The organism is Nocardia sp. NPDC004860 (assembly GCF_040609015.1).
Lineage (GTDB): Bacteria > Actinomycetota > Actinomycetes > Mycobacteriales > Mycobacteriaceae > Nocardia.
On record NZ_JBEXJI010000002.1, the window covers coordinates 679,518 to 734,592 of the forward strand.

Below are 55,075 nucleotides of genomic sequence, written 5' to 3' on the forward strand. Positions count from 1 at the left end.
TCGCGGCGCGTGTCGGGTGACGCGGCGCACCGCGACACCCACGTCACCGAGGCCGTCGCTTGCGGGCCGTGAGCGCCTCGGACCAGGTCAGGGCGGACCGTCGATGACCGAAATGTGCCGAGCGTGGCGGGTGATGGCCGCGGGCTCTCACGCGATCCGCGCCGGCCCGTCATGCGGCGGTACGCCCAGCGGATGGTGCCATCGGCACCGGGGATCAGTCGGCGCGACCGACGTCGCGCAGGAGCCGGGCCGACGACTCGGGAATCGGGCGGGCAGCCGGACCACCTCGGGAGGGTTGGGTGGTGCCCCGCGACCGCGGACGGGACCCGCGGCACTCGACAACCGACAATTTCGCCTTCCTTGACAAATATTTTTGTCGGTGGGATTCTGGGTTGGTGCTGGACGTCGCTGTGATCGAAGAACCCGCGGCGGCCGAGGCTTCCCTGGACCCGATCCGGTCCCGGATCCTCGCCGCTCTCGCCGAGCCGGGCTCGGCCGCCATGCTCGCCGGTCGGCTCGGGCTACCGCGGCAGAAGGTGAACTACCACCTCAAGGAACTGGAGCGGCACGGGCTGGTCGAGCTGGTCGAGGAACGGCGCAAGGGCAATGTCACCGAGCGTGTATTCCGGGCCACGGCAGCCTCTTACGTGATCTCCCCCAGCGCGCTGGGTGCGGTCAGTCCGGATCCGGCGCGCTCACCCGACCAGTTGTCGGCGCGGTGGCTGGTCGCGCTGGGCGCGCGGCTGGTACAGGAGGTCGGGGCGCTGCTGACCGGCGCGGCCCGGGCGCAGCGGCGGGTCGCGACCTTCGGAATCGACGCGCAGGTGCGGTTCGCCTCGGCGGCCGACCGGGCGGCATTCGCCGAGGAGCTGGCACAGACAGTGACCACACTGGTCAGCCGCTACCACGACGAGTCCGCACCGGGCGGGCGCGACCACCGGGTGGTTGTCGGCATGCACCAGATACCCACAGCGCGGAAAGACACCGAATCCGAAGCAGGACAGGAGAACTGACCATGGGGCATCCGTTCGAGATCGAGCTGGAGGCGACCCTGCCCGCGAGCCCGGACCAGGTCTGGGAGGCGATCGCGACCGGGCCGGGAATCGACTCCTGGTTCATGGGGCGCAACGAGGTCGAGGCACGGACCGGCGGGACCGCTGCCATGGATACCGGTGGCCGGCGGGAAGAGTCGGTGATCACCGCGTACGAGCCGGGCAAGCACTTTGCCACCCGCACCGGGACCGACGAGGACGGCCGGTTCATGGCCTTCGAGTATCTACTCGAGGGACGCGAGGGCGGCAGCACCGTGCTGCGTGTGGTCCACAGCGGCATGCTGGGCGACGACTGGCAAGACGAATACGACGCCCTGCGCCGCGGCTGGCCGTTCCACCTGAACACGCTGCGCGAATACCTGACGCACTTCCCGGGCCGGATCGCGGCTCCCGTATTCGCCGTCGCCATGGGCTCTTCCGGGCAGGCGGTGCGGTCGGCGCTCATCCGGGCGCTGGCGCTACCGGACCCGGTGGTGGTGGGCGCGCGGGTGCAGGCCGAACCGGCGGGCCTGCCGCCGCTGGACGGTGAGGTGGTCTGGGCCGACGACGAGCGGTTCGAGCTCCGCACCGCCGACGGGCTCTACACCTTCCACCACGCGCCCACCGGACTGGCACTGATGTTCCATCACCTGTTCGGTCCCGACACCGCCGGGGCCGAGGCCGCCTGGCAACAGTGGCTCACCAGCTTGCTGGGCTGAAGCCGCCCCGGCCGAACCATTCGAATCACCAACCGACACAACACATATCAAGGAGCAGAGCATGCGCACTCTCATCAGCACCGCCTTCATTTCCCTCGACGGCGTCGTGGAGGGCCCGGGTGGCGAACCCGGCTACCGGAACTCCGGCTGGACCTTCAAGGACGTCGAATTCGTGCCCGAGGCCTACGAACTCAAGGGACGCGAGCAGGAGGAAGCCACCGCGATGCTGATGGGCCGCGTCAGCTATGAGGCGTTCAGCCCGGTGTGGCCGGACATGGCGGACTTCGCCGGGTACAAGGGCATGCCGAAATACGTCGTCTCCACCACCCTCACCGATGCCGACCTGGTGACGAACTGGGGCGAGACCACCATCCTGCGCACCCTCGACGAGGTGGCCGCCCTGAAGAACACCGACGGCGGCCCGATCATCATCCACGGCAGCGCCTCGCTCAACCGCGCCCTCTCCGACGCGGGCCTCATCGACCGCTACCACCTGCTGGTCTTCCCGGTCCTGCTCGGCGCGGGCAAGCGCCTGTTCTCCGAGTCCGACAAGGACGCCCAGAAGCTGAAGCTGGTCGAGGCCGCCACCTACTCCAACGGAATCCAGAAGAACATCTTCGACGTCGTCCGCTGAGGCATCCGGCCCGGATCCGGCAGTTCCCTGGGTGATTCTGGGCGCGGCGGGGGCCTCGGGTGCCCACGCCAAAGAAGATGAGTTGGCTGTGCAGACTGCTGTCGAGCAGTGGCACGAAGACCGTTCTCACACCGGCTGACTGGGTGTCGAGCCCGCACCGAGGGGGATTCAACGCGGGCCCGACCGGCTATTTCCGGCGGATCTCGCGCAATCCGTTGTTCGGTGTCCACCATCGAATGACCAGTTCGTCGCCGTCGACCGTGGTGTGCACGGCTTCTCGGATATCGAGCCGGAACGAATTGCCGTCCCGCACCGGGATTTCGACCGCGACGCCCGAAACCTTGCCGTCGCCGCCATCCATGGAACCGTCGCCGGGGTTGGCGTGCAGGGCGCAGCGGCCGTCGCGTTGCAGGTCGCGGACCTTCACGGCATCGGCCATCGATCCGAATTTCAGATCCTTCTCGGTGAACTCGACCTCGGTACCGCTCACCCGCGGTGCGCCGTCGCGGCGGATGGTCGCCAGCACGTGGTGTGTGGTCGCCTCGAACCTGGCCCGCACGGCGGCGGCCAGTTCGGGCGCGGCATGCTCGAACTCTCTCCAGGTGGCCATCGGTCCACCATGTCATATCGATCGGCCGCACCGGTGGCGACCACGCCAGCGCGCCCACAGACAAAGAACAGCGGCGTGGATTACTGTGGCCGCGTGGGCTTTACCGACTATGGTCCGGGCGACGTCGTGTACTTCCCGGAGGGGCCGTTCATCGGAATCTGCGCCGTCGTGCGCACCGTCGACGAGCACCGGGAAGAACTACGCATCGACTTCAGCGAAGGCCTGGTCCACCGGGAGGGCGGCGTCCTGAGCGAACGCCGCCACAGCTTCACCGTCCGTTTCGACGAGGTCGAACTCGTCTGACCCGCACCGCGCAGCCCGCAGGGTCGGCCCGCCTCGTACGGCGTCAACTCTTCAGGAACCTGAGGTAGAAGGCTGCGAAGATCAGGACGATGCCGACGTTCACCATCAGGCGTTCCCAGAAATGGTTTCGGAAGAAGAGGATGTCCACGCCGACGACCACGACTATCAGTGCGAGGACGTAGAGAACGACTGTCGGCGCTCTTCCCATGGTGTAGTTGTACTACTGACTGCCGCTGTGGGGGTGGAGTCTGAGCCCCGGATCGGCGAATTCTCGAGTCCGAGTCACGGCCAGCAGTTGCCGGCGGATGGCCATTCGGAGCGCGGGATCGGGTCAGGCGGGCGGGGTGCCGAGGATCGTCGTGGGCTCCTTCTCGTCGCGCGGATCGCGGTCGGCGTCGTGGATCGCCTCGTTGCGGGCGACCAGGCCGGATACGTCCGCCAGGGGGATGTGCGGAATCAGCAGGGCCACAATGAAAGCGATGGCCAGGCCGGGGAGCAGGTAGGCGAATACCGGAACCAGCGCATGGGCGTAGGACCCGACGATGGCATCGCGCAGTGGCGCCGGAAGGTGGTCGACGACCGCCGGCGGCAGGGCCGCCGGGTTGGCCCCGGTGGACAGCACCTCGCCGGGGTGCGCCCGGAAGGCGGTGTCCAGGTTGCCGGTGAGACGGTGGGTGAAGATGGAACCGAAGATGGCGACGCCCAGCGCGCCGCCCATCTCACGGAAGTAGTTGTTCGCACTGGTCGCGGTCCCGACATCCGTTGCGGGAACGGCGTTCTGGACCAGCAGCACCAGCAGCTGCATGACCATGCCGAGCCCCAGTCCGATGACGAACAGCATCGCCGACACCACCCACGCCGGGGTGTGCGCGTCCAGGCGCGTCATCCAGATCATGCCGGCGGCGATGATGACCACGCCCAGTGGCGGGTAGACCCGGTAGCGGCCGGTGCGGGTCACCGCACCCAGGGTGACGGACACGGTCAGGAACATGCCGATGGTCATGGGGATCGACAGCAGCCCGGACGCCGATGCCGAGACGCCCGTGGCCATTTGGAGAAACGTCGGCACGAACGCCACCGACGCGAACATGATCAGCCCCATGATGAAACCGAGCAGCGAGGTGGTCGCGAAGGTGCGGTTGCGGAACAGTCGCAGCGGCAGCATCGGTTCGGCGGCTCGCGATTCCACGCCGATGAATACCGAGATCACCACCGCCACGGTCACCATCATGGCGAGTATCGTCGGCGAGCCCCACCCGTAGCGCTTGCCACCCCAGTCGCTGATCAGGATGAGCAGGGTGGTGCCCGCGCTCATCAGCGCCGCCCCGAGATAGTCCGGCCGCACGGCCGGCCGCTTGCTGGGCAAGGTCAGATATCGTGCGGCAATGATCAAGGCCGCCAACCCGATCGGCACATTGATCCAGAAGCACCACCGCCAGCCCAGGTGGTCGGCGAACTCGCCGCCGAGGATGGGTCCGCCGACCGCCGTGAGCCCGTAGATCGCGCCCATCGGCGCACCGTATTTGCCGAGTTCCCGGGCGGGCACCACATCGGCCATGGTGGCCTGGGCGAGAATCATCAGCCCGCCGCCGCCCACGCCCTGCAGCGCCCGGAAGGCGATGAACTCCCAGAACCCGGTCGACACCGCCGCACCGAAGGAGGCCGCCGTGAACACGGTGATGGCGAACAGGAAAAGCCGGCGCCGCCCGAACAGGTCGCCGAACTTGCCGTACAGCGGCATGACGAGGGTGGTGGCCAGCAGGTAGGCGGTGGTGGTCCAGGCCATGTGCGGGACGCCGCCGAGCTGACCCACGATGGTGGGCATGGCCGCGCCGGTGATCATCTGATCGAGGCTGGCGAGCAGCAGTCCGGCGGACAGGGCCGCGAAGATGAGCCAGATGCGCCGCCGTGTCATGACGAGGGGCGCGGAATCGGTGGTGACGAGAGCCATTTCGTGAGTCCTCGGTGCTGAAGGGTGGTCACCAGCGCACGGGCAGCGCGGTCAGTCCGCCGGTGAAGACCTCGTCTCGCTCGGCGAGGGTGGCCGGGTCGACGGCGAGGGTCAGGGTGGGGAATCGGCGCACGAGTTGCCCGAAGGCGACCTGCAATTCGAGCCGGGCCAGCGGCGCACCGAGGCAGTAGCGGGGGCCGTAGCCGAACAGGAAGTGTGCGGCCTCCTGCCGGGTGATGTCCACGCGTTCGGGATGGGTGAACAGCGCCCGGTCGTGATTGGCGGAGGCGATGCCCAGCAGCACCAGATCACCGGCCGCGATCTGCACATCGGCGACTTCGAGCGCACTGCGCGCGTACCGGGGCAGGCTGCTGGCGTCGCAGGCGCGCAGCAGTTCCTCGGCGGCCGAGGCCACCAGTTCGGGCCGTTCGTGCAGCAGCCACCACTGGCCGGGATTCTCCAGCAGCATGCGCACCCCGACCCCGATCTGCACCGCCGAGGTCTCGTGCCCGGCGAACAGCAGAACCATGGCGTGCGTGGCGATTTCGGTGTCGGCGACGCCGTCGATCGCGCACAGCCGGGACACGACGTCGCCGCCGGGATCGCGGCGCTTCTTCCCGACCAGCTCCAGACAGTAGGCGAACAGCTCGGCCACCCCCTGCTCGACCTTGGCGCGGTCCGCGACATTGCCGACCGCGTCGACCCAGTCCCGGAACAGGTTCCGGTCGGTGTACGGCACCCCGAGCAGCTCGCAGATCACCAGCAGCGGTAGCGGCAGGGCGAGCGCGGCCTGCAGATCGGCGGGCGAGCCCTGCTCGGCCATCGCGTCGAGCAGCTCCGAGGTGAGTTGCTCGACCCGCGGCCGCAACTCCCGCATCCGCCTGGGCGAGAAGTGCGGCTGCAGCAGGGTGCGCATGCGCGCGTGATCCTCGAGCTCGGTGTCGAAATTGCCGATCGGCCCGCCCGAGAAGGCCGACTCCCCCAGCCGCGCCGCGGTTTCCGGCGTGCGATGCGCGCGGCCCAGCCGCGGATCGGTGAACAGGTCGCGCACCAGCTCGTAACCGGTGGCCAGCCAGGCCGGGTCGCCCGTGGGCGTGGTGACCCGGGTGACCCCGGATCCGACGACCCCGGTCACCGGGCAGATGGACGGAGGGAGCGGCATTGTCATGGCGGTGCTGTCCTCAGGGGAGTTCGATCAGAACGGCGTGGTGTTGAACGGTTTCCGCGCGGGGGTGAAGGCACGGTCCAGCGCCTCGAGGGCACCGGTGGTCATCTCCTCCACGCGGCCGGCGCGCGCGAGCTCGCCGAGGGTGTGTGCGCCGAAGTAGGCGGTGGTGAGTTCCAGCGGGCCGATGCGGACATCGGCCACGGCCTCCTCGAGGGGCGACCAGCTGCCGCGACCACCCGCGATATCGAGCAGGTAGGCGCCGGAACTCAGGCCCCATGGATCGGCGACCTCGACCACGCCGTGGAAGTCGCCGCGGAACTCCCGCGAAGCGATGGCCTTGGGCAGGTTCAGGATCCACATCCACATGCCCGCGTCGATTCCGGTCACCGCGGCCGCGCGGGAGTCCTCGAGCAGCAGCGGGGTGGGGTCGTCGAGCGCGGTGTCCATCCGGATCTCCGTGTACTCGCCCTGCCCGAGCAGGCACCGCAGCAGTTCCCGGTGCGCGGCGACGGTGAGTGCGCAGAAGTCCTTGACCAGCACCGCATTCCCGGCCAGGTCGTAGATCACATATCCGTCCGGGTGCACGATGATGAAGGACTGCGGGCTGATGGCACTCGCCCACCAGGATTCGCCGCGATCCAGTGCGCCCGGGGTGGCCTGCTGCCACAGCGCGTAGATCTGCCGCAGCTCCCCCACCGATTCCGCCAGCCCGACCTCGCGCACCGAGGCCGAATCCCGCTCGGAGACTCGCAGTTTCGCGCGTCCCCGGTCGATGCGCAGGTGCCGGGTGTGCGTCGTGACCCCGACATAGGCGTAGCTGCCGCCCGGGCCGGGCATGGCAGCCAGCACATCCGCTTCGGTCTCCATGGCGATGGTCATGAGCTCGGCCTGGACCTTGGCGTAGATGCCGCGCTTCTGGTGGGTGGTGGCGACCATGCCCTGCGCGCACGCCGCGACCGACAACTGCGCGCCGCCGGGCACGGTCACCGTGGTGCGGATGATCGCGGCGGTCCCCACGATGCGCGGTTGCCGCGCCATCGAGACGTCCTCGACCACCGCGATGTCCTCGAGCCGGAACTGTCGCTTCCATGCCTCGAAATCGTGGGTCTTCACCCCGCCGAATGCGCGGGCATACCGCCCGCGCAGCTCGTCCCAGTCCGACTCGACGGCCCGGCGGGTGATGATGCCGTCGATGATGCGGCTCTCCCAGTCCGCCATGAGTTCCGATGTCATGCCATGCCTTTCGGGTCGGGAGCGGGGTGCGCGGGCAGGTCGGCGGCGTGGGTGCGCACCTTGTCGAGCGCGGTCAGGATGTCGTCGACGTCGCCGCGCCGGCCCAGCAGCACGCTGTGGTGCAGCAGCAGGGTGTGGTCGCGGTAGTGGTCGGCTCCGGGGAAGGGGCGACCGGCGGCGCGTTCGACGGCGCCGGCCCACCAGCGCGCGAAGCGGGGTTTGGTGTGCGGGCGCAGCAGGGCGCTGCGGTGCAGGGGCGCGCGCGGCGGGTAGACCCTGGTGCCCAGTTCGGCGGTGAGGGCCGCGGCCACCTGGTCGACGGTGGCGTCACCGAAAGTGCCGGGCTCGAAACGGATTCCGTATTCGTAGACGGCTCGCCGATCCACCGGGGCGGGCACCGGAATGGGTGCCAGGCGGGGGATTCCGGGCAGGCCGGCTTCGAGTTCCTTGGCGCGCGTCTCGCGGATCGTGTGCTGGTCGTCCAGGCGTGGCAGCTGGTCGAGCAGCAGCGCCGCGGTCAGTTCGGACATGCAATAGTTCGCGCCCATGACCGTGCCGTCCTCGACGAGCTCGTATTCCCCGGGCGCGGGACCGTCGTCGGTGTATCCGCGGGAGTCGGCGCGCAGCATGAGCATTCGCCGGTAGAGCTCCGGGCTGCCTGTGATCGCGGCCCCCGCCTCCCCGGCGGCGAGGGATTTGGCGGCCCCGAGGCTGAAGACGCCGATCTGGCCGAAGGTGCCGACCGCGCGTCCGGCCCATCGGGTGCCGTGGGCCTGCGAGCAGTCTTCGATCAGCGCGAGCCCGGCGGCGTCGGTGACCGCGGTGATGCGGTCGAGTTCGGCTGCGGTACAGGCCAGGTGCACCACGATGACCGCTCTGGTGCGTGGTGAGACCGCGGCGCCGAGGTGGTCGGCGGTGAGGCAGCCGGTGGCGGCATCGACGTCGACGAGCACCGGGACCGCGCCCACCCGCAGCACCGCGGTGGCCGGGGCAACCCAGGTCATGGCGGGCACGATCACCTCGTCGCCGGGGCCGATGCCGAGCGCTTCGAGCGCGATGACCAGGGCGCTCGAGCCGTGGTCGACGCTGACCCCGTAGTCCGCGCCGTTGTAGCGGGCGAACGCCTCCCCGAACATCCGCTCCCGGGACTTGCCGCCGTTCGGGCTGTACCAGGTGACCGACCAACGCGACGAGTGCAGTGCCGCAAGCAGTTCCGCGGCGGTGCGATTGTCGTACTGGGGCCAGCGTGGCCACGGGCGCGCCGCGCGCACCGGCGTGCCGCCGAGTATCGCGAGCACGGCGGGCCTACCCGACCACGACCGGCGCGGACGCCGACGGCTGAGCGATCACGTCGAGGGCGGCGCGGATCTCGCGCACCGCCACCGGCACCAGCGGCAGGCCGCCGGTGCACTCCGGGCGTCCGAGAGCGCGCAGCAGCACGAACGGCACCGCGTCGGGCCGAGGCGGCAGATAGCCCCTCTTGTTGTCGTCGGCGACCACCGCGAGCACATCGTCGATACGCACCGAATCCGGCAGCGCGGGTTCCACCCCCAGACCGGTGACGATCTCGTAGTGGACGCTCACCTCGTCGTCGGACAGCCACCGGCGCGCGTGCGAGATGTGCGCGGCCACCAGCATTCCCAGCGCAATCGCGGCGCCGTGCGGCAGACCCGCCGCGCCGCGCACGCGATGATCGCAGATCTCGATGGCGTGGCCGGCGGTGTGACCGTATTCGAGGACCAGCCCCGCGCCGCGCTCGTACGTGTCGTCCCGGGTGACCGCGGATTTCGCGGCGATGCTGGCGTCCAGCAGCCACAGCAGCGAATCCGGTGCGGTCATGTTGCCGATCACCGCTCGCAACCCGGCCAATGCGGACGGGTCGATGGCGAGGCAGTTCTTCGCCATTTCGCACAGGCCCGAGCGCAATTCACGTTCGGGCAGGGTGGTGAAGAATTCGACGTCGGTGAATACCGCCTCGGGCGCGTAATAGGTGCCCAGATGGTTCTTGCCCACTCCGCTGTTGATGGCCTGCTTGAGCGAGAGCACCGAATCCATCGCCGCGATGGTCGTGGTCGGTACGTGCACCAGCCGCACACCCCGGAACAGCAGATTCGCCATCAGCCCCGCCAGATTGCCGGGCACACCACCCCCGAAGGACACCACCACCGACCGTCGCGTGATGCCCGCGCGCAAGGCGGTTTCCAGATGGCCGGACAGGCAGGTCAGCGTTTTCATCGACTCGCCGGAGGGATGCGAAAGGATCAGGGACGGAATCGATCCGGCCAGCCGGTCGATATCACGGCGATAGCGGGACAGCACCTCGTCATCGGTGACGAATACCAGCCGGTCCGCGCCCAGCGCGGCGATGGCCGCACCGATCTCGGTGATGCAGTCGCGGCCGAAATAATAGGGAAACGATTGTTCCCCGATCACTATCGGGCGCGACCGCAGCCCCGACTCATCGCCCGACAATGAATTACTGGCCATTTCCGGTGCCGCTCCTCGCTATTCGCCGATACCCCCATCGACTCCCCGGCCGGCGCCGCTGCCGTCCCTCGCACGGCCAATATCGAATGCGAGCTCCCCGCTTGGCAACCGCTCGGATACCCCAGTCATGAGCAGGCGAATTCGCGAGCACCACTGCGCGAAACAGGTTTCCGCACCGCGACCACCGGCGGTGGTACCGCCGCATCCGGGCACCCCGGCTCGTCGTTCCACCGCACTCGGCGGCGGGCGGGCACCTAGGGTGGAGGCACGCTGATCTGTTCGAGGGGATGCCGTTGGCCGACAACGAATTCGGGCTGCCGACCGCCGAGGGGCTGCGCGCGCCCACGCTGGCCGAGTTCGTGCGCGAGCGGCGCGCACGGGCCACCGGCCGGCATCCGGCGGGGCTGACCCGGAGGCAGCTGGCCGAGGCCACCCACGCCAGCCTGGGCTATATCGCCAAGATCGAACAGGGTGAGGCGCTCAATCCCGGCCCGGCGATTCTGGATTCGCTGGCGGCGGTGCTGGAGCTGGATGTGGCCGAGCGCATCCACCTCTACCACCTGGCCCAGCAGCGCCCGGCCGCCTCGTCCGCGCGGGCGCTGCGCGTCGGGGATCCGGCGGTGGGCGCGGTGCGCGCCATTCTGGACGCGCTGCTGCCGCATCTGGCGGCGGCCCTCGACGACGGCTGGCATGTGGTGGCGTGCAACAGCGCCTTCGACGCGGCGCTGCCGGGATTGTCGCGGCACGGCCACGTGCTGCGGTGGATGTTCACCGACCCGCGAGCACGCCTCGTGGTCGAGGAGTGGGAGCGCGAGGCCCAGTTGATGGTCGGGCGCTTCCGCGCCTACGCCGCCGGTTCCCGCGACCGCGACGAGATCGAGCAACTGCTACGGGAACTGGGCGAGCAGCCCGATTTCCAGCGGCTGTGGACCGCGGGACACGTGCACATCGGCCGCCACGACCCCACCTTCACGCTGCGCGATCCGCGCACCGCCACCGTGTTCGACGTGCGGGTGCAGCGCTATCGCGGGACCGCGCCGGGTCCGGCGCACCAGCTGTTCCTCGGACTGATCGAGACCTGATCAGGACGGCAGGGCGGCCAGGAACTCCCGCAGCAGTGCGTTGAACTCGCCGGGGTGGGTGAGGTTCGGTGTCATGGCGGCCCCGGCGATGGTGTGCACCGGGGCCGGACTGCCCAGCGCCGCAGCCAGTTCCGCGACCTCCTCGGCACTGGTGGCCTGATCGGCCAGCCCGCGGATCACCAGCGCCGGACAGTCGATGTCACCGAGCAGCTCGTGCACCGAGTCACGGTTGACCAGGCATTCGCCCGCCAACCGCATCCGATTGCGCGGTGCGGTCGCCCATTTCGCCCGCCACGGCTGCTGATCGGCGGCGGTGCCCCCGATCATGAGCGAGCACACCATTCTGATGGTGGGCCCCGGGGTCGCGCTGCTCGCCCACATGTCGAGCACCTCGCGGTACCCGGCACGCCGCTGCGGCGTCATGGCCGCCGCGCTCGACCCGATCACGATCAGCCCCGCCACCCGCGGCCGCGCCAGCAGCGCCATGCGCACGGCCGTGAACCCGCCGTGCGCGACCCCGCCCACCACGACGCGCTCGAGGCCCAGCTCGTCCACCACCGCCCACGCGTCCCGGGCGAGATCCCAGTGGCTGAACGGGGTTTCGTCGTCCTCGCTGGCCCCGTGCCCGCGTGAGTCGATGGCGATGATCCGGTAGTCGGGCGCGAGCGCGTCCATCTGCGGGGCGAACATCTCCTGGTCCATGAACAGGCTGTGCCCGAACACCACGGCCGGCCCCGGCCCGCCGGTATCGGTGTAGTGGATCTTGACCGATCCGCGGCTCGCAAACGGCATTCCGAAACTCTTTCGCTTCACCCGGCAGGAAGCGCTCACCGTAGCGCAGATTCCAGCTCGGATGGATGGCGTTGCGAGATGCGTCACGCGAGCGGCCCGGCCGGGCCTTTCACCACGAATGATGTTCTGCCCGTGGGAAATACGGCTAGACGCGCGGCTCCAACAGGTACTCGACCAGGGTGATGAGCGATTGCAGGCACGGATTGCGGTCCCGGGCGTCGAGCCGCATCAGCGGCGTGCCCTGGTCGAGGTCGAGCGCATCGCGGACCTCGTCGAGCGGATGCTTGGGCGCGCCCTCGAAGTCGTTGACGGCCACCGCGAACGGCACACCGCGCTCCTCGAGGATGGACAGCGATTCGTCGGCCTTCTCCAGCCGGCGAGTATCGACCAGCACCAGCGCGCCCAGCGCACCGACGGCCAGGTCCTCCCAGATGGGCACGAACCGGCGCTGGCCGGGCGTGCCGAACAGGTACAGCGCCAGACGCGGATTCAGGGTGATGCGGCCGAAGTCCATGGCCACCGTGGTGGTGGTCTTGCCCGGCAGCCCGGCCATATCGTCGACGCCGACGCTGGCCTCGGTGATCGTCTCCTCGGTGCGCAGCGGCCGGATCTCCGACACGCTGCCCACGAACGTGGTCTTCCCGACGCCGAAGTTCCCCGCCACCAGCAACTTTACGGTGCGGGTGACGGTCTGCGGCACATAGTCGACGACGCGCTCATGCGGAGAGAGCGCGGAGTCCATCGAGTACCTCCTCCAAGAGGGCTTTGCCCGGCAGCGCTTCCACCGGGGTCGGGACGGCCAGATGACCGCTGTCCAGTAGATCCGCCACCAGGATCTTCACGACCGAAGGCGGCAGGTCCAGATAGGCCGCCAGCTCGGCCAGCGTCAGCACGCCGCGGCGGGCGAGCTGGATGATGCGGCGGGCGTCGGCCGACGCGCCGGGGGCCGGATCGGCCACCGCGACAACCAGACTGACCAGATCCAGCACCCGCGTGGGGCGCGATCGGCCGCCGGTGCGCACATACGCCCGGACCAGATCGGGGTCGCGCCGCGGCCGGCTCATGAGCGCGGCAGATCCGCCCTGGTCCGCGACATACTGCCGAGCTCACGCCCGACCCGCAGGGCCAGTTCGTTCATCCGGTGCGCGACCAGGCTGACATCCACGTCCTGGGTGGTCGAAACACCCAGCAGCGCACCGGCACCGGCGGCGGTGATGAAGATCATGCCGTCGGCGTACTCGGTCATGTTCTGGCGCACCGCATTGTCGGAGGTGCCGCCGCAGAACTCGGCGAGCGCCTTGCCCAGGGCCCGCAGGCCGGAGGCGGCCGCGGCGAAGCGCTCGGCGTCGTCGATGCTCACGCCACCGGTGTGCGCGATGCGCAGGCCGTCCTCCGATAGCAGAACGGCGAACCGGACCCCTGGCGCTTCGAGATCGTCGAGCAACCAGGCCAGCCGGTTGGTGTCACTGACAGCCGTCGCGGGCGTACCGGTCACGATGTCATCCCTTCGGAGTGGTCGAACGCGGCCGCTCGACCGCGCTGGGAGCCGCTGTGCCAGGCAGCGGCGATATCGGGTCGCGCGGACGTCTCATCCACGACGACCGGGCGCACGGGTGCCGCCACCGACACCGACGCCGAGCGGCGGCGCCGCTTGGGCAGGCCACCGGAAGTGAGTTCCTGAGGCGCCGAATCCATGGCCACCACCGTGGGTTCCGGGTCGGGTGCCGGAATCCGGGCGGGCGCCGGCACGGGGGTCGGGGCGGCAACGGCCACGGGTGTCGGGGCGGGCGCGGCCAGCAGGGTCTCCGGAATGAAGACCATGGCGCGCATGCCGCCGTACATATTGGGGCCGTCGATGTAGACGGAGAAGCCGTAGCGGCGCGCGAGCGCCGCCACGCCCGGGAACCCGACTCGCGGGGTCGGGCCCAGCGCGTGGATGTCGACGAGCTGATCGCCCGCGAGGACGCGGCGGGTCTCCTCGAGCTGCTCGGGGTTCATCCGCACACCGGCGTCGTCGATGATCACCGTGATGCCGTGGTGACCCTCCTGGAAACCGATGTCCACGTACGAGGTCGGCGGCGAGTAGCGCAGCGCGTTGTCGAGCAGCGTCGCGACGGTGTGCACCAGCGGTTCCACCGCGCGGCTCACGACCGGGCGGTCCAGCTCGGTGGCGCGCACCCGGGTGTAGTCGCGGACCCGGCCGGTGGCGCCGCCCACCACGTCGGTGAGAGTCTGCTGCGGCCAGCGCCGGCCGGGCAGACCACCACAGACGATCACATAGGACTGCGCCTGGCGGATCATCTGCTGCACGGAATGGTCGATGCGGGTGAGCGTTTCGAAGGTCTCGTCGTTGCGGTGCTGACGCAGCGCGGCGCTGAGCACCTGGCTGACGTCCGCGCCCAGGCTCACCACCGAGGCGCCGAAGGCGCGCACCGCGGCCGAGGTGGCCTCACGGGCGGAGCCCTCCACCTGGGCGCGGGCGGTGTCGGCGGCCTCGGCGACCGCGCTGCGCGAGGCCTCCCCGGCCTGCGCGACGGCGACGCGGGCGGCCTCCTCGGCCTGGGCGATGGCCAGCTGGGCCACCTCCTCGGCCTGGGCCACCGCGGTCTCCCGCTCGGATTCGGCCTGCGCCACCGCCAGCTGGGCTTCGGTCTCGGCTTCGCGCCGGACCCGGTCGCGGGTCTCGGCGGCCACCTTCTGCAGCTCCTCGCCGCAGCGGGCGGTCCACTGCCACACCAGCTCCGCGATACGCGACTGCTCGAGCACGATCGGCAGGTCCACGGTGGGGTTGTCGGGGTCCGAGCGTCGGACGGCGGCACCGATGGCGGGCACGACGTTCTCGGTCAGGTTCACGATCATGTCCTCGACCGCGACGTCGCGGTTGGCCTGCTCCGCACGCAGGGCGGCAACCCGCCCGCGTTCAGCGCGCATGGCACGCCACAGAAACAGCAGCCCGACCACGGCGAATAGCAGCGCGGCAGCGAGAACCCAGGAAAGCAGCACGGCGTTGTCTTGATTCATCAATTCTCTTGTCGTCCGGCCGATCCTGAAATCGGCGGAGCCACCATAGCAGAATCCTCTGTCTCCCCTAACCTTTCGGTATCTCCGAGCAAACCGCAACCCGGAGCCCGTGCAGCTCACAGCATTTCACCGCGATTTGCACCCCGAAGCCCCGGCGCGGAAGAACCCGGTCACCCGGGCGATCCGAACCCGAGGTCCACGGCCCGACAACTGGTCACTCGACCATCGCCCCGGATTCCATGCTGTCCCCGCCCCTCACCTGCGCTCCCGGCCCTGCGTGCACGCCAGCAACCTCCCGGTTCCCGCAGCAGAACACCGCGTGGCACCCGGTGGAGACCGCGACAGCAAATCGTCTCCACCGGATGCCACGCGGCAACCGGCACTGCTCGCGCGGACCTCAGCCGGCGGTGGGCACCGTCGCGGCAGTGACCGCATCGGCGATCCACGGAACGACCGCCACGCGCACATCGATCCGCCGGGGCAGCAAGCCGTTGGCGGTCAGCAGATCCGCCGCACGCTGTTGCTCATCGAGGAACTCCGCGGTCACCGGTCCGACACCGAAGGGCCGGCCACGCAGGGCGGCCTCCCAGGCATCGAGATCGGCGGTGCCGCCGCGGGCGACGATATCGTCGACGAAGTACTGTGCGGCCGCGCGCGGGTTCTCGGCGATCCACGCGTCGGATTCCTGCAGGGCGGCGATGATCGTCTCCAGTTCCGCACGGTGCTGCTCGGCGAACCCGCGGCGGGTGAACCACAGTGACGGGTGGCTGAACACCGATTCGGTGTCGACGAGAGTGTGCAGTTCGGTGGTGGCCTCGAGCGCCGCCAGCGCCGGGTAGGCGCCGACCCAGGCGTCGAGTTCACCGGTGCGCAGCAGGTTTCCGCCATCGTGGATATCGGTGTCGACCGGTTCGATATCGGCCCAGCCGAGGCCGGCGCGGTCCAGGGCGAACAGCAGCAGGGTGGTCTGCCAGGAGCCGTGGGCGATGCCCACCCGCTTGCCCTTCAGGTCGGCGACGGTCTCGATGCCGCTACCGGCCGGGGCGACCAGGCGGCCGTTCTCGATACGCGGGCCGGAGATGCCGACATAGACGATGTCGCGATCGTTGCCCAGGGCGGTGATCGGCGGGGTGAAGCCGGTGCCGATGAAGTCGTAGCCGCCCTCGGCGAACAGCCAGTCCGAATGCTGGGACGGCAGGGCGGCTTTCACGTCGACAGGTGAGGGCTTGGGCAGTGCCCGCAGATCGACCCATTCCACCTCGGGCAGAGCGCGTTCGAGGATGCCGCGGTGGCGCAGGACGAACAGGGAGTTGTTGTGCGGGAAGTACCCGACCCGGATGCTCATGAAATCTCCTGGTGAATGTGGATTTTCGGGGATGTGGTCACGGTGGTCAGCGGGTGGCGGCGAGAGTGGCGGCCGGGCCGGGTATGGTGAGGCGGGAGCGGCCGAGCAGCGGCAGCACCTCCTCACCGACCCGGTAGGCCTCTTCCAGGTGCGGGTTCCCGGCCAGGATGAACGCGTCCACGCCCAGGTCGATGAGTTCGTCGAGGCGCTGGGCGACCTGCTCGTAGCTGCCAACCAGGCCGAAGGCCGGGCCACCGCGAATCAGGCTGAACCCGCACCAGACATTGGGCTGGACCTCCAGATCCCGGTAGCCGGTAATGGTTTCGGGGACCCAGCCCTGGATGCGGGCCGCACCCACCGAGTCGCCCTGGGCGGCGCGGTTGGCGGCGTCCCGATCGACGAAGGCCCAGCCCTGCTCGATCTCGGCCCAGGCGGCCTCCGCGGTGTGGCGGGCCACGATGTCGATGCGGACGGCGAACTTCGGTGTGCGGCCGGTGCGTTCGGCGTGGGCGCGCACGCCGTCGAATTTGGCGCGCAGGTCGGCGAAGGGCTCGAGCCAGGACAGGTAGTAGTCGGCGTGGCGGCCCGCGGCCCGCACAGCGGCGGGCGAGGAGCCGGAGAAGTACACCTCCGGGAACGGTTGCCCGGCCAGGGCGGGCGGCAGTGCCGCGCCCTCGGTGCGGAAGAAGCGGCCCTCGTGGTCGAGGGGTTCGCCGTCCCATACCCCGCGCAGCACCTCGAGGAATTCGCTGGTGCGGGCGTAGCGGTCGTCGTGGGAAACCTTGTCGCCCCACCACAGTTGGGCCGGTCCCCCGCCGCCGCTGATGATGTTGTAGACCAGCCGCCCGCCGGTGGCGCGCTGCAGGCTGGCCGACATGCGCGCGGCCTGCACCGGGTGCAGGAATCCGGGCTGGAAGGCGACCATGAACCGGTAGGTGGTGGTCTCGCGGGCCAGGGCGGCGGCCACCGCCCACGGGTCCTCGGTGATGGGGAACGACGGCAGCAGGCCACCGAGGAACCCGGCCGATTCCGAGGCGCGGGCGACGGCCGCGGCGTGATCGAGGTAGCTGTAGCCGTCGAGTTCGCCCGCGCGCACGGCCGGGGCGATATTGCCGGGACCGTAGCCGCCCGCGTGGCCGCGGTTGTAGCGGCGCGGGGTGCGCAGCGACGCGTGATCGCCCTCCATGCCGATGCGCCAATAGATGTCGATGGTCATGCGGTGGCCTCCTTCAGGGTGCGGCCGGTCGGGTCGGCCAGGAACAGCAGGTGCTCCCCGGCGCGGTAGACCTCCTCGAGGTGCGGGTGCCCGGACAGCACCACGGTGTCGACGCCGGCCGTGGCGTACGCCCGCAATCGCCGCGCCACCTGCTCGTAGCTGCCGACCAAGCCGACGGCCTGCGGATATCCCAGCTGGGTGAAGCCCGCCCAGCGCCCGTCGCCGAGATCCAGCGCCTCCGCACCCGGTCCGTCCGGATACAGTTCGCGCCATTGCCTTTCGACCCGAGCCCACGCCTCGGTCTCGGTCGCGCGGGCGATGACGGGCACCTCGACGCCCGCCCGCACGGTGCGCCCGGCCGCGGCGGACAGCGCCCGCAGTTCGGTGAGGGACGCGTCGAGGCCCTGCGGCGTCTCGGTGAAGACGTGCACATCGCCGTGCCGTGCCGAAAGTTCCAGCGCCGCGGTCGAATCCCCGCTCAGGTACACCACCGGGAAGGGCAGGCCGGACAGGATTCCCCGGAATCCGCCGTCGACGACCTCGTAGTACTCCCCCGCGTAGTCGAACCCGGTGCCGCGGAATCCGGCCGCGGGCACCGGGTTCTCGTTCCAGACACCGCGCGCCACGGTGAGGAATTCCGCTGCGCGTGCGTACCGATCGTCCCCGGTGACGCGGTCACCACGTTGTCGCGCGTCGTCGGCATCGGTGTCCACGGACAGCCGCCAGCCCAGTCGCCCCGCCGAGAACCGTTGCAGGGACGCCGAAACCTTCGCCGCGTAGACCGGCGTCCCGAAGCCGGGATGGAAGTCGACGACGACGCGCGTGTGCCGTGTGGCCCGCAGCGCCGCGCCCGCGACGATCCACGACTCCTCGCCCGCCGGGTCGTAGGGTGCGAGTACCCCGTCCAGACCGGACAACTCGGCGGCGTGCACCACCTGGTGCAGGTCGTCGAACGGCCCGAACCGCCCGGCCCGGACATCGGTCACGGCACGATCCACCGTGCGGGCCTCGGCGCTCGCCGAGCCGCCCACCTCGGCCGGATCAGCCAGACCGAGAGCGGGTGCTCGGCCGTTGTCGGGCGTGCCGCCGATACCGTTGCGCCCGGCCCGATTCCGCTCGGCATCGACGGCGGGGATCGGGCTGTCGCTCCGGCCGCGGTGCCGCAGCCCGGCATCGGCGCGGCGGCCGTCGCCGCGGCTGGGCAGCCGCCACAGGTATTCGGTCATGCCCGCACCTCCGCGGCGGCGCTGGTCGATCTGCGCGCGCCGCGCTTGTGGCGCGCGGCGAGGTCGGCGGGAGCGGTTGAGCGCCATCGGGGTTCGGTCATGCTGCGGCCTGTCCGGCGGCGACGAGGGCGCGCGCCTGCTCGAGGGGTTCGGGGGCGATCCAGGAGCCGAGGTCGAAGTCGGCGGCGAGGAAGCCGTGGGTGTAGAGGAACTGCTGCTGGACGGCGAGCAACTCGAGGCGTTCATCGGACAGCGACGGGTGCAGGCCGATGTTGAAGTCCGTGCCGTAGGCGGCGGTGACACCCTCGGGGCCGGACAGGGTTTCGCGTTGCAGGACCTCGGCGGCGTCGTCGCGGTGGGTGGTGGCCCAGTCGGCGGCGCGCAGGGTCTGGGCGAGGAAGCCGATCACCACGTCGGGGCGGGTGTCTAGCAGGTGCTGGTGGACGGTCAGCGGGCGGGGCGTGCCGTTGTTGACGCGTAGCCGCTTGGACTCGGTGGCGTCGAGGTCGACCGTGATCCGCAGCCCGTGCTGCTGGGCGACCTCCTGTGCGCGTGCGCCTTTGACGTAGATCGCGTCCACGGCGCCGTCGAGCAGTTCCGCCACGCCCCAGGTGAGGCTCCGGTCGCGCTGCTGGATCTCGGTGCGCACCTGGGGATTCGATTCCACGCCGAGCTCGATGACGCGCACGTCGGCCAGCGTCAGGCCGCCCAGGCGCAGGGCACTGGCGAAACCGTGCAGCGCCATCGCACGCGGGAAGCTGCGCGCCCGGTCCCGCGCCCAGGCCGGAATGCCGACGCGCAGCCCGGCCAGCCCGGCGGCGGAGGTGACCGGCGAATCCGGGCCCACCACAATGGCTTGCGCCTCGTCGATCCAGGTCAGGCCGATGAGCCGGGTCGGCGAGCCCTGGGCGCGGGCGGCCAGGGCGGGCACATTGCCGCCCTCGCGGATGAGGCCGGGCAGATCGTGGTCGAAGTGGCGGAGGGCGAGTTCGGGTGCGGCGTCCTGGAGGACGCCGAAGGCCAGTCCGTTGCGTTCGGCGGTGTCGCCGAGCCAGCCGAGGCTGTGGGCGAGGCCGCTGGCGGTGGGGACCGGGCAGCGGGTGTACCAGAGGGTGTCGGTCATGAAGTGCTCCTGGGGTTTTCGGTGTCCGGACGGTCGACGCCGAGCTGGGCGAGGAAGGCGGACCGGTGGCGCAGGGCGGCCGGATCGGTGCGGTCGCGCGGTCGCGGCAGGTCGATGGCCTGATCCACGGCGAAGCGGCCGCGGTCGAGGATGAGCACCCGATCGGCCAGCCGTACCGCCTCGTCCACGTCATGGGTGACCATGAGCACCGCCGGGCGGTGGCGGGCCACCAGGTCGCCGACCAGGTCCTGCATGCGCAGGCGGGTGAGGGCGTCGAGTGCGGCGAACGGCTCGTCGAGCAGCAGCAGATCCGGCTCGCGGACGAGCGCCCGGGCCAGGGCGGCCCGCTGGGCCTCCCCGCCGGAGAGCGTGGCGGGCCATTGGCGGGCCTTGCCGGCGAGCTGCACCTCGGCCAGCGCGCGCAGCCCGGCTTCGCGTGTCGTACGCGAACGGCGCTGCCCGATGGTCACATTCGCCAGCACCCGCTTGGACGGGACCAGGCGCGGCTCCTGGTAGACGGTGGTGCGGGCGGGCGGGACCAGCACCTCGCCGGCGTCGGGCTGCTCGAGTCCGGTCAGCAGGCGCAGCAGGGTGGTCTTGCCGGTGCCGCTGGGGCCCAGCAGCACCACGAACTCGCCGCGGCGGATGGTCAGGTCGACACCGTCGAGAATCACCTTCTCCCCGAAGGCTTTCCGCAGTCCGGTGATCGAGACCGCCAGTGGCGACGCGGGGTCGTGCGGGGTGGTCGTCGCGCGCGGGGTCGTCATCGCATGGCCACCTGCCGCCGCCACGGCATGGCCAGCCGTTCGACCAGCCGCACCGCGCCGTCGAAGACCAGTCCGAGCAGCGCGTACAGGACCACGCACAGCACCATGTAGTCGGTGCGGTTGTATTCCTGGGCGAGGGTCACCAGATAGCCGACGCCCTCGGTGGTGCCCACCTGTTCGGCGGCGATGAGGCCGGTGATGCTGATGGACAGGCACACGCGCAGGGCCATGAGCACCCCCGGCAGCGCGGCGGGCAGGATCACCTCGGCGACCAGCCGGACTCCGGTGAGCCCGAAACCACGCGCGGCCTCCACCATCTTGCGGTCCACATTGCGGACGCCGAGGTAGGTGTAGGCGTACATCGGGGCCACCGTCGCGACGGCGATCAGCAGTACCTTGTACAGCTCGTCGATGCCGAACCAGGCGATGAACAACGGCACCAGCGCCAGGAACGGCACCGCGCGCACGATCTGCAGGGTCGAATCCACCAGTTCCTCACCGAGACTGGACAATCCGGCCAGCAGGCCCAGCGCCATCCCGACCGTCACGCCGAGCGCGACGCCGAGCGCGGCGCGCGTGAACGACGCGAGGGCGAAGTCCGTCAGCTGGCCGCTGCGGGCCAGCTCGAGCAGCGCCGACCACACCTTGGGCGGACCGGCGAGTACCTGCGGCGACAATGCCCCGGTGGCCGAGCCGATCCACCAGGCGGCGATGATCAGCGCGGGCAGCACGAATCGCAGCGGCAGCGAAACCCATGCGGGCCTGCGCCGTTCGACCCGCGCCCGGGGCGGGGCCAATCCGGATCGATCCGCGCCCGGGTCCGGGGCGGCCGCGGTCGCACGTCCGGCCGCGTTGTCACCGATCGCGTCCGAGGCGGGATCGGCTGCGGCCGAATGGTTCTCATGCTCGGTCGTGCCAGGCGGGTCGTCGTCGATTCCCGAGGCCCGCTGCGGGGCGGGCGCGGCGGAAGTGGCCATGTCAGCGTCCCGGCTGCAGCCCGGCCAGCTGCTCCGGGGTGAGTTTGGATTTCAGGTCGTAGAAGATGTCGCCGGCGGTGATGTCGCGGGAGATGACGCCGTTGTCGCGGAAGAGCTTCACGATGGTGGCGAGGTCGGCGGCGTCGCTGTCGGTCGGGAGGTGCGGCACGGTCGCCTCGCCGCCCAGGCGGATGGCGTCGGTCAGGCGCGGGCCGCTCAGCGCGCGGGGGCCGGTCTTGTCGAAGACGTTCTGGAAGTCGGCGGGATTGCCACGCTGCTGGGTGGTGAGCTGCTGCACCGTCTGCAGGAATTTCGCGGCGATGTCGGGGTGCTTGTCGGCGACCTCGGTGCGGAACACGAACACCGTGTTGTCCTTGGATCCGATGGACTGCTCGGTGGCGATCTCGACGCCGCCGTTGGCCTTGGCCTCCTGATAGGGCACCAGGAACGAGGCCCACGCGTCGACCTTGCCGGTGGCGAAGGCGGTGGCGGCGTCCTTCTGCTGCAAGGGGACTCGCGTCACCTGGTCGGCGGGCACCCCGGCCTGTGCGAGGGCCTGCAGCAGGATGTACTCGCCCTTGCCCGCCGGATTCACCGCGACCCGCTTGCCGGCCAGATCGGCGACGGAGTGGATCCCCGCGTTCGGGGCGGCCAGGATGCCGCTCTGATCCTTGCCCGCCGGATCGGACACCGACACGATGCGCACGGCGACATCCTTGGACAGCGCGCCCACCACCGGACTGAAGGCAGCATCGGAGACGTCGAGCTCCCTGGTGTTGAACAGCTTCAGCATGGAGCTGAAACCCGGTGTGGTGGTGACCCATTCGACGCGGGCGTGCAGTGGCGCGAGCGCCTTGTCGAAGGTGCCGTCGCGTTTGCCGACGGCCAGCGGCCCGGCATTGCCCGGGTCGACGACCTTGAGCACCACCTCACCGGAACCGGTGCCGGTCGAGCCGGAGCCACACGCGGCGAGCAGGGCGACAACGGGGGCCAGGACGAGGGCGTGACGCCAACGGTGTGGCCGGCGCGTGCGGAACATGGTGGGCACCTCTTCGATTCGGAAACGGTCCAGCGATGCCCTGGGACAGTAGGGATCCCACGCGACCGGAGCGAGGTAATCCATTCCGGGGATTGGAAGGGTTGACAGGCCTCCATCGAAGGACTTATGGCCATTTCCCTTTCGTCTTTCCGAATAGTGGAAAGCTCGGGTCTGCCGGACCGGCACGCCGTGCTACCGTCCCAACCGTGGAAGCCTCCGGAGTGCAGACCGTCGCCCGTGCCCTGTCGGTCCTCGACTGCTTCCGCGACGGTGCGGAGCGTGGCGTCTCGGAGGTCGCACGACAGCAGGGACTGGCGGTCAGCACCACCCACCGGCTGCTCACCGCGCTGGTGCAGGCCGGATTCCTGGACAAGAGCGAGGATTCCGGCCGCTACCGCATGGGCGGCGCACTGGCCGGGTACGGTCAGATCGCCTATCGCCAGCACCGCATCTATCTGGCCGAACCCGCGCTCGAACAGCTCGCCGCGACCACCGGCGCCAGCGTCTCGATCGCCTTGCGCCACAGCATCCACGCCGTGTTGCTGGCCACCAGCCGCTGGCGCGACACCGACGGCCACCGGCTCCAGGGCGTCCGGCTGCCACTGCATGCCAGCGCGCTCGGCAAGACCCTGCTGGCATGGAACGACGCCGGCGACGCCGAGCTGGCCGCGCTGCCCTACGACGAGGGCACCGCCCGATCCGTCTCCACCCCGGCCGAACTCCGGCGCGAGCTGGTCCGCACCCGCGAACGCGGCTACGCCTACAACGACGAGGAGCTCGATCCGGGCTTCCGCACGCTGGCCGTGCCCATCCTGACACCCGGCGCGCCCTGCCGGTTCGCGCTGGGGCTGCGCGGAACGACCACGCTCATGATTCCCGAACGGCTCCCGTTCCTGGTCGATCTGGCCAAGATCACCGCCGCCGACATCGCCGCCCGTTTCACCGCCGCCGACTGACCCCGATGCACCGATCCATCTGGCAATCAATGGATTTCATTCGAGTTCCGATTGGTGGACGGCGGGCGCGGCTGACACGATGGGCGGCATGCGTGAACAGCGGCTCGGGAATGGTTTGACGGTGTCGGCGATCGGCCTGGGGTGCATGGGGTTCTCCCAGGGGTACGGGGCAGCCGACGACGCGGAGTCCGCCGCGGCCATCCGGGACGCGGCGGCGGCGGGAATCACCGTGTTCGATACGGCGATGAGCTATGGGCGCGGGCACAACGAGCGGCTGGTCGGGCAGGCGCTGGCGGGGACGAACGCCCTGGTGGCCACCAAGTTCGGGATCGTGCGGACCGAGACCGGCGTGGGACTCGACGGCAGGCCCGAGCATGTGAGCGGGTACTGCGAGGAATCGCTGCAGCGGCTCGGGCGCGAGACGATCGACCTGTACTACCTGCACCGGATCGACCCGGAGGTGCCGGTGGCCGAGACCGTCGGAGCCATGGCGGAATTGGTGAAGGCCGGCAAGGTACGGCACCTGGGCATCTCCGAGGCCACCCCGCAGCAACTGCGGGAGGCGGTGGCCGAGCATCCGATCGCGGCGGTGCAGTTCGAGTGGTCGATGCTGTGGCGCGCGCCCGAGCGCGATATCGTCCCGGTGGCACGCGAACTCGGGGTCGGAATCGTCACCTACAGCCCACTCGGACGCGGATTGCTCACTGCCACACTGGATTCGGCCACGGTCGCGGACAGCGACTTCCGACGCAACGACCCGCGCTTCCAGGGCGAGCATCTCGACGAGAACCTCGCACAGGTGGCGGCGCTGCGGGACCTGGCCGCGCGCCTGGGCATCTCGGCCGGGCAACTGGCGCTGGCCTGGCTGCTGGCACAAGGACCGGACATCATGCCGATTCCCGGCAGCCGCCGTGCGGCGCGCATTCTGGAGAATGCGGCAGCCGCCGCGGTCGAGCTCGGTGCCGAGGATCTCGCCGAACTCGACAAGCTGGTCCCGCCCGAAGGCTGGTCGGGCGACCGCACTTCCTTCGCGGTCCCCTCGACGACGCGCAACCCCTAGTCGGCCCCGGCCGGCCGGTACAGCAGGGTCATCAGGCTCGAGCCGGCCAGGCCGCCGACGATCTGGGCCGCGGCGAACGCGGGCACCGAGACCGGGGCGATGCCGGTGAAGGAGTCGGAGAGCATGCGGCCCACGGTGAGTGCGGGGTTGGCGAAGGAACCCGAACTGGTGAACCAGATGGCCGAGCCGAGGTAGGCGGCCACGGCTGCGGCGCTCGCACCGCGGCCGTGGCGGGCGGCCGCGACGCCCACGGCGATCAAGCCGGCGGCGGCGAGGATTTCGCCGAGCAGGTGGCCGCCGGTGACGCGATGGTGGCTCGCGATCTGCAGTGGAGTGCGGTCGAACATGGCGTTGGCCAGCAGGGCGCCGACGATCGCGCCCGCGTACTGTGCGGCCGCATAGGCTCCCAGTTCCCGGGTGCCGAGCCCGGTGTGCCGCCGCCGTCCGCCCAGCCAATCCGCCAGTGACACCACGGGATTGAAGTGGGCGCCCGAGATCGGGCCGAACGCCAGAATCAGCACGGCCAGGCCGAAGGCGCTGGCGGTGGAGTTCTCCAGCAGCTGCAGTCCGAGATCGCCGGGCGAGAGCTGTTCGGCCGCGATCCCGGAACCGATCACGACCGCCGCCAGCGCCGCGGTTCCGGCGAACTCGGCCACCGAGCGCCGCCCCAGCGACACTCCGGCCTCGGCGGGCACGGTGTCGGGGGCGGGATCGATCAGCGGACGGTCGCGGTTCGGCACCCGGACACAGTGACAGACCGGCGCTTGCGCAGCACCGCGTCGCCGCAAGATATCTCGTATATCAGGCGCGGCCGGGTTCGGCGATCAATCGACCCCGCCGCCGCCCACCTCGGGCAGCCCCTCGGTGACGCGCAGGCGATCGGCCATGGCGGTCAGCAGGTTCTGGGACTCCTCGCTCAGATCGAAGGCCCGCGTGGACAGTTTGCGCAGGCCGTGGAACTGCAGCCGGGCGATCAAGTCCGAGTCCCGGTCGGCAGCGGTGGTGTAGGCGTCGTCGGCGAAATAGGCCGACCGGACCCGGAAGAAGCGGGCCAGCGCGGCGATCGTCTCGCGGGAGGGATCGGTGCGCACGCCCGAGCGCAGCTGGCTCAGATAGGGCTTGGAGATGGGGTGGCCCCACGCGGTCAGCTGGGCGGCCACCTCGGAGTTGGTGTGCGGGCGCTCGCCCGGGGCATGCACGACCTCGAAGAGCCTGTTGAGCCGGGCCGCGAATCCGGACGCGGGCGCGGGGGCGGTGGCCGGGGTGGCGTGCAGTTCGGCGGCGCGGTGCGGGATGCGGGCGTAGAGCCGTTGCAGCGCGGGCTCGTTCAGCGAGGACCGCTCGAGCAGCTCGGCGACGCGCGCCACCGGGTCCGGGGCGTGGTCGGGGCTCATTCGGCCGCCTCCTTGCTGTCGAGGCCGGTCATCCAGCCCTGGTCGCGTTTCAGCCGGGCCCAGCGCTGTTCGACCGCCTTCACGGACGGGAAGTCGAACAGGTGCTGGATTTCACGGCCGGTCAGGCCCATGGCCTTGCCCCACACCAGCCCGCGGTCGCGGTCGCCGAGCCCGGCCAGGCGGCTGCGGAAGGCCAGCCGGTCCACCACCGCACCGGCCACGTCCTCGGTGGAGGCCAGCACCTCCATCAGGTCCGGGCCGTCCTCGGTCACGATGGTCACCGAGGCCGCGGCCCGGAACTGATAGAGGTCACCGGTGCGGCGGCTGCGGCGGAAGTGCTCGACGAAGGCCAGCACACACGCGCCGATGAAGTAGCTGCCCAGGCTGAGGCCACCGTCGGCATTCCAGCCGTCGCCGTCGCGGGCATTGCGGCGGAAGCGCTCCAGCGCGCGGGTGATGGTCTCCTGCACGAAGTCCTCGGCGAAGCGGGTCTCCACCAGCAGTCGTTCCTGCGTGGTCGGGCGCAGCGGCATGCGCTTCTGCTCGGCCGCCGAGAAAATCCAGCCGGTGCGCACCCATGGCCCCAGCACCGCCAATGCGTGGCGAACCAGACTGTCCGCCAGCAGTTTCCAGGCCGGCCCCTCGAATCCGGCCTTGCGGACCAGCTCGAACAGCTCGTGCTCGGCCGCAGATCTCTCGGGATCGGTCATGTCGTCGGCGTCCTCACCCAGCACCTCCTGATCTCTGACGACCACGTTATAGGTGTGGCAAACCCGCCGCCCCTCTTTCAGCTAATGACCAGTATCCGCGAGCGTGTAAATCATTTCTTGACAGGAGATTTCATGTAAAGGCAGCATTGACATATGACTGATCCCCGGCACAGAGACCCCGCCGACGAACGCGCGGTCCTGGCAAAACTGTTGTCCACCAATGCCGATTTCGTCGCCGAGGTGCTGCGGCCCGGCGACGGCAAACCCGCGCCGTCGGTCATGGCGGCACTGCGCGCGGCTCGCAGCCTCGACGGCGTCGTCGACGATGTGCTGCGCTCCCTGGTCCGCCAGGCCCGCGAGGAAGGCCGCACCTGGGCCGAGATCGGCGAAATCTTCGGCACCTCACGCCAAGCCGCGTTCCAGCGCTTCGGCGGGCCCGCCGCGGGCATCCAGATCCCGCCGGCGCCGCCGATCCCGCCCAGGCCCGAGATGCCACAGCTGCCACCCATGCCGGAGCCGCCCGACTGGGCGAAAATGCCCGGCATGCCGCAGATTCCGGGCCGGCCCTTCGGCGGGCCCGGGCAACCGGGCGGTCCGGACCACCCGCAGCACTGCGGCCCCGGCCGCCCGGGCTGGGGCCCGAATCCGCACGGCGACCAGCCCGCCGAGTGAGCGTCCTCGCCGTGTCCGCCACCGAGACCCCGCGCGCCCGCTGTGACCGGGCGCGCCGGCGGCTGCTCGCGGCCGCCCGGCAGCGCTACGCCGAGGATCGGCTCGCCGACGCCGTCTCCGCCGGGACGCGCCAGGTGGTGGTGTTCGGCACGGCACTGGACACGTTCGCCGGCCACAATCCCTATCTCGGCCTCCACGTCTACCGAGCCACCGCCGAGGATTTCGAAAGCAACGCGGCGACAAACGATTTCGGCCGGTCCCGCTCCGTCTCGTCGCGCAACGACGCGGCGTCCGGGGCCGGCATCGCGGAAATCCCGCGACACACACCGGGATTCCGTCCCGAGCAGTCCGTGTTCGTCATCGTCCTCGCGGATCCGCGCTCCGAGGATCCGGGCACTCGTGCAGGATGCGGCGAGGCGGCGGCGCGCGAGGCGGCCGACTTTGCCCGGCGCGCATCGGGATTCGATGGTCTCCATGAAGTGCCGGGCATGCGGCGGCGTCGTATCGGCGGCGGAAGCCTCGGCTCCAGTGGCTTCACCCACTGCCAGGGCCGGGCGGTCGAGTCGGTATTGCGGATGCTGTCGCAGTGTCCTGGCGGTGCGGAGATCGTCTTCGATATGCCGCCGGAGGCTTCGACCGGTGTCGAACGGCTCTTGCGCGACACGGGGTGGGTGGTTTTGGCGGATCTGACCGCGGGCGCGTTAGCCTCCCGCTATCTCGGCGTCGCGCCCGGACCGGACTATTCGGTCGAACCTCGGGTTGTGTGGGCGCGCGTCGGCAATAATGCCGGACGCCTGCCCGATTCGCTGCCCGCCGAATGAGGAGCCCATGCGCACGCACTCCCGCCGCCATGCCGTCGCCATCCTGGCCGCCGCCACGGCCTTGTTCGCGACCGGCGCTCCCGCCGGCGCGGTGCCCGCGGCAGCGGACCTGCCCGCACTGGGCGCCGACTTCCACTGGGGTGTGGCCGCGGCGGGGTTCCAGAACGAAGGCCGTGTGCCCGACAGCAATTGGCGCCGGTACGTGGACACCCACCCGGATGACGACCGCTACGGCGACAGCGTCGACTTCTACGACCGGTATGCCTCCGATATCGCGCTGGCCGCGAATCTGGGCGTCGACACCTACCGGCTCAGCATCGAATGGGCGCGGGTGCAGCCGCGGCCGGGGGTGTGGGACGCGGACGGATTCGCCTTCTACGACAGGGTGATCGCGGCCATCCGGGCCGCCGGGATGCGGCCGATGATCACCCTCGACCACTGGGTGTACCCGGGATGGGAAGCCGATCGCGGCGGATGGGCGAATCCGGGCATGGTCGAGGACTGGCTGGCGAACATGCGCACGGTGGTCGACCGTTACGCCGGCGACGATCCGATGTGGGTCACCATCAACGAGCCCTTCGCCTACCTCATGAACGAGGTCCGCAACGGCGGGCTGCCCGCCGCCGACGTACCGGCCATGCAGGCGCGACTCGCGCAGGCGCACAACAGCATCTACGACTACATCCACGCCCGCCAGGCCGACGCGATGGTGACCAGCAATGTCGCCTACGTGCCCGCCGCGGACCCGATCGTCAACGGCGCCATGCTCGATGCGATCGCGGCCAAGCTGGATTTCGTCGGCATCGACTACTACTACGGTCTGTCGCCCGACACCGCCGCCGAGTACACCAATTTCGCCTCCTCGGCGCTGTGGAAGCTGCCGCTGCAGGCCGACGGCCTGTACTACACGCTGCGCCACTTCGCCCACCGCTTCCCCGGCAAGCCGCTCTACATAGTCGAGAACGGTATGGCCACCGAGAACGGCGCACCCCGCGCCGACGGCTACACCCGCGCCGACGACCTGCGCGACACCGTCTACTGGCTGCAGCGGGCCAGGGCCGACGGCATGAACGTCATCGGCTTCAACTACTGGAGTCTCACCGACAACTACGAGTGGGGTTCCTACACACCACGTTTCGGCCTCTACACGGTGGACGTGCGCACCGATCCGAGCCTGACGCGCCGCCCCACCGACGCCGTGGACGCCTACCGCGCCATCACCCACAACTCCGGCGTGCCCGCCGGCTACCTGCCGACCCGGCCGCCCGCGTCCTGCTCGCTGGTGGACGCCCTCGACAGCTGCGCCGACCCGGTCACCCTGCCCCGTTGACTCCGCAACACACTCGACAGCCGGCTGGTTGTGCCGGACTGCGACTCCCCCTCGTGGAACTGCTTGGGCCACAGGCCGGTACGACTCGAAACGGTAGGCGTCCACCGACCGGCACCGCCACCTCATACCGCGCGCAGACGGGTAAAGTGGCTGGTGACGGCCCCGATCGGGTTTTCCGGACCGGAAAACCGGACACCGATCCGGGCTCGGGGAGACCGGTCGCACAGCGCGACACGCCCGCCGCTGCCCCGAAATTCAGTTAACCGGCAGCTACGCTCCGATTCGGGACATTCCGACCACCCGTCCCGGAGGAGGAGCCCCGATGCGCAGACGACTGCACCGCCTCGTCCTGGCCGGGCTCGCGGCCGCGGCGATGCTGCTCCCGGTGGCGAGCGTCGCTTACGCCACCCCGGCCACACCCCCGCCCGCGGCCGCGGCCGGCTCGCGCGGCAGCCTGGGCCCGGACTTCCTGTGGGGCGTGGCCGCATCGGGATTCCAGTCCGAGGGGCATGCGCCCGACAGCAACTGGATGCGCTACATCGACGCCAATCCCGGCTGGGACCGCTACCGCGACGCCATCGACTTCCGCTCCCGCTACCCCGGTGACGTCGCCTTGGCCGCGAGCCTGGGGTCGAAGGTGTTCCGCATCGGCATCGAATGGGCGCGGCTGCAGCCCGAGCCCGGGGTCTGGGACGAGGACGGGTTCGCCTTCTACGACCGGCTCGTCGACGACATCGTGACCAACGGCATGGAACCCATGCTGACACTGGACCATTGGGTGTATCCGGGCTGGGAGGCCGAGCGCGGCGGCTGGCGCAATCCCGGCATGGTGGACGACTGGCTGGCCAACGCCCGCAAGGTGGTCGACCGCTACGCCTCGCGAAATCCGGTGTGGGTCACGGTGAACGAGCCGGTCGCCTACATCATGCACGAGGTGCGCCAGAACGACACCGACGCCGACCAGATGCTCGGCAAGGTCGCCCAGGTGCACAACCAGATCTACGACTACATCCACCAGGTGCAGCCCAAGGCGCTGGTCACCAGCAACGTCGGGTACGTGGCCGGTTCGGAGTCGCAGGTCAACGGCCCGCTCATGGACCGCATCGGCGACAAGCTCGACTTCATCGGCGTGGACTACTACTTCGGCCTCGAGCCGCCGAAGACCAATGCCGTCAACCTGCCCGACGGTTCGGCCGCCCCGCCGCCCGGGATGTGGGAGCTGCCCATCCGGCCCGAGGGCATCTACTACGCGCTGCAACACTATTCGCAGAAGTTCCCGGGCAAGCCGCTGTGGGTGGTGGAGAACGGGATGCCCACCGAGAACGGCAAACCCCGCGCCGACGGCTACACCCGCTCGGATCACCTGCGCGACACCGTCTACTGGCTGCAGCGCGCCAAGGCCGACGGCATGAACCTGGTCGGCTACAACTACTGGAGCCTCACCGACAACTACGAGTGGGGTTCCTACACACCGCGTTTCGGCCTCTACACCGTCGACGTGCTCACCGATCCCAGCCTGACCCGCAAGCCTACCGACGCCGTGGGCACCTACCGCCAGATCATCACCGCGGGCGGCGTGCCCGCCGGCTACGAGCCGGTGCGCCTCCCCTCGGACTGCCACCTGGTGGATCCGCCCGCCAGCTGCGACTCCCCCGTCACCGTCCCCAGCGCTGTCCCGGCCCCCGCGCCCTGACACAGCCGCCGCGGCGGGGTTCAGCGGTCGAGTTCACGCACCGCGCGTTCGATCTCCTCCACCAGGGTGACCCCGCCGACCTCCCGGGCCGCGGCCCGGAACCGGTCGCGGAAGCGATCGAGATCCAGGTCCACGCCCTCGCCGCTGTACTCCGCACCCGCGGCCTCGCGGACGACGCGGATCATCTCGTCGGCCAGGGTGGCGATATGGGCGCGGATCAGCTTGCGCAGCACGCCCGACAGGGCGATGTCGGTGCCCACGTCGTAGAGGACGAGCGCTCCGGTGAGCATGGCCGGTTCGGGCACCCGCCAGCGCTCGCCGGCGCGCTCGAGGTAGCCCGCGGCGAGCAGATCGTCGAGGATCTCGGGGCGGCGATCGCCGAGCAGTTCGGTCAGGGCCTCGTCGTCGAGGATCGTGCCGGTGTCGGCCTCGGCGCTGTAGCGCGGATCGAAGACCTCACGCCAGTCGCCGTCGCCGGGTACCTCGGCCTCGAACACCTCGCGGATCGCGTCCAGGCGCAGCCCGCGCGCCTGCATGGCGGTGATGGCGTGCAGCCGTTCGAGGTGTTCGGGACCATAGACAGCTTCCTTGCCGGCCCGGCCGGGCCTGGGCAGCACGCCGACCGAGTGGTAATACCGGATGGTGCGGGCGGCCACACCGCTGAGTTCGGCGAGTTGCAGGCGGCTGTATCGATCCACCCGAACAGCATAGATACCACTGTCGACGGACGTTGACAGCTACAACTGTCCGCATTAGCGTAACCGCCGCCACACTGTCGACGACGACAAGGGAGAATCCATGACCCAACGCGACACCGATTTCGACGTGCTCATCGTCGGGTCAGGATTCGGCGGCAGTGTGAGCGCACTGCGCCTCACCGAGAAGGGTTACACCGTCGGTGTGCTCGAGGCCGGTCAGCGTTTCGCCGACGACCAGCTTCCCGACACCAGCTGGGACCTGCGCAAGTTCCTGTGGGCGCCGAAGCTGGGCTGCTTCGGGATTCAGCGCATCCACCCGCTGCGCGATGTCCTCATCCTCGCGGGCGCGGGCGTGGGCGGCGGCTCACTGAACTACGCCAACACCCTCTACGTGCCTCCGGCCCCGTTCTTCCAGGACCCGCAGTGGCGCGAGATCACCGACTGGCACGACGAACTCATGCCCTACTACGACCAGGCCCGCAAGATGCTCGGCGTGGTCACCAACCCGCACATGACCCCCGCCGACGAGGTGTTCAAGCAGGTCGCCGAGGACATGGGGGTGGGCGATACCTTCGTGCAGACCCCGGTCGGCGTGTTCTTCGGCGAGGCGGGCAAGACCGTGCCCGACCCGTTCTTCGGCGGCGCGGGCCCGGACCGCACCGGCTGCATCGAATGCGGCGAGTGCATGACCGGCTGCCGCCACAACGCCAAGAACACCCTGGTCAAGAACTACCTGTACCTGGCGGAAAAGGGTGGCGCGCAGGTCTTCCCGATGACCACGGTCACCACCGTGCGACCGCTGCCCGACGGCACCTGGGACGTGGAGACCGAGCGCACCGGCGCCTGGCTGCGCAAACAGCCCAAGACCTACACCGCCAAGCACGTGGTGCTGGCCGCCGGCACCCGCGGCACCCAGCAGCTGCTGTTCGCCATGCGCGACAAGGGCGTGCTGCCGCAGCTCTCGCCGCGGCTGGGCGTGCTGACCCGCACCAACTCCGAGTCCATCGTGGGCGCGGCCACCCGCAAGGTGAACCCGGATGTGGACTTCACCCGCGGCGTGGCCATCACCTCCTCGATCCACCCCACCCCCGACACCCACATCGAGCCGGTCCGCTACGGCAAGGGCTCGAACTCGATGGGCCTGCTGCAGACGCTCATGGTCGACGGCGGCGGCAAGATCCCGCGCTGGCTGCGGTTCCTGTGGACGGTGCTGCTACACCCGCTGACGCTGCTGCAGTTCCTGTCGGTGCGCAACTGGAGCGAGCGCACCATCATCTCGCTGGTCATGCAGCATCTGGACAACTCCATCACCACCTTCACCAAGCGGGGCCTGTTCGGGCGCAAGCTGACCTCCAAACAGGGCCACGGCGAACCGAATCCGACCTGGATCCCGGTCGGCAACCAGGTCACCCGCGCCGTCGCGGACAAGATCGGCGGTGTCGCCGGCGGTTCCTGGGGTGAGGTGTTCAATATCCCGCTGACCGCCCACTTCCTGGGCGGCGCGGCGATCGGCGCGGACGCCGACCACGGTGTCATCGACCCCTACCACCGCGTCTACGGCTATCCGACCCTGAGCGTGGTCGACGGTGCGGCGGTCTCGGCGAACCTGGGCGTGAACCCGTCGCTGACCATCACCGCGCAGGCCGAGCGCGCGGCGGCGCTGTGGCCCAACAAGGGCGAAGCCGACACCCGCCCGTCGCAGGCCGCGGGCTACGCCCGTATTGCACCCGTTGCACCGGTGCAGCCGATGGTCCCGGCGACCGCCCCGGCGGCGCTGATACTGCCCATCGTCGAGATCCGCAGCGGCGGGACCGAATCCACCCCCGCCTGATCCACACCGGCTACAGCACAGGCCCGTCGATCGTTTCCGATCGGCGGGCCTGTGACGTCGCGCTGGTCGGTGCCGGCGACAGCGCGCTGGTCAGCGGGCGTGGATGTGGGCCATCGGGGAGGTGGGCGGCGGGACGTCGCCGACGGGAGCGCGGAATTCCTGCAGCGCGGCAAGCACATCCACGTGGCGGGCGGCGTAGCAGCGCACCTGCGGCAGGGCGTGGGCGACCTCGCTGCGCTCGAGCGGTTCGGCGTCGATGTAGCCGACCTGGTCCAGGCCCACGCCCAGGGTTTCGGCGATGCGGGTGATGGCCGCGGACTTGCGGCCCCAGCCGACCTCGACGGCGGCGAAGCGCTCGGCCACGCCGTGGCGGCGCAATTGCTCTACCGTCCAGGCCCATTCGCCGCGGGAGGCGACGGCGTGCATGACGCCGCGCTCGTTGAGGATGCGCAGCGAGCGCGCGGCCTCGGCGCGCAGCGCGCCTGCGGTGGAGTCGCAGACCACCCCGTCCCACAGGGTGTTGTCGCACTCCCACACAAGCAATTTCACAGTCGCGGCGTTCATTGTTCCCCTGCCAGTCAGCAACCATCCGGTACCAAGGGTGCCGGACGGTCCTGTCTTTCACGAACCGCCCTGCGCGTGACATCGTAGGTGCTGTCTGGGCCAATGCACCAGCGCGGGCGGACTCGGAACGCCGAAGTTCCTATCTACTCGCGAGTACGGTATGTGCGTAATCTCCGCTGGTAGCGTCGGATCCAGGCCCGACGGATCGGAAGAAAGGGGCGAATGCCCATGCGGCGGCGCTGGAAGCTCGCGGGTGGCCCACCTGTGCTCGCGCTGGCACTGGTACTGACCGGTTGCGGGGCGGCCGAGGATTCGCCGCCGGTGGTGGTGAGTTCGCTGACGCTGGCGCCGCACCCCTCGACCGTCGCCGGTTCCCCGCCCACCGCCTCCGCCCAGGCCACCGACACACCCCAGCCCACCGGTTCGTCCGCGCCGATCGCGAATCCGTCGCCGACCACGCCCGGGGTGCCGGCGGCGGATCCGTTCCCGGATCAGCCGCTCATCGACCACGCCCAGTGGTCCGACGATTCCGACGGCCGCCGGTTGCGGGTCTATCCGACCCAGGCCGGGCGCTCCGACACCTTCCCCGCCGCGCTGGGGCGGGCCTGGCAGGAGGTGCTCACCTCCACGCCCGACGCCGATTCCCCCGGCATGTACGACCAGTTCCGCTGCCACTGGGAGTGGGCACGAGTGGTCCAACCGGACAAGACCAGCTGGAATCTCGAACCGTGGCGGCCCGCGGTGGGGTACGACGCGACCGTGGCGGCCCTGTGCAATCCGGGCGGACCCGACCGCTGAGCGGTCGTTCGATGCGGTAACGAAGCCGTACCGACGAAAGCGGTTGCCCGCGAGAACCTTCGAGCGCACCGGCAAATGTGCGTATCGTTGGTGACGTCCAGCGCGAACTCCTGGGAGGGAGGGTTCCGGTGCGCGCTTCCGCAGCCGCGACCTCTACGCCCACGCCGCCCGCCGCCGCCCGGGGACCGGCGCGCACACCTCTGCGCGGGCTCTTCCCCGCGCTGACCGAAACCTCGAACATCTACCTCGATTCGGCCTCCACCACCCAGAAGCCACTGCCGGTGATCCGCGCGGTGCACCGCTATCACAGTGAACGCACCGCCAATGCCGGACGCGGCACCTACCCGTGGGCGAGCAGCCTGACCCATCGCATCGAGACGGTGCGCGAGCGGATGGCCGAATTCATCGGGGCCGCAGCGGATGAGGTGGTGTTCACCAGCGGGTCCACGGCCGGTCTCAATGCGGTGGCGCTGTCGTGGGGGCTGACCACGTTGCGCGACGGCGACGAAATCCTCTACAGCCCACGCGATCACGCCTCGAACGTGTACCCGTGGCATCATCTGCGGCGGTTGCTGGGCGGGTTCGGGCGCACGATCCGGCTGGTGCCCTACCGGGTCACCGAGCTGGGCGAGGCCGATGTCGAGGATGTGGCCGCGCGCATCACCCCGCGCACCCGGCTGATCACCGTGGGGCATCTGCATCATGTGTTCGGGGCGCTGACCACCCTCGAGGAGTTGCGCGGGCGCATCGATCCGGCGATCGCGCTGTGTTTCGACTGCAGCCAGTCCGGCGGGCATCTGCCGGTGCGGGTGGCCGAGCTGGACGCGGATTTCGCGGTGTTCTCCGCGCACAAGATGTTCGGGGCGCCCGGGACCGGGGTGCTGTACTGCCGCCGGCGGCGCCACGATGAACTGACACCGTTTCTGCCGGGCGGCAATTCGGCGGTGTCGCTGGGTGATTCGGGGCTGCTGGCCGGTTCGATGCCGCAATTGCTCGAGGGCGGCACCCACAACATCCCCGGCATCCTCGCGCTCGGCGCTGCCCTCGAGGTGCTCGACGACCTGGGCCTGGATGTCGTCGCGGGCCACAATCGAGCGCTGACGCAGCGGCTGATCGCGGGATTGCGCCCGATCCCGGGTGTGGAGTTCCTGCCGGGTCCGGCGCATGCGCCGTGCGAAACCGGCTACGGGATAGTGTCTTTCACCCTCGACGGGATCAGCGCCACCGATCTCGGGTTCGTGCTGAGCGAGCTCGGGTTCCTGGTGCGCACCGGTGCGCACTGTGTGCCCGCCGACGATGTGCCGATGGACGAGGACTCGGTGCGGGTCAGCACCCATGTCTACAACACCGTCGACGAGATCGACCGGTTCACCGAGTGTGTCGCCACGATTGCCGAGGAGGTCTCTTGACCATGTCCGGCCCCGAACCCCGCTACGACCGGCGTGCCGCCTCCCGGGTGCTGGCCGCGCTGGCCCGGCCCGGCCTGGGCGCGCCCCCGGTGCTGCCGCCGCCGCGGCACATCGAATACACGTGCGCGGCACTGCAATCGGAACCGGGCTCGCACCTGACGCTGTCGCAGCGGCTGTACCTGGAACGGTTCATGCGCCCGTGCCGCGCCGACCAGGTGACCAGCGCGACCCATCGCATCGCCTGGACCGACACCGACGGGATCCCCAATACCGGGCACTACCGGGTGGGCGGCCTGGGCGCGATCGTGCCCATCGCCATGCGCGAGACGGTGCTGACGCTGTGGCACGCGCTGCAGGCCGATACCGCACTGGCCCAGCGCATCTCGGAGCTGACACCGCGCGACGAGGCGGTACTCGAGGGCACCACCACCGACCACGAGCCGTCGGAGATCTTCCGGGTGGGCATCGAGGCGGCGGGGCGAGCGCTGGCCCAGCACGCGCTGCTGGCGCGGTGGACGCCGTATCGGACGCCGGCCGAATTCGCGGTCGGCATGCGGGATTCGGGGATCTACGGCGCGGTGGCGACGCGCTGGTTCTGGGAGCTGCAGGCCTCGAGCTATCGGCGCGGCATGATCGCGGTGAGGCTGTCCACCCAACCCGATGGGACCGTACGGTATTCGGCCGAGACGGTGGCGACGCTGCGCGCGATGAAGGACATGACCATCGAGGACGCGCACCGGGTCATGCGCCGCGCCACCCACACCGAGGGTTTGACCGTGGCCGAGGCGATCACGAAATACCACGACGAGCTGGATCTGATCTCGCGCCAGTACGCACTGCTGCCGCCCGGGACACGCCCGGCGTGCCTGGCGGCCATGCCGCATCAGCTCGACGGGGAGCACTACAGCATCCTGCCGGTGGTGATCGACACGTTCACCGATGTGTTCACCCACATCGTGGACCGGGTCACCGTCGCCGAGGTGGCGGCCGACACCGGTTCGGACACCGCGGAACTCGCCGCCGAGGACCAGGTGTTCTATGTGCCCGACATGACCTGCAAGCACTGCATCCGCACCATCACCGGGGTGCTGGAGTCGATGAGTGTGGGCGTGCAGGACATCGACCTGAACAGCAAGCGGGTGGTCGCAGAGTTCCGCAGCCCCCGCAACCGCCATCGCGTGTTCGAGGCCTTGCGCGACAGCGGCTACAACCCGACCGCGGTCACACCCGCGACCAGCGAATCCGCCGTATGACGGCTGCCGCACCGCCGGGACTGCCGGCGAAGATGCATGCGCTGGTGCGGGAGTTCGTGGCCGCGCCGCACGCGGTGGCCGACGCGGTGGCCGAGTTCGGGTCGCCCGCGCATCTGGTGTTTCCGCAGGTGTTCGCGGAGAACCTGGAGCGGTTGCGCACGGAGCTGGCCGCCCGGGTGCCGGGATTCCGGATCTGCTACGCGCACAAGGTGAATCAGTCGCGGACATTCGTGGAGGCGGCGCGGGCGGCGGGCGCCGGGATCGATGTGGCCTCGGCGGCGGAGCTCGACAGTGCGCTGAAGGCGGGGTTCGAGCCCGAGCGGATCGAGGTGACCGGACCCAAGGGTGAGGGGTTCGTGCGGGAGCTGGTGGGCAGCGGGGTGACGATCAACGTGGACAATGCGTGGGAGCTGGAACGCATTGCGGCGCTGGCGCCGACGCGAGTGCCGGTGCTGGTGCGGGTGTGCGGGTTCGCGGGGACTCCGGTCAGCCGGTTCGGGGTGCCGCTGCATCGCGTCGATGCCGTGCTGGCGCTGCTGACGGCGCAGCGGGAGCGGATCGAGTTCCGCGGGTTCGCCTTTCACCTGGATTCGGGGGAACCGGCCGAGCGGGTGCGGGCGGTGGAGAGTTGCCTGATGTTGACTGAGCGCGCGTACGGGTACGGGCTCGCGCCGTCGGTGCTGAATATCGGGGGCGGGTTCCGGCAGGTGTTCACCGCGGACGCGGATGCGTTCGATGCGTATGTGCACGCGTTGCGGGAATCGCTGGTGGGGCGTGGTGAGCCGATGACATGGGGCGGCAACACCTTCGGGTTCCATCTCGAGGACGGCGCGGTGCACGGGACACCGGTTTTTCACAAATACGCCAACATTGTGAGTGCCGACCGGATGCTGGCAGACCTGCTGGATACGGGGCTGGAATCGCAAGGGGGCCGCACTTTTGCACAGGTGGCTGGGGAGAACTCGATCGAGATCTGGCTGGAGCCGGGCAAGGCGCTGGTCGATCATGCCGGAATCACGGTGGCGCGGGTGGAATTCGTGAAGGAGACCGCGGACGGCAGTACGCTGGTGAATCTGGATCTGAGTCGCGACACCGTCACCCCGGCCGATCAGGAGGTGATGGTGGACCCGATCCTGGTCCCCGCCCGCGATGTCCCGGACCCGAGTTCCGGTGCGGCGGGGGTGTTCCTGGCCGGGCGTTTGTGCCTGGAGCGGGATCTGATCACCAATCACAAGGTGTGGCTGCCGCGGCTGCCTGCTCCCGGGGACTTCGTGGTCTTCCCCAATACCGCTGCCTACCACATGGATTTGTCGGCAGCGCGTGCGTCCATGCATCCGGTGCCGCCGAAACTGGCGGTGGTACAGCGGTCCGGGACGTTCTCGGTGGGCCGCGACGTCGACTGGCACGAGGTGCACTGATGCGCTACGACCACATCACCGAACTGATCGGCAATACCCCACTGCTGCGGCTGGATCCGGCCGTGCACGGGCTCGCGCACGTGGAGCTGTACGCGAAACTGGAGTTCTACAACCCGTTCGGGTCCGTGAAGGACCGGGTGGCGTGGGGCATGATCCGCGACGATCTGGACGACATCGTCGCGCAGAAGAAGACGTTGATCGAGGCCTCGAGCGGCAATACCGCCAAGGCGCTGCGCATTCTGGCGGCCATGCACGGGATCGGGTTGCGGGCGGTGACCAATCGGATCAGGGTCGCCGAGGTGCGGGAGCTGTTGCAGTTGCTGGGCACCGACATCGAGGAGCTGCCCGGTTTGTCGGAGTGCCCGGATCCGACCGCGCCCAACGACGTGTACTCGGTCATCGAATCGACCATGGCGCGCACGCCCGGGGGCTGGTATCACCCGTCGCAGTACACCAGCGAGAAGAACATCGAGGCGCACCATCACGGAACCGGGCGGGAGATCCACGAGGATCTGGCGCGTGACGGCATCACCCGGGTCGACTATCTGATCGGCGGGCTGGGCACCACCGGGTCGACGCGCGGCACGGCGACGTTTCTGCGCAAACACAATCCGGAATTGAAGACCATCGCGGTGGTGTCGGAGCGCTCCGATTTCATTCCCGGTATCCGCTCGGAGACCGAGATGTGGGATGTGGGGCTGTTCCAGCCCGATTTCTACGACCGCATCATGGCGGTCGAGGCCGGGCGCGCGGTCGACGCGACGCTCGAACTGGCCACGGGGCACGGTGTGCTCGCCGGACCCACCAGCGGCGCGGCCTATGCCGCGGCCCTGGAGTTCCTCGGGACCCTGGAACAGCATGCCGCCCAGGCCGATCCGCTCGTCGCGGTGGTCATCGTCTGCGACCGCCTGGAACCGTATCTGTCCTACATCCGCAAGCGCCGCCCGGAACTGTTCGGCAAACCCGGGCGCGCGCCGGCCCCGACCGCGGCCGAATTGTCGGCCACCCCGGTGCTGTCCCCCGATGAGCTCGAGCAGCTCGACCGCACGGCCCGCCCGACCATCGTCGATACCCGGGGCGCGATGGCCTACCGGATCGCGCACGTGCCGGGCGCGCTGAACATCCGCGACGACCACCTCGACGACATGCTCACCCAGGGCATCCCGTTCTCGCGTTCGCGCCCCGTGGTTTTCGTCTGCCCGGTCGGTGAGGTATCGCGGCGCTTCGCGGCCCTGGCTCGCCGCGCCGGGTACGACGCGCACAGCCTCGCGGGCGGCATCACCGCGTGGCGGGATGCGGGCAAACCCATGGAATCCGCGCCGCGACCCGAATGAGTCACGGGGCAGCCGCTCCTCGGCGGCCCCGACCGGTGGGGCACCGCGCCACGGGCACAGCGCCTACGGCGCTCACCTACTTGGTGACACGTTCCTTACTGGCGCGTTTCCCGTGGGTTCAGCCGGACTGAAGCTACTTCGTCGGGAACCCACCGCTTTCGGTCATGAAAGCCTCTTTGCGGCGGCGGGTTTTCAGCTTGCAGTCCGTTCAATGGTGATCAATCAGGTCGAGTGGGTGTTTCGCGAACGTGATCCGCAGCAGCTACTCCGTATGCTTCGCCCGAGGAGGTGGACATGTCCGATGACACACCGGCAATTCCGTCCTGGGTGCCCCGAGACTCATACCCCTTCGAGCACCGCTATCTCGACCTGGGTGGCGCTCGCGTCCATTACGTCGACGAAGGCATCGGTCCACCGCTGCTACTTCTGCACGGTAACCCCACCTGGTCGTTTCTCTACCGTGAGTTGATCACCCATCTCAGCGGCCAATTTCGCTGCATCGCTTTGGATTACCCCGGGTTCGGCCTCTCACGCCCGGGCCCTGAATACGGTTTCACGCCCGCCGAGCACGCGAGGGTCGTCGAGCGATTCGTCACCGAGCTCGACCTGTCGGGCGTGACGCTCATGGTGCAGGATTGGGGCGGCCCGATCGGGTTCGCGGTCGCGACGCGGCATCCGGATCGGTTCGCCGCGTTCGTGATCGGCAATACCTGGGCCTGGCCGAAATCGGATCTGGGAACGCAGGTGTTCTCCCGGACGCTGGGCGGTCCGATCGGCAGCTATCTGATTCTGCGTCGAAACTTCTTCGTCGAGAGGCTCATACCGCTCGGTGTCCGGCGCCGGAAGCTGTCGGAGTCGGTGATGGACGCCTACCGTGGGCCGTTCCCGACGTCCGAGTCGAGGCGTCCGATGCACGTGTTCCCTCGCGAAATCCTGGGCAGCCGACCGTTTCTCGCCGAGATCGAGCGAGGGCTGCCCGCCCTGGGTGACAAGCCCGCGTTGCTGGTGTGGCCGACCAAGGATGTGGCGTTCCGCGAACCGGAGCGTCGCCGCTGGGAGCGGGTCTTTCCCCAGCATCGCACCGTCATCCTGGAGGGCGCGGGCCACTACATCCAGGAAGACGCGCCCGAGCAGATCATCGCCGCGATCCGGGAATGGGCGCCGCAACGCGACGGCGAAGGTTGAACCAGCGACACAACCGTGTGGTTGGCGGCGTTACGGGGTGGTGCCGTCAACCAATTCGGCTGACGCCCGAGCCACCACGACTTCAACCACTGTAGAGAACCATCACGCGATAACTACCGCAACCCTTGTCCAGCGGTGGCGCCTCTTTGGACCCGGCATCCTGACCGATAGCACCCTCAGCTGGGCAGACTCCCCACTTGTGCATGTGGTCCATATCGATGACCACCACTCCGCCGAGGCCAAGGGCTGGACTGGAGAAGGGCCAGTAGTGATCGATGTCCTCGTGCATCGGTCCCCGCCGGTGAATCGTGTTGAGCAACAGGGTAACCGGGATCGGGGCGGGCGCCGGTGCGAAGTCGGTGAACTCGTGGAATCTGCACTTCGGCGTGCGGGGCGCTAAGGTGCCGGGGGTCGAATTCACCAGCGTTGCCAGGAGTTTCACCATCAGCATCGAGCCAGCCGCCGGTCCGGACACCGACCTGCGCATCACTCTGACCGTCTGTCATGCCGCCACCGTCGTGTGTTTCTCGGCGGGTGTCGTCTCCATCCTGATCGGTACCTATACCGATGCCGGGACGGTGTTCAACCTCGTCGGTGTGGTGCTGTGGCTGGTGGCGCTGGCCGCCCGGTTCGGGGTTTTCGCGATCACCCGGTCGCGGTCCGGGCACGCGGAGTAGCTCCGGTCGCCCGGCGGGGTGACTCCGGCGGGGTCCGTGCACGCCGATGGCGGGCGGGGTTGTTCGCTGGTGGCGAGCCGATGCCGGAATCGGTCATGGCGGCTGGCACGATGATCTCGTGGAGTGGGCGTTCGGACTCGTATTGCTGGTGTCGGTGGCGGTCGCATTGGCCGCTGGTGCGCGCCGGCTGGGGCTGGGTGAGCCGTTCGTGCTCACCGTCGCCGGGGTGATCGGCTCGTATCTGCCGCTGGTGCCGGAGTTCGATGTCGCGCCCGAGCTGGTGTTGCTGGGGTTGCTGCCGCCGCTGCTGTACACGACGGCGATCCGCACGTCGCTGGTGGACTTCCGGCCGAAGAAGACCACGATCACCCTGCTGTCGGTGGGATTGGTGCTGTTCACCGCGTTCGCGGTGGGCGGGGTGGTGTATTGGCTGCTGCCGGTGCCGTTCTCGGCGGCGGTGGCGATCGGGGCGATCGTGGCCCCGCCCGATGCGGTGGCGGCCACGGCGGTGGCGCGCCGGGTCGGGATGCCGCGCCGGATCGTGACGCTGCTCGAGGGTGAGTCGCTGTTCAACGACGCGACCGCGCTGGTGACCCTGCGCACCGCGGTGGCCGCCATGGCCGGCAGCGTGACGATGTGGGAGGCGGGGGCGAGTTTCGTCGGCGCGGCCGGTGGTGGCGCGCTCATCGGCGGGGTGGCGGCGATGGTGCTGGCGTTCCTGCGCCGGCGCATCAGCGATCCGGTGCTGGACACGAGTGTGTCGCTGCTGGCGCCGTGGATCGCGTATCTGCCCGCCGAGGGGGTGCACGCCTCGGGTGTGATCGCGGTGGTGACCTGTGGCCTGATCCTGGGTCACGGCGCCCCGCAGTGGCAGAGCGCGGCCTCGCGCATTGCCGAGCACACCAACTGGCGCACCATCCAATTCCTGCTCGAGAGCGCGGTTTTCCTGCTGATCGGCCTGCAGGTGCGGCATCTGGTCGAGGATGCCTGGCACAGCGGGCTGTCGCATTCGACGCTGCTGTGGACCTGTGCGGCGGTGCTGGTGACGGTGATCGTGGTGCGCCCGGTGTGGGTGTTCCCGGCGACCTACGCGGCCTGGCGGGTCGAAGGGCGGCGGCAGGGCAAACCCAAGCCGGAGTGGACCGGTCCGGCGGTGGTGGCGTGGGCGGGCATGCGCGGGGTGGTGACGCTGGCCGCGGCGCTGCTGCTGCCCGGTGACACCCCGGAGCTGGCGACGCTGCGGCTGCTGGCGGTCGTGGTGGTGGGCGGAACCCTGCTGCTGCAAGGCTTGTCGCTGCCGTGGCTGGTGCGGCTGCTGCGGTTGCGCGGGCCCAGTCAGGCCGAAGACCTCCTGCAGGAAGCGAATCTGCTGCAACAGGCCACTGTCGCGGGACTGAAGGCGCTCGAGGAGAACATCGCCCCCGAGACCCCGCCGGACGTGGTCGACGCCCTGCGCAACCGCGTGGTGGTGCGCGCCCAGGCGGCGTGGGAGTTGCTGGGCCGCTCCGAATCCCAGCGCGTCACCCCCAGCGGCGAGTACCGGCGCCTGCGCCTGGCCATGCTGGCCGCCGAACGCGAAGCCGTGCTGCGCATCCGTGATTCGGGCCAGGTCGATCAGGAGGTCCTGCAGGCGGTCATGGCCACCCTCGACATCGAGGAGTCCACCATCGACCGGGTCGCCGAGGCCGACGAGGACGGTGGCACCCCCCTGCGTTCCCCCGTCACCGCCGGCGCCTGCGAGCACCTGCGCGAGGCGCCGTGCGTCCGCACTCCCGACACCCCCGACGCCTGCGGCGAATGCCTCGACGAGGGCCTGGTCTGGGTCCACCTGCGCATGTGCCTGGACTGCGGCCATGTCGCCTGCTGCGACTCCTCCCCCGGCAATCACGCCACCAAGCACTTCGACAACACCGGTCACCCGGTCATGCGCAGCGTCGAGCCCGGTGAATCCTGGCGCTGGTGCTATCTGGACGAACTGCTGGGCTGACGGCGAGGTCGACGGCGCGATGGGCGGCCGAAGGCCAAGGGTACGAACAACATCAGGGCGATCGCCTGTGTGGCGAGGGTGAACACGACGACCGCGGTCACCGAATGACCGTAGAGCACGCCGATCAGGGTGGAGCCGGCCAGCCAGGCCAGACCGTAGACGGCGGTGAACACGCCGTATCCGGTGCCGCGGCGCGCGGCGGGGACCATGTCGGCGACCGCGGCGCGCAGGGTGGATTCGTGGATGCCCATCGCCGCGCCCCACACGATCGCTCCCGCCCACACCGGACCGGCATGGGTCGAGAACGACAGCAGCGGCACCACCGCCGACAGCGGCAGCGCAATCACCAGCCCCCGCAACCCGATCCGGTCGTAGAGGTGTCCCGAGGCCAGTGCGGCCAGTGCCGCCGCACCCATGGCGGCGGCGTAGGTGACCGGGATCAAGCTGTCGGGCAGCACGTGACGGGCCTGCAGGTGGAACGACAGCACCCCGAACGTGGCGAACCCGGCCATCGAGGTCGCGGTGAACGCCGCGTAGAGCCAGAATCGGCCCGGTAACCGGCCGTCGGCTCGCACGGTGGTCCCGGCGTCGTGATGGTCGGTTTCGTAGGCCACCGGCCGGGGCGCCGCACGCCGCAGCCAGGCCAGGGTGAGCAGCGCCAACGCGCCGGGAATGGCGAGTACTGCGAATGCGAGACGGAAGCCGGAGAGTGCGATCATGCCCGCGACCAGCAGCGGTCCCAGCAGCGCCCCGGATTGGTCGAGTGCCTCGTGCACCGCGAAGGCCCTTCCGCGCCCGATGCCCGATCCGGCGGCCTGGGCGAGCATGGTGTCGCGTGCGGGGGCGCGCACGGCCTTGCCGAACCGTTCGGCGACCACCAGGCCCGCGGCGGGCCACAGCCAGGTCGCCAGCGCCAGCAGCGGCACCGACACCACGGTCAGCGTGTACCCGGCGATCGACAATGCCCAGTGCCGGCCGGTGCGGTCGGACAACGTGCCGGTCACGAGACGGAACACCAGCGCGACCGCCTCCCCGGCCCCGGTGACGAAGCCGACCAGTGCCGCCGAGGCGCCCAGGGTGCCCAGATACGGGCCGGTGATCGACCGCGCCCCCTCGTAGACGACGTCGGCGAGCATGCTCACCACACCGAACGCCATCACGAACCGCAGCGGCGACAACCGATTCACCCCGGCCGCTCGATCCGCCGGCGCCCACTCGATCCCATCCGCCATGACCGACAGTCTCCCCCGTCGGCCGCCCTCGGCCCGGGTGGTCGCGAGCGGGTCGTCGCGACATGGGTGGCCGGCGCACGGGGTGGGACGTCGCAGCGTTCGGTCGCACCGGTCGATCGTCTTCGTGCGCAACGTTCTTCGCGGACCCGGACAGCCCGGTCGGTCACCGGCCACCCTTGACTTTCCTGCTGGGAAAGTGGACGCTTACTTTCCGGGTAGGAAAGTGAGGGGTCGGCATGGACGGCATCACTCCGGATCAGGCCCGTGCGGCGCTGGATGCGGCGGGGCGGGCACGGCGGCAGGTGGCCGAGGAGGTCGGGCTGCCGCGGGGGTACTGGTGGGGAATGGGTTGCGGCTGGGTGGTTTTGGGGGTGATCGGGGATTTCGGGCCGGGCTGGCTGACGGCGGTCGCGACGCTGATGTTCGGCGCGGGGCATTCGGCGCTGGCGTCGCGATTGCTGGACGGGCGCCATCGCACCGGCCGGGTTCAGGTCAGCGCGGAGGTCGCCGGGCGGCGCACACCGCTGGTCGTGATCACCATGCTGCTGGTCCTGGTCGCGCTGACCGTGGTGGCGGCCCTGCTGCTGGATGCCGATGGGGCCGGGCATCCGCGGACCTGGTCGGCGGTGCTGATCGCGGCCGTCATCGGGTTCGGCGGGCCGGAGCTGCTGCGGGCGGGACGTCGCTGGGTGCGCACGTGAGCGTGGCCCGCTTCGACGAATTGATCCATCCGAGTACGCGATTGAATCTGGTCGCGACCTTGGCCGCCGCGGATTGGGCGGAGTTCGCCTTCCTCAAGGAGCGGCTGACTCTGTCGGATTCGGCGTTGTCGAAGCAGCTGGCGACACTGGAGGACGCCGGGTATGTCGCGACCGAGCGCCGTCTCGAGGGCAGCCGCCGCCGGGTTCGGGCCCGCCTGACCCGCGCCGGGCGCGACGCCTTCGACGGGCACATCGCGGCGCTGCGGGAGATCGTCGCCGGGGCGACGCCACCGCGGACCCCCGCCGGCTAGCCGCTACCGGGCGGGCGAGGTGTGCGCGGTCAGTCGGTGATTCGCCATTCGTTGCGGTCGGCCATGGCGCGTGCCGACCAGCGGATGGCGTAGCCGATCATGAAGCAGGGCAGCGAGGTCAGCACGAATACCGCCGTCGCGACCACGAATCCGCTGACCAGCCCCATGATCAGCGACTGCAAGCCGGGATCGCAGCGGCTGGTGAACCCGGTGACCGCGGCGCAGTCACCGAAGGTAGCCTGCCCGTACAGGCGCGCCCACAACGTGATCACGGCCCAGATCGACAGTGCCAGTAGAACATTGGCGATGTACCAGCAGCGCACCAGTTTCCGGACGAAGATCAGTGCGCCGAGTTGCCCGGCGTCGAGCCCGTCGGCGACGTCCTCGTTGATTCCCAGATGCCGTCCCCAGCTGGAGGGCTCGGGGACCTCGGCGACGACGGGTTTGCTGGCGTACCGGCTTGCGGTCATACAGGTCGATCCTTCTGCACCTCGAACAGTCCACGGGCACAGGTTGATTCGCGGTGCCGACCCGAACTGAAGACAAATCCGGGTCGATCATTGCAGCAGCGGGCGGTTTCCGATGGTTTTGCGGCGGAATCGTGGTCGATCACAGTCGCGATGCCGGGCAGGTGTCGCGGCTTCGAATTGCGGTGCGACGGCGCCGAGGCCGGGATCGGGGGTGGCCTCGGCGCCGCCGTGTTCGCGGCGCCGCCAGACGCGGGGACGCGGGTGCGGGCCTCGGGGAAGAGACGCGCGGGCATCCGGTGCCGTGGGCGTCTGCGCGTGTCCGCCCGGGCACGATTCGGACGACAAGAACGGTAGCGACATGGTAGCTGCACCGCTCGGCGAGCGCGAGAATTAGGGGATCGTTAGGGGCATCGGACTTTTCGGGCCGATCGGGTGCAGCTGGACGATAACCGCTGATCATGAGGCCGCCGCGACCACCTGGATGGTCCGGAACGAGTAGTCCGATACGCGCGTGCCGGGGGTCCTCAACGCCGACACTGGTGGAATGCGCCATTGGCGCGAAAGATCCCATTCCTCCGTATATCTGGGGAGATGATCGACGATGATCCGGTCACGGAAGTCGGCCCTCACCGCATTCACTACCTTCGCCGCCGCAGCCGCGGCGCTCGTGCTCGCCGCGCCGCAAGCGTCGGCGTATGTCACCAGCGTCAGCGTGTCCAGCGGGTCGAGCATCGGTCTCGGCGGCGGCTACGGCACCAACTGCTCGTACACGGTCACCGTGAACGGCAGCCCGTACGAATACGTCTGGCTCTACGACAGCAACACCGCCACCTTCGGTCAGCAGCAGTTCAGCCTCGGCAGCGGCGGCACCGGGACCTCGAGCTGGACGCCGACCTCGACCGGGGTGCACTACATCCAGGCCTGGACCTACAACGGCTCGCAGTGGGCGCTGGTGACGGTCAACACCGGCATCAACCTCGGCAGCGCCTGCGTGGTCACCGGCTAGCGGCGCGGGCCCGGTCCACGCGAGTACCCGGTGGTCCGGTGCCGGGTGTGCGATCGCATCCGGCACCGGGCCGATGGTTTCGGCCCGGTGCGCCGATCAATCACGCGGGAGCGGGTAGTCGCGGTGATCGGACCAGATGCCGGCCACCGCGCGGACGGTCGGGCACGGCCACGCCGCCGGTTCCTGGCCGCCACGGGAGTCGGGCTGCCGGCACACCGAGCAATGCCCGCCCGTGTCGGGGGTGTGCTGGCCGAGGATCAGCCGCAGCGCCGCCTGGTGCCGCAACAGTTCCTTGGGTGTCGGTGCGCCGGGCAGGAACACCGACGACGGGGCGGTGCGGCTGCCGCGGCGGCGCACGTAACGCACCCATTCGTATTTGATCTCGCGGCCGGTGTCCTGGAAGTCGCGCTCGAGTTTCAGAGCGAATTCGGCGGCTTCCTGCTGCTTGTCGAGGCGGCCCGCGATGAACGCGCTGATGTCCATCCACCCACGGTAGTCGGCACTGCCGACATCGCCGCGAATCCGCCCGCCGGTGCCGGGTGCGCGATACCGCCCGGCACCGGGCATTACTCTTGACCCGGTGCACACCGAGCAGCCTCCCTCCGACGCCGAGCCCCGTATCTGGGGTGGAACGACCCTCACCGAACGCCGTGAGGCGCGCCGCGCCGCGTTGCTCGAGGCCGCACTGGATCTGATCGGCGAGTCCGGCGCGGGTGCGGTGACCATGCGCGCGGTGTGCCGGCGCGCCAACCTGACCGACCGCTATTTCTACGAATCCTTCGCCAGCCGAGACGAATTGCTCGACGTGCTCTACCGCCAGATCGCCGAGGAGTTCCTGGATCCGATGACGGCCTTCGCGGTCGCCGACGATCCGGACCGCGATCGCGCGCTGTCGGAGACGCTGGTGGCGAAGGTGCTCGAGGATCCGCGCAAGTCGAGGCTGTTTCTGGTGGAGCCGTATTCCTCGACGGGCCTGGGGCAGACGACGATCGCGGTGATGCCCGCGTTCACCCGGTTGATCCAGGATCACCTGTTCGCCCATATCGAGGATCCGGTGCGGCGGCGGCTGGCGGCGGTCACCATGGCCAGCGGTAATGCGGGCATGTTCTCGGCATGGCTCAATGGCACGCTGCGCGCCACGCGCGAGCAGATCGTCGACCATCTGGTGGAGACCATCGACGCCTATCGCGGCGTGTATCGCGGCTGACCCGGGCGGTTGGCCCGCCCGGATCCGCTTGCGGCGCAGCGGGTTCGGGCGGGCCGGTCAGGCGGACGGAACCGCGGCGTGGACGCGGTCGAGTGATCGGCGCAGTATGCGCACCCAGGGTGACCATCGGGCCGGTTCGGCGGGCGGGTGCCCCATTTCCGTGGCGGCGCGATCGAGCAGCTCCTCGAGCACCGCGTCGTGCAGCCAGCGGATGGCGAGGCTCCACAGCAGCCGGCCCCGCGACGTGCGGGCCCGCGCGACGATGAGATGCCGCATCACGCAACCCCGTTCGCCGCGATCGATGATCTCGAAGGTGTGCGTGCCGGCGAAGGGCATGCTCGGCGCGAAGGTGAACTCGACGGCGCGCCCGGGTTCGTAGGCGGTGCAGACGTAGCGGATGCTGCCGTGCCCGCCGTCGGCGCCGACCTGTAGCGGCCGATCCAGGATCAGAGGCGGCCAGTGCTCGCCGGGCCAGAGCGGATTGCCCGGCTCGGCCACCGTGTCGAGCAGGGCTCCGGCCTGCTGCGCCGACACCGGTAGTTCTCGCTGGTGAATGTTCCAGATCATCGACTCACCCGTTCCGTACGGTACCGTATGTTCCGGTTCCATACGGTACCGTACGGAGCTATGGCGGAGAAGAGGCGACGGCTCAGCCGTGACGATTGGGTCGCGGCCGCGCTGGCGGCGCTCGGCGAGGGCGGCGTGGGCGCGGTCGCCATCGAACCCCTGGCCGCGCGGCTGGGCGCGACCAAGGGCAGCGCCTACTGGCATTTCGCGAATCGGGACGAGTTGCTGGCCGCGGCCCTGCAGCGCTGGGAACACGAGGAGACCGATGCGGTGATCGCGCTGGTGTCGGCCGAACCCGATCCGGCGGTCGGGCTGCGGACGCTGCTGGGCGCGGCGCTGGCGCATCCGCAGGAGAAGCTCGCGGTGCTGCTGGCCGGGGCGACCGATCCGCTGGTGGAGCCGGTGCTCACCCGGGTCACCGTGCGGCGCATCGAGTATCTGGCCGAACTGTTCACCCGGCTCGGTTTCGCCGCACCGGTGGCGAAACATCGTGCGGCACTGGCATATTCGGCATACCTGGGCACGGGCCAGCTGTGGCGGACGATGCGCGGCACGCTGCCGGCCGACCAGGAGGCCTGGGAGTCCTACGTCGACGAGATCTGGCGGGTGCTGACCGCCCCGAGTCCGACCGCGTACGAATCGGCGCCGGACGGCGCGGAGTCGCCGCGAGATTCGGGCTAGACGCTCAGGGCCGCACCGCGGCCGTGGGTGAGCACCAGGTCGAGCAGCCCGGGGAAGCGGGCCTCGAGGTCCTCGGTACGCAGCCGGTTGAGGCGGCGGGTGCCCTCGTCGCGCTGACGGATGACGCCGGCTTCGCGCAGGGTTCTGAAGTGCCCGCTCTGGGTGGATTTGCTGATCGGCAGGTCGAAGGTGGTGCAGGCCAGTTCGCCGGGCTCGGCGGCGGCCAGGCGGGTGACGATGGTGAGCCGGACGGGGTCGGCGAGGGCGGCCAGCACGGTGCTGAACCGCAGTTCGTCGCGGGCGGGGTGAACCAGTTCGGTCGCGGTTCGGCTTGCCATGGTGTCCAGGCTAGTCCACATGTTCACAAATTCCGAACATCCTGTTATGTTCGGAATTATCGAACATGTCTGTGCCGGGAGGACGCCATGACCGTCGAGCAATCCCCCGCAGCCGTCCCCGAAGACGCTGCCGCCCCGCAGGATTCACCGCCCGGGAGCGGTATGCGGTTCTGGGGCACCGCCTACACGCTGCTGATCCTGTTGACCGGAACCAATGTGGCCACGCCGCTGTACCACGGCTACGCGCATCGGTTCGGATTCTCACCGCTGGTGATGACGCTGGTGTTCGCGGTCTACATGGGGGTGCTGATTCCCGCGCTGCTGATCGCCGGTCCGGCCTCGGATGCGCTGGGGCGGCGCCGGATTCTGCTGCCCGCGCTGGCGCTGGCGGCGCTGGGCACGCTGGGTTTCGCGCTGGCCACCGACGTGGTGTGGTTGTTCGCGGCCCGCATCCTGCAGGGGATGGCGGTCGGGGCGGCCTCGGGCGCGCTCACCGCCGCGCTGACCGAGCTGGAACCGCACGGTGACCGCCGCCGCGCGGCCCTGGTGTCGGCGGTGGCCTCGGCGGGCGGCATGGGCCTGGGCCCGGTGCTGGGAGCCGTTCTGGCGCAATATCTTCCGGCTCCGTACGTGACACCGTTCGTGGTGGAGCTCGCGCTGCTGGTCCCGGCCGCGGTGGCGGTGGCGGCGCTGCCCGAGACCGCGACGGTCACCCGGTGGCGGCCGCGGCGGCCGAGTATCCCGGCCGGGATGGGTGCGGTCTTCACGGCCGCGGGCACGGGTGCGTTCCTGGGTTTCGCGGTGGTCGGCGTCTTCCTCACGCTGATCCCGACCTATGCCGCGACCCTGTCGGGCAGTGCGAATCTGGTGGTCGGTGGCGCGGCGGCCGCGCTGCTGCCCGCGGCGTGGGCGGTGGCGCAGCTGGTGGGTTACGGCAAACCCGAACGGGCCCTGGACTTCACGGGATTCCCACTGCTGGCGGTGGGCCTGGTACTGCTGGCGGTCGCGGGGGCGGTCTCCTCGCTGCCGTTGCTGTTGTTCGCGACGGTGCTGGCCGGGGCCGGTCACGGTCTGGTGTTCCTGTCGGGCTTGACCGCGATCAATGCGGCCGCGCCGGCCGATCGGCACGCCGATGTGCTGTCGACCTATTTCGTGATGGCCTATTGCGGCAGCGGCGGCCCGGTCATCGGTGTCGGCCTGCTGGCGGGCGCGGCCGGTTTGCTGGCCGCGGTGCAGATCTTCGCGGCGGTGGTGGCGGTGCTGTGTGTGGTGCGGCTGGTGGCGCGGGTCGCGGTCGAGGCGCGACGCTGACTGGAGCACGAATGCGACGGCGCTCACGTCGGGTTGCCGATCGCGGCGGGCGGGTGTTTACTTCTGGTCGCAAGGTGCCGTCGTTAGCTGAGGCTCCTTCACGGATACAGGCCGGCGATCCCGAACGTCGAGAGACGCCCCGGATCAGGACAGGTTTCCCCGAGCTAAGGGGATGCCCCGACCGGCTCCCGCCACCCGTGGCGGGTTTACGCCGTGGAGTGCTGAAGGTCTTACGAGGGGTGGTACCCGTACCGGCGATGTCGCGCCGGTCCCACTCCCCCGGCATGCGTGCGTGTGGCGTCGAGGAGGTGGTGGTCGTGCCCGATGGACCGGATCGAGTTCCGTTAGCCAATCGTTCACTCGGCGTCACTCCTGCCCTCTCCTGGCCGCTGCCCCTACCCCGGTAGCGTCCGAGTCCGGAGCGCGCCGTCCTCCGCTGGGAGATCGAGATGACCATGTGGGAAATGCTGCTGCGGCTCGGCACGGGTGTCGGGTTGGGCGCGGTGATCGGGTTCGAGCGTCAGTTCCGGGCCCGGATGGCCGGACTGCGCACGAATTCGCTGGTCGCCGCCGGGGCGACCTTGTTCGTGCTGCTGTCCGCGCACGGCTTCGGCGGCGCCTCGGCGGATCCGACTCGTGTTGCGGCGCAGATCGTTTCGGGTATCGGCTTCCTGGGCGCGGGGGTGATCCTGCGCGACGGGTTCAATATCCGCGGCCTGAACACCGCCGCGACGCTGTGGTGTGCGGCGGCGGTGGGTGCGCTCGCGGGCGCGGGCATGTATTCGACCGCGGTGGCGGGCACGGTGGCGGTGGTGGTGGTCAATACCGCGCTGCGCACGGTGGCGCGCACGGTGGATCGTCCCGGTGTCGACGAGGTCGAGGCGCAGGAGGCGTTGTACGCCTTCCACGCCGACACCGACGACGCGCACGAGGCGCACGTGCGGGCGCTGCTGGTGCAGTCGCTGACGCGCACCGATTTCCGGCTGGTGTCGATCTCGAGCCACGACACCTCCCCGGGCCGGGTGCAGGTGCGGGCGGAGTTGACCGGTGACCGCCGCGACGACCGGCAGATGGAGGCCGCGGTGAGCCGGTTGAGCCTGGAGCCGTCGGTGACCAGCGTCGGGTGGCGCACCGTGCCGCTGCGGGTGGAGGCCGAGGAGTGAACCGCGCTGCGGTCGTATCCCGGCCGCATCACCGCCGATCCGCGCGCGTCCTGAGTCACACCATCGCAGACGGGATCACCGTGGTCAGGCCGCCGTCGACGAGCAGGTCCTGACCGGTGATGTAGGAGGCGTCGACGGAGGCCAGGAATGCGACGGCGGCGGCCACCTCGTCGCTGTCGCCGACCCGCCCGAGCGCCACCCGTGACCCCGCGGTGGCCTGCGCGTCGGCGGAGGCCTCGGCCCGGTAGGCGGGGGTGTCGATGTAGCCGGGGCTGACCGAGTTCACCCGGATCCCGCGGGGCGCCAACTCCGCCGCCAGCGTCCGCGTCAGATTCTGCACCGCCGCCTTGGTCGCCGAATACAGTGCGGCGCCGGGCGCGCCCCGATACGGGGCGAAGGAGGCGTTGAGGACGATCGCACCCCCGTCGACCAGCAGCGGCAGCATGTGCTGCACGGTGAAGAACGCGGCCTTGAAGTTGATTCCCACCACCCGATCGAACTCGTCGCCGGTGACCGCCGAAACCGGTTGGAACGCACCGATTCCCGCATTCACGAACGCCACGTCCAACCGCCCGAACCGCTCGGACACCACCCGCGCCAGCGCCGCGAGATCCTCGGGCTCGGTGGCGTCCCCGGCCACCCCGATCGCCCGCTCCCCCAGCTCGGCCACCGCGGTGTCCAGCCGGTCCTTGTCACGCCCGGTCACGATCACCCACGCCCCCTCCGCGACGAGCCGCCGCGCGGCGGCCAGCCCCATCCCGCTGCTACCGCCGGTGATGAGCGCGACCTTGTCCTGGAACCGGAACCCGTTGTGTGTCATGGCTTCAGCCTGCCGGGCCGCGCGATGGGTAAACAGTGCCCAGTTATCGTGGGTGTGTCACCACCACCTTGCCGAGCACGGCTCGCGCCGGCGCCGCCGATCGTGACCGTTGTCAGTCCCTCAGCTCGCAGATGACGACCGGGATCTCGCGGGTGGTGCGCTCCTGGTAGTTCGCGTAGCCCTTGTATGCCGAGGTGATCTGCGGCCACAGTTCGGCTCGCTCGCTGCGATCCGCGGTGTGTGCGTGCACTTTTCGCCGCCGGCCGTAGATCACCAGTTCGGCATCGGGGTGCGCCTGCAGGTTGCGGTACCAGTCGGGGTTCCGGTCGTCGCCGCCCTTCGAGGCGACCAGCACGACCCGGTCGGCGTCATGGACAGGCGCGGTCAGGTAGCACGAACGCGGCAGTCCCGACTTCCGCCCGACCGTGTGCAATTCGACCACCGGCATCCCGAATGGGTTGGCCAGCAGTTTGTTCCCGCTGACGGTGAGGACGACCCGGTGGGCGAGGTTCATCAGTTTGGCCCCGCCGTCTTTCAGTGCGTACTTGTGCAACGCCTGCCCTTGTCCCTGGTGCATTGCAGCCTTCTACGATGGCCGCCGGAGTCGAGTTAGCGCTGCATACATTACCAGAAATGTGAGCAGGGTCAACATTACTGGGTTGAGGCCCGCGAGGACGACACGGACACGGTGCCGGCGAGCTCAGGCGGGTGGGGCCAGGCGGAGGCGGTGGAGCTGGTCGAGACGGTCGGCGGT

At 69.8% G+C, this 55,075-nt stretch carries 59 protein-coding genes and 1 riboswitch (1 of these 60 running past the window's edge); of the genes, 27 read left to right on the forward strand and 32 right to left on the reverse strand.

The window, feature by feature from the left end; genetic code table 11:
- The first annotated feature begins 395 nt into the window (after positions 1-395).
- The 3 genes from ABZV44_RS07190 (at position 396) to ABZV44_RS07200 (ending at position 2,384) form a co-directional block, all read left to right on the forward strand.
- On the forward strand, positions 396-1,013 hold the full coding sequence (locus ABZV44_RS07190) for a helix-turn-helix domain-containing protein (RefSeq protein WP_354832948.1): 618 nt from the start codon (positions 396-398) through the stop codon (positions 1,011-1,013).
- Between the two features lie 2 nt (positions 1,014-1,015).
- Positions 1,016-1,750 carry an SRPBCC domain-containing protein gene (locus tag ABZV44_RS07195; RefSeq protein WP_354832950.1) on the forward strand — a complete coding sequence of 245 codons (735 nt, stop codon included), beginning with the start codon at positions 1,016-1,018 and terminating at the stop codon, positions 1,748-1,750.
- A gap of 61 nt (positions 1,751-1,811) precedes the next feature.
- Complete coding sequence (locus tag ABZV44_RS07200; protein ID WP_354832952.1) at positions 1,812-2,384, forward strand: dihydrofolate reductase family protein; 573 nt, start codon at positions 1,812-1,814, stop codon at positions 2,382-2,384.
- 187 nt (positions 2,385-2,571) lie between these two features.
- Here ABZV44_RS07200 and ABZV44_RS07205 read toward each other — a convergent pair whose 3' ends face one another.
- A complete protein-coding gene (locus ABZV44_RS07205) occupies positions 2,572-2,994 on the reverse strand; it encodes a pyridoxamine 5'-phosphate oxidase family protein (protein WP_354832954.1) in 423 nt (140 codons plus the stop codon).
- Between the two features lie 93 nt (positions 2,995-3,087).
- On the opposite strand from ABZV44_RS07205, the gene ABZV44_RS07210 reads away from it, so the two are divergent.
- Entirely contained in the window at positions 3,088-3,297 is a 210-nt protein-coding gene (locus ABZV44_RS07210) for a hypothetical protein (RefSeq protein WP_354832956.1), read from the forward strand.
- A 43-nt stretch (positions 3,298-3,340) separates the two neighbouring features.
- On the opposite strand, the gene ABZV44_RS07215 is transcribed toward ABZV44_RS07210, so the two are convergent.
- The 6 genes from ABZV44_RS07215 to ABZV44_RS07240 form a co-directional block, all read right to left on the reverse strand.
- Positions 3,341-3,505 (reverse strand): hypothetical protein, encoded by a 165-nt coding sequence (locus ABZV44_RS07215; RefSeq protein WP_354832958.1) that lies wholly within the window; start codon positions 3,503-3,505, stop codon positions 3,341-3,343.
- Between the two features lie 123 nt (positions 3,506-3,628).
- Positions 3,629-5,248 (reverse strand): MDR family MFS transporter, encoded by a 1,620-nt coding sequence (locus ABZV44_RS07220; RefSeq protein ID WP_354832960.1) that lies wholly within the window; start codon positions 5,246-5,248, stop codon positions 3,629-3,631.
- Positions 5,249-5,276: 28 nt separating this feature from the next.
- On the reverse strand, positions 5,277-6,416 hold the full coding sequence (locus tag ABZV44_RS07225; protein WP_354832962.1) for a cytochrome P450: 1,140 nt from the start codon (positions 6,414-6,416) through the stop codon (positions 5,277-5,279).
- Positions 6,417-6,443: 27 nt separating this feature from the next.
- Positions 6,444-7,649, reverse strand: coding sequence for a GNAT family N-acetyltransferase (locus tag ABZV44_RS07230; protein ID WP_354832964.1), 1,206 nt, complete (start codon positions 7,647-7,649; stop codon positions 6,444-6,446).
- Positions 7,646-8,947, reverse strand: a complete 1,302-nt coding sequence (locus ABZV44_RS07235; protein WP_354832965.1) for a DegT/DnrJ/EryC1/StrS family aminotransferase — start codon at positions 8,945-8,947, stop codon at positions 7,646-7,648. Before ABZV44_RS07235 ends, ABZV44_RS07230 begins: the two co-directional genes overlap by 4 nt.
- 7 nt (positions 8,948-8,954) lie before the next feature.
- Positions 8,955-10,136, reverse strand: a complete 1,182-nt coding sequence (locus ABZV44_RS07240; RefSeq protein WP_354832967.1) for a 2-deoxy-scyllo-inosose synthase — start codon at positions 10,134-10,136, stop codon at positions 8,955-8,957.
- A 293-nt stretch (positions 10,137-10,429) separates the two neighbouring features.
- Between ABZV44_RS07240 and ABZV44_RS07245 the strand changes: the two genes are divergently transcribed.
- A complete protein-coding gene (locus ABZV44_RS07245; protein WP_354832969.1) occupies positions 10,430-11,218 on the forward strand; it encodes a helix-turn-helix domain-containing protein in 789 nt (262 codons plus the stop codon).
- On the opposite strand, the gene ABZV44_RS07250 is transcribed toward ABZV44_RS07245, so the two are convergent.
- From ABZV44_RS07250 to ABZV44_RS07305, 12 genes are all read right to left on the reverse strand, one after another.
- Positions 11,219-12,010: an alpha/beta hydrolase gene (locus ABZV44_RS07250; protein ID WP_354832971.1), complete on the reverse strand. Its 792-nt coding sequence runs from the start codon at positions 12,008-12,010 to the stop codon at positions 11,219-11,221. It lies immediately after the preceding gene.
- A gap of 145 nt (positions 12,011-12,155) precedes the next feature.
- Positions 12,156-12,752, reverse strand: coding sequence for an ATP/GTP-binding protein (locus ABZV44_RS07255; protein ID WP_354832972.1), 597 nt, complete (start codon positions 12,750-12,752; stop codon positions 12,156-12,158).
- The gene (locus ABZV44_RS07260) at positions 12,727-13,074 is read right to left on the reverse strand and encodes a DUF742 domain-containing protein (RefSeq protein WP_354832974.1); all 348 of its coding nucleotides are present in this window, start codon (positions 13,072-13,074) and stop codon (positions 12,727-12,729) included. The genes ABZV44_RS07255 and ABZV44_RS07260 overlap by 26 nt, the downstream gene beginning before the upstream one ends.
- Complete coding sequence (locus tag ABZV44_RS07265) at positions 13,071-13,505, reverse strand: roadblock/LC7 domain-containing protein (RefSeq protein WP_354832976.1); 435 nt, start codon at positions 13,503-13,505, stop codon at positions 13,071-13,073. The genes ABZV44_RS07260 and ABZV44_RS07265 overlap by 4 nt, the downstream gene beginning before the upstream one ends.
- Positions 13,502-15,031, reverse strand: a complete 1,530-nt coding sequence (locus ABZV44_RS07270) for an ATP-binding protein (protein WP_354832978.1) — start codon at positions 15,029-15,031, stop codon at positions 13,502-13,504. The genes ABZV44_RS07265 and ABZV44_RS07270 overlap by 4 nt, the downstream gene beginning before the upstream one ends.
- Positions 15,032-15,428: 397 nt before the next feature.
- Entirely contained in the window at positions 15,429-16,376 is a 948-nt protein-coding gene (locus ABZV44_RS07275; protein WP_354832980.1) for an ABC transporter substrate-binding protein, read from the reverse strand.
- 46 nt (positions 16,377-16,422) lie between these two features.
- Positions 16,423-17,592: an LLM class flavin-dependent oxidoreductase gene (locus ABZV44_RS07280; protein ID WP_354832982.1), complete on the reverse strand. Its 1,170-nt coding sequence runs from the start codon at positions 17,590-17,592 to the stop codon at positions 16,423-16,425.
- On the reverse strand, positions 17,589-18,818 hold the full coding sequence (locus ABZV44_RS07285) for an LLM class flavin-dependent oxidoreductase (RefSeq protein WP_354832984.1): 1,230 nt from the start codon (positions 18,816-18,818) through the stop codon (positions 17,589-17,591). Before ABZV44_RS07285 ends, ABZV44_RS07280 begins: the two co-directional genes overlap by 4 nt.
- A 97-nt stretch (positions 18,819-18,915) precedes the next feature.
- Positions 18,916-19,941 (reverse strand): ABC transporter substrate-binding protein, encoded by a 1,026-nt coding sequence (locus tag ABZV44_RS07290; RefSeq protein ID WP_354832986.1) that lies wholly within the window; start codon positions 19,939-19,941, stop codon positions 18,916-18,918.
- Positions 19,938-20,708, reverse strand: a complete 771-nt coding sequence (locus tag ABZV44_RS07295) for an ATP-binding cassette domain-containing protein (protein ID WP_354832988.1) — start codon at positions 20,706-20,708, stop codon at positions 19,938-19,940. Before ABZV44_RS07295 ends, ABZV44_RS07290 begins: the two co-directional genes overlap by 4 nt.
- Positions 20,705-21,685: an ABC transporter permease gene (locus ABZV44_RS07300; protein ID WP_354832989.1), complete on the reverse strand. Its 981-nt coding sequence runs from the start codon at positions 21,683-21,685 to the stop codon at positions 20,705-20,707. Before ABZV44_RS07300 ends, ABZV44_RS07295 begins: the two co-directional genes overlap by 4 nt.
- 1 nt (position 21,686) lies before the next feature.
- Entirely contained in the window at positions 21,687-22,724 is a 1,038-nt protein-coding gene (locus ABZV44_RS07305; RefSeq protein ID WP_354833137.1) for an NrtA/SsuA/CpmA family ABC transporter substrate-binding protein, read from the reverse strand.
- Positions 22,725-22,930: 206 nt separating this feature from the next.
- Here ABZV44_RS07305 and ABZV44_RS07310 point away from each other — a divergent pair, with 206 nt between their 5' ends.
- Both ABZV44_RS07310 and ABZV44_RS07315 read left to right on the forward strand, forming a co-directional pair.
- A complete protein-coding gene (locus ABZV44_RS07310; RefSeq protein ID WP_354832991.1) occupies positions 22,931-23,680 on the forward strand; it encodes an IclR family transcriptional regulator in 750 nt (249 codons plus the stop codon).
- Positions 23,681-23,768: 88 nt separating this feature from the next.
- Positions 23,769-24,740 (forward strand): aldo/keto reductase, encoded by a 972-nt coding sequence (locus ABZV44_RS07315; RefSeq protein ID WP_354832993.1) that lies wholly within the window; start codon positions 23,769-23,771, stop codon positions 24,738-24,740.
- Here the strand turns inward: ABZV44_RS07315 and ABZV44_RS07320 are convergent.
- From ABZV44_RS07320 to ABZV44_RS07330, 3 genes are all read right to left on the reverse strand, one after another.
- Positions 24,737-25,480 carry an aquaporin gene (locus tag ABZV44_RS07320; protein WP_354832995.1) on the reverse strand — a complete coding sequence of 248 codons (744 nt, stop codon included), beginning with the start codon at positions 25,478-25,480 and terminating at the stop codon, positions 24,737-24,739. The genes ABZV44_RS07315 and ABZV44_RS07320 overlap by 4 nt on opposite strands.
- A gap of 84 nt (positions 25,481-25,564) precedes the next feature.
- The gene (locus ABZV44_RS07325) at positions 25,565-26,014 is read right to left on the reverse strand and encodes a helix-turn-helix transcriptional regulator (protein ID WP_354833139.1); all 450 of its coding nucleotides are present in this window, start codon (positions 26,012-26,014) and stop codon (positions 25,565-25,567) included.
- 116 nt (positions 26,015-26,130) lie between these two features.
- On the reverse strand, positions 26,131-26,889 hold the full coding sequence (locus ABZV44_RS07330) for a hypothetical protein (RefSeq protein WP_354832996.1): 759 nt from the start codon (positions 26,887-26,889) through the stop codon (positions 26,131-26,133).
- Between the two features lie 108 nt (positions 26,890-26,997).
- Between ABZV44_RS07330 and ABZV44_RS07335 the strand changes: the two genes are divergently transcribed.
- The 4 genes from ABZV44_RS07335 to ABZV44_RS07350 all read left to right on the forward strand — a co-directional run bounded on the left by ABZV44_RS07335 (position 26,998) and on the right by ABZV44_RS07350 (position 31,360).
- Positions 26,998-27,516: a hypothetical protein gene (locus ABZV44_RS07335; protein ID WP_354832998.1), complete on the forward strand. Its 519-nt coding sequence runs from the start codon at positions 26,998-27,000 to the stop codon at positions 27,514-27,516.
- Between the two features lie 11 nt (positions 27,517-27,527).
- Positions 27,528-28,337: a class I SAM-dependent methyltransferase gene (locus tag ABZV44_RS07340; RefSeq protein ID WP_354833000.1), complete on the forward strand. Its 810-nt coding sequence runs from the start codon at positions 27,528-27,530 to the stop codon at positions 28,335-28,337.
- Between the two features lie 7 nt (positions 28,338-28,344).
- Complete coding sequence (locus tag ABZV44_RS07345; protein WP_354833002.1) at positions 28,345-29,667, forward strand: family 1 glycosylhydrolase; 1,323 nt, start codon at positions 28,345-28,347, stop codon at positions 29,665-29,667.
- Positions 29,668-29,989: 322 nt separating this feature from the next.
- Complete coding sequence (locus tag ABZV44_RS07350; RefSeq protein WP_354833004.1) at positions 29,990-31,360, forward strand: family 1 glycosylhydrolase; 1,371 nt, start codon at positions 29,990-29,992, stop codon at positions 31,358-31,360.
- 20 nt (positions 31,361-31,380) lie between these two features.
- Here ABZV44_RS07350 and ABZV44_RS07355 read toward each other — a convergent pair whose 3' ends face one another.
- The gene (locus tag ABZV44_RS07355; RefSeq protein ID WP_354833006.1) at positions 31,381-32,058 is read right to left on the reverse strand and encodes a MerR family transcriptional regulator; all 678 of its coding nucleotides are present in this window, start codon (positions 32,056-32,058) and stop codon (positions 31,381-31,383) included.
- Positions 32,059-32,158: 100 nt separating this feature from the next.
- Here ABZV44_RS07355 and ABZV44_RS07360 point away from each other — a divergent pair, with 100 nt between their 5' ends.
- The gene (locus ABZV44_RS07360; RefSeq protein WP_354833008.1) at positions 32,159-33,889 is read left to right on the forward strand and encodes a GMC family oxidoreductase; all 1,731 of its coding nucleotides are present in this window, start codon (positions 32,159-32,161) and stop codon (positions 33,887-33,889) included.
- Between the two features lie 90 nt (positions 33,890-33,979).
- On the opposite strand, the gene ABZV44_RS07365 is transcribed toward ABZV44_RS07360, so the two are convergent.
- On the reverse strand, positions 33,980-34,438 hold the full coding sequence (locus tag ABZV44_RS07365) for a hypothetical protein (protein WP_354833010.1): 459 nt from the start codon (positions 34,436-34,438) through the stop codon (positions 33,980-33,982).
- Positions 34,439-34,675: 237 nt separating this feature from the next.
- On the opposite strand from ABZV44_RS07365, the gene ABZV44_RS07370 reads away from it, so the two are divergent.
- The 8 genes from ABZV44_RS07370 (at position 34,676) to ABZV44_RS07405 (ending at position 44,514) form a co-directional block, all read left to right on the forward strand.
- Positions 34,676-35,251, forward strand: coding sequence for a DUF2599 domain-containing protein (locus ABZV44_RS07370; RefSeq protein WP_354833012.1), 576 nt, complete (start codon positions 34,676-34,678; stop codon positions 35,249-35,251).
- 128 nt (positions 35,252-35,379) lie between these two features.
- Positions 35,380-36,660, forward strand: a complete 1,281-nt coding sequence (locus ABZV44_RS07375) for an aminotransferase class V-fold PLP-dependent enzyme (RefSeq protein ID WP_354833014.1) — start codon at positions 35,380-35,382, stop codon at positions 36,658-36,660.
- A 2-nt stretch (positions 36,661-36,662) separates the two neighbouring features.
- A complete protein-coding gene (locus tag ABZV44_RS07380; RefSeq protein ID WP_354833140.1) occupies positions 36,663-37,913 on the forward strand; it encodes a heavy-metal-associated domain-containing protein in 1,251 nt (416 codons plus the stop codon).
- Positions 37,910-39,331, forward strand: coding sequence for a decarboxylase (locus tag ABZV44_RS07385; protein WP_354833016.1), 1,422 nt, complete (start codon positions 37,910-37,912; stop codon positions 39,329-39,331). The genes ABZV44_RS07380 and ABZV44_RS07385 overlap by 4 nt, the downstream gene beginning before the upstream one ends.
- On the forward strand, positions 39,331-40,665 hold the full coding sequence (locus ABZV44_RS07390; protein WP_354833018.1) for a pyridoxal-phosphate dependent enzyme: 1,335 nt from the start codon (positions 39,331-39,333) through the stop codon (positions 40,663-40,665). Before ABZV44_RS07385 ends, ABZV44_RS07390 begins: the two co-directional genes overlap by 1 nt.
- A 294-nt stretch (positions 40,666-40,959) precedes the next feature.
- Entirely contained in the window at positions 40,960-41,850 is an 891-nt protein-coding gene (locus tag ABZV44_RS07395) for an alpha/beta fold hydrolase (RefSeq protein ID WP_354833020.1), read from the forward strand.
- A 311-nt stretch (positions 41,851-42,161) separates the two neighbouring features.
- The gene (locus tag ABZV44_RS07400; RefSeq protein WP_354833022.1) at positions 42,162-42,527 is read left to right on the forward strand and encodes a hypothetical protein; all 366 of its coding nucleotides are present in this window, start codon (positions 42,162-42,164) and stop codon (positions 42,525-42,527) included.
- Positions 42,528-42,645: 118 nt separating this feature from the next.
- Entirely contained in the window at positions 42,646-44,514 is a 1,869-nt protein-coding gene (locus ABZV44_RS07405) for a Na+/H+ antiporter (RefSeq protein WP_354833024.1), read from the forward strand.
- On the opposite strand, the gene ABZV44_RS07410 is transcribed toward ABZV44_RS07405, so the two are convergent.
- Positions 44,490-45,746, reverse strand: a complete 1,257-nt coding sequence (locus ABZV44_RS07410) for an MFS transporter (RefSeq protein ID WP_354833026.1) — start codon at positions 45,744-45,746, stop codon at positions 44,490-44,492. The two genes, ABZV44_RS07405 and ABZV44_RS07410, sit on opposite strands and share 25 nt — an antisense overlap.
- A gap of 236 nt (positions 45,747-45,982) precedes the next feature.
- Between ABZV44_RS07410 and ABZV44_RS07415 the strand changes: the two genes are divergently transcribed.
- The gene (locus ABZV44_RS07415) at positions 45,983-46,447 is read left to right on the forward strand and encodes a hypothetical protein (RefSeq protein ID WP_354833028.1); all 465 of its coding nucleotides are present in this window, start codon (positions 45,983-45,985) and stop codon (positions 46,445-46,447) included.
- A complete protein-coding gene (locus tag ABZV44_RS07420; RefSeq protein ID WP_354833030.1) occupies positions 46,444-46,758 on the forward strand; it encodes a transcriptional regulator in 315 nt (104 codons plus the stop codon). The genes ABZV44_RS07415 and ABZV44_RS07420 overlap by 4 nt, the downstream gene beginning before the upstream one ends.
- Before the next feature lie 29 nt (positions 46,759-46,787).
- Here the strand turns inward: ABZV44_RS07420 and ABZV44_RS07425 are convergent, their stop codons facing one another.
- A complete protein-coding gene (locus ABZV44_RS07425; RefSeq protein WP_354833032.1) occupies positions 46,788-47,228 on the reverse strand; it encodes a hypothetical protein in 441 nt (146 codons plus the stop codon).
- 601 nt (positions 47,229-47,829) lie between these two features.
- Between ABZV44_RS07425 and ABZV44_RS07430 the strand changes: the two genes are divergently transcribed.
- Positions 47,830-48,234, forward strand: coding sequence for a hypothetical protein (locus ABZV44_RS07430; RefSeq protein WP_354833034.1), 405 nt, complete (start codon positions 47,830-47,832; stop codon positions 48,232-48,234).
- A gap of 96 nt (positions 48,235-48,330) precedes the next feature.
- Here the strand turns inward: ABZV44_RS07430 and ABZV44_RS07435 are convergent, their stop codons facing one another.
- A complete protein-coding gene (locus ABZV44_RS07435; RefSeq protein WP_354833036.1) occupies positions 48,331-48,717 on the reverse strand; it encodes a DUF6221 family protein in 387 nt (128 codons plus the stop codon).
- Between the two features lie 97 nt (positions 48,718-48,814).
- On the opposite strand from ABZV44_RS07435, the gene ABZV44_RS07440 reads away from it, so the two are divergent.
- Entirely contained in the window at positions 48,815-49,441 is a 627-nt protein-coding gene (locus ABZV44_RS07440) for a TetR/AcrR family transcriptional regulator (protein WP_354833038.1), read from the forward strand.
- Between the two features lie 57 nt (positions 49,442-49,498).
- On the opposite strand, the gene ABZV44_RS07445 is transcribed toward ABZV44_RS07440, so the two are convergent.
- On the reverse strand, positions 49,499-50,008 hold the full coding sequence (locus ABZV44_RS07445) for an SRPBCC family protein (RefSeq protein ID WP_354833040.1): 510 nt from the start codon (positions 50,006-50,008) through the stop codon (positions 49,499-49,501).
- Positions 50,009-50,068: 60 nt separating this feature from the next.
- Here ABZV44_RS07445 and ABZV44_RS07450 point away from each other — a divergent pair, with 60 nt between their 5' ends.
- Complete coding sequence (locus ABZV44_RS07450) at positions 50,069-50,689, forward strand: TetR/AcrR family transcriptional regulator (RefSeq protein ID WP_354833042.1); 621 nt, start codon at positions 50,069-50,071, stop codon at positions 50,687-50,689.
- Here the strand turns inward: ABZV44_RS07450 and ABZV44_RS07455 are convergent.
- Positions 50,686-51,027 (reverse strand): ArsR family transcriptional regulator, encoded by a 342-nt coding sequence (locus ABZV44_RS07455; protein ID WP_354833044.1) that lies wholly within the window; start codon positions 51,025-51,027, stop codon positions 50,686-50,688. The genes ABZV44_RS07450 and ABZV44_RS07455 overlap by 4 nt on opposite strands.
- A gap of 87 nt (positions 51,028-51,114) precedes the next feature.
- Here ABZV44_RS07455 and ABZV44_RS07460 point away from each other — a divergent pair, with 87 nt between their 5' ends.
- Together ABZV44_RS07460 and ABZV44_RS07465 are read left to right on the forward strand one after the other, a co-directional pair.
- The gene (locus tag ABZV44_RS07460) at positions 51,115-52,338 is read left to right on the forward strand and encodes an MFS transporter (RefSeq protein WP_354833046.1); all 1,224 of its coding nucleotides are present in this window, start codon (positions 51,115-51,117) and stop codon (positions 52,336-52,338) included.
- Between the two features lie 72 nt (positions 52,339-52,410).
- Positions 52,411-52,586: riboswitch (M-box (ykoK) riboswitch) on the forward strand.
- Positions 52,587-52,787: 201 nt separating this feature from the next.
- Complete coding sequence (locus ABZV44_RS07465) at positions 52,788-53,501, forward strand: MgtC/SapB family protein (protein ID WP_354833048.1); 714 nt, start codon at positions 52,788-52,790, stop codon at positions 53,499-53,501.
- 55 nt (positions 53,502-53,556) lie between these two features.
- Here the strand turns inward: ABZV44_RS07465 and ABZV44_RS07470 are convergent, their stop codons facing one another.
- The 3 genes from ABZV44_RS07470 to ABZV44_RS07480 form a co-directional block, all read right to left on the reverse strand.
- Positions 53,557-54,321, reverse strand: a complete 765-nt coding sequence (locus ABZV44_RS07470; RefSeq protein WP_354833050.1) for a glucose 1-dehydrogenase — start codon at positions 54,319-54,321, stop codon at positions 53,557-53,559.
- Between the two features lie 112 nt (positions 54,322-54,433).
- Positions 54,434-54,898, reverse strand: a complete 465-nt coding sequence (locus ABZV44_RS07475) for a nitroreductase family deazaflavin-dependent oxidoreductase (RefSeq protein ID WP_354833052.1) — start codon at positions 54,896-54,898, stop codon at positions 54,434-54,436.
- Positions 54,899-55,021: 123 nt separating this feature from the next.
- On the reverse strand, positions 55,022-55,075 hold the 3' end of the coding sequence (locus ABZV44_RS07480) for a helix-turn-helix transcriptional regulator (protein WP_354833054.1). It continues 786 nt past the right edge of the window; 54 of the gene's 840 nt are visible here — the last part of the coding sequence; its start codon lies off the right edge, out of view; it ends in the stop codon at positions 55,022-55,024.

Bases quoted from the DNA above. Each gene is read 5' to 3' on its own strand.
- ABZV44_RS07195 (WP_354832950.1), top strand. From the start codon at position 1,016: ATGGGGCATCCGTTCGAGATCGAGCTGGAGGCGACCCTGCCCGCGAGC.
- ABZV44_RS07200 (WP_354832952.1), top strand. From the start codon at position 1,812: ATGCGCACTCTCATCAGCACCGCCTTCATTTCCCTCGACGGCGTCGTG.
- ABZV44_RS07205 (WP_354832954.1), bottom strand. From the start codon at position 2,994: ATGGCCACCTGGAGAGAGTTCGAGCATGCCGCGCCCGAACTGGCCGCC.
- ABZV44_RS07215 (WP_354832958.1), bottom strand. From the start codon at position 3,505: ATGGGAAGAGCGCCGACAGTCGTTCTCTACGTCCTCGCACTGATAGTC.
- ABZV44_RS07220 (WP_354832960.1), bottom strand. From the start codon at position 5,248: ATGGCTCTCGTCACCACCGATTCCGCGCCCCTCGTCATGACACGGCGG.
- ABZV44_RS07225 (WP_354832962.1), bottom strand. From the start codon at position 6,416: ATGACAATGCCGCTCCCTCCGTCCATCTGCCCGGTGACCGGGGTCGTC.
- ABZV44_RS07230 (WP_354832964.1), bottom strand. From the start codon at position 7,649: ATGACATCGGAACTCATGGCGGACTGGGAGAGCCGCATCATCGACGGC.
- ABZV44_RS07240 (WP_354832967.1), bottom strand. From the start codon at position 10,136: ATGGCCAGTAATTCATTGTCGGGCGATGAGTCGGGGCTGCGGTCGCGC.
- ABZV44_RS07250 (WP_354832971.1), bottom strand. From the start codon at position 12,010: ATGCCGTTTGCGAGCCGCGGATCGGTCAAGATCCACTACACCGATACC.
- ABZV44_RS07255 (WP_354832972.1), bottom strand. From the start codon at position 12,752: ATGGACTCCGCGCTCTCTCCGCATGAGCGCGTCGTCGACTATGTGCCG.
- ABZV44_RS07260 (WP_354832974.1), bottom strand. From the start codon at position 13,074: ATGAGCCGGCCGCGGCGCGACCCCGATCTGGTCCGGGCGTATGTGCGC.
- ABZV44_RS07270 (WP_354832978.1), bottom strand. From the start codon at position 15,031: ATGAATCAAGACAACGCCGTGCTGCTTTCCTGGGTTCTCGCTGCCGCG.
- ABZV44_RS07275 (WP_354832980.1), bottom strand. From the start codon at position 16,376: ATGAGCATCCGGGTCGGGTACTTCCCGCACAACAACTCCCTGTTCGTC.
- ABZV44_RS07280 (WP_354832982.1), bottom strand. From the start codon at position 17,592: ATGACCATCGACATCTATTGGCGCATCGGCATGGAGGGCGATCACGCG.
- ABZV44_RS07285 (WP_354832984.1), bottom strand. From the start codon at position 18,818: ATGACCGAATACCTGTGGCGGCTGCCCAGCCGCGGCGACGGCCGCCGC.
- ABZV44_RS07290 (WP_354832986.1), bottom strand. From the start codon at position 19,941: ATGACCGACACCCTCTGGTACACCCGCTGCCCGGTCCCCACCGCCAGC.
- ABZV44_RS07295 (WP_354832988.1), bottom strand. From the start codon at position 20,708: ATGACGACCCCGCGCGCGACGACCACCCCGCACGACCCCGCGTCGCCA.
- ABZV44_RS07300 (WP_354832989.1), bottom strand. From the start codon at position 21,685: ATGGCCACTTCCGCCGCGCCCGCCCCGCAGCGGGCCTCGGGAATCGAC.
- ABZV44_RS07305 (WP_354833137.1), bottom strand. From the start codon at position 22,724: ATGTTCCGCACGCGCCGGCCACACCGTTGGCGTCACGCCCTCGTCCTG.
- ABZV44_RS07315 (WP_354832993.1), top strand. From the start codon at position 23,769: ATGCGTGAACAGCGGCTCGGGAATGGTTTGACGGTGTCGGCGATCGGC.
- ABZV44_RS07335 (WP_354832998.1), top strand. From the start codon at position 26,998: ATGACTGATCCCCGGCACAGAGACCCCGCCGACGAACGCGCGGTCCTG.
- ABZV44_RS07345 (WP_354833002.1), top strand. From the start codon at position 28,345: ATGCGCACGCACTCCCGCCGCCATGCCGTCGCCATCCTGGCCGCCGCC.
- ABZV44_RS07350 (WP_354833004.1), top strand. From the start codon at position 29,990: ATGCGCAGACGACTGCACCGCCTCGTCCTGGCCGGGCTCGCGGCCGCG.
- ABZV44_RS07360 (WP_354833008.1), top strand. From the start codon at position 32,159: ATGACCCAACGCGACACCGATTTCGACGTGCTCATCGTCGGGTCAGGA.
- ABZV44_RS07370 (WP_354833012.1), top strand. From the start codon at position 34,676: ATGCCCATGCGGCGGCGCTGGAAGCTCGCGGGTGGCCCACCTGTGCTC.
- ABZV44_RS07380 (WP_354833140.1), top strand. From the start codon at position 36,663: ATGTCCGGCCCCGAACCCCGCTACGACCGGCGTGCCGCCTCCCGGGTG.
- ABZV44_RS07385 (WP_354833016.1), top strand. From the start codon at position 37,910: ATGACGGCTGCCGCACCGCCGGGACTGCCGGCGAAGATGCATGCGCTG.
- ABZV44_RS07390 (WP_354833018.1), top strand. From the start codon at position 39,331: ATGCGCTACGACCACATCACCGAACTGATCGGCAATACCCCACTGCTG.
- ABZV44_RS07395 (WP_354833020.1), top strand. From the start codon at position 40,960: ATGTCCGATGACACACCGGCAATTCCGTCCTGGGTGCCCCGAGACTCA.
- ABZV44_RS07410 (WP_354833026.1), bottom strand. From the start codon at position 45,746: ATGGCGGATGGGATCGAGTGGGCGCCGGCGGATCGAGCGGCCGGGGTG.
- ABZV44_RS07415 (WP_354833028.1), top strand. From the start codon at position 45,983: ATGGACGGCATCACTCCGGATCAGGCCCGTGCGGCGCTGGATGCGGCG.
- ABZV44_RS07425 (WP_354833032.1), bottom strand. From the start codon at position 47,228: ATGACCGCAAGCCGGTACGCCAGCAAACCCGTCGTCGCCGAGGTCCCC.
- ABZV44_RS07430 (WP_354833034.1), top strand. From the start codon at position 47,830: ATGATCCGGTCACGGAAGTCGGCCCTCACCGCATTCACTACCTTCGCC.
- ABZV44_RS07435 (WP_354833036.1), bottom strand. From the start codon at position 48,717: ATGGACATCAGCGCGTTCATCGCGGGCCGCCTCGACAAGCAGCAGGAA.
- ABZV44_RS07445 (WP_354833040.1), bottom strand. From the start codon at position 50,008: ATGATCTGGAACATTCACCAGCGAGAACTACCGGTGTCGGCGCAGCAG.
- ABZV44_RS07450 (WP_354833042.1), top strand. From the start codon at position 50,069: ATGGCGGAGAAGAGGCGACGGCTCAGCCGTGACGATTGGGTCGCGGCC.
- ABZV44_RS07455 (WP_354833044.1), bottom strand. From the start codon at position 51,027: ATGGCAAGCCGAACCGCGACCGAACTGGTTCACCCCGCCCGCGACGAA.
- ABZV44_RS07460 (WP_354833046.1), top strand. From the start codon at position 51,115: ATGACCGTCGAGCAATCCCCCGCAGCCGTCCCCGAAGACGCTGCCGCC.
- ABZV44_RS07465 (WP_354833048.1), top strand. From the start codon at position 52,788: ATGACCATGTGGGAAATGCTGCTGCGGCTCGGCACGGGTGTCGGGTTG.
- ABZV44_RS07470 (WP_354833050.1), bottom strand. From the start codon at position 54,321: ATGACACACAACGGGTTCCGGTTCCAGGACAAGGTCGCGCTCATCACC.
- ABZV44_RS07475 (WP_354833052.1), bottom strand. From the start codon at position 54,898: ATGCACCAGGGACAAGGGCAGGCGTTGCACAAGTACGCACTGAAAGAC.